General features: G+C 73.0%; 47 protein-coding genes and 1 riboswitch (1 of these 48 only partly in view). Of the genes, 27 read left to right on the top strand and 20 right to left on the bottom strand.

What is annotated here, in order from left to right; genetic code table 11:
• Positions 1 to 32: 32 nt before the first annotated feature.
• Both ACH45N_RS09235 and ACH45N_RS09240 read right to left on the bottom strand, forming a co-directional pair.
• Complete coding sequence (locus ACH45N_RS09235; RefSeq protein WP_397393103.1) at positions 33 to 665, bottom strand: nitronate monooxygenase; 633 nt, start codon at positions 663 to 665, stop codon at positions 33 to 35.
• A 99-nt stretch (positions 666 to 764) separates the two neighbouring features.
• Positions 765 to 1,319, bottom strand: coding sequence for a MarR family winged helix-turn-helix transcriptional regulator (locus ACH45N_RS09240; RefSeq protein WP_397393104.1), 555 nt, complete (start codon positions 1,317 to 1,319; stop codon positions 765 to 767).
• A gap of 188 nt (positions 1,320 to 1,507) precedes the next feature.
• Here ACH45N_RS09240 and ACH45N_RS09245 point away from each other — a divergent pair, with 188 nt between their 5' ends.
• Positions 1,508 to 2,398 (top strand): hypothetical protein, encoded by an 891-nt coding sequence (locus ACH45N_RS09245; protein ID WP_397393105.1) that lies wholly within the window; start codon positions 1,508 to 1,510, stop codon positions 2,396 to 2,398.
• Positions 2,399 to 2,435: 37 nt separating this feature from the next.
• On the opposite strand, the gene ACH45N_RS09250 is transcribed toward ACH45N_RS09245, so the two are convergent.
• The gene (locus tag ACH45N_RS09250; RefSeq protein ID WP_397393106.1) at positions 2,436 to 3,038 is read right to left on the bottom strand and encodes a response regulator; all 603 of its coding nucleotides are present in this window, start codon (positions 3,036 to 3,038) and stop codon (positions 2,436 to 2,438) included.
• A gap of 23 nt (positions 3,039 to 3,061) precedes the next feature.
• On the bottom strand, positions 3,062 to 3,946 hold the full coding sequence (locus ACH45N_RS09255; RefSeq protein WP_397393107.1) for an alpha/beta fold hydrolase: 885 nt from the start codon (positions 3,944 to 3,946) through the stop codon (positions 3,062 to 3,064).
• Between the two features lie 82 nt (positions 3,947 to 4,028).
• On the opposite strand from ACH45N_RS09255, the gene ACH45N_RS09260 reads away from it, so the two are divergent.
• From ACH45N_RS09260 to ACH45N_RS09275, 4 genes are all read left to right on the top strand, one after another.
• Complete coding sequence (locus ACH45N_RS09260) at positions 4,029 to 4,493, top strand: MarR family winged helix-turn-helix transcriptional regulator (protein ID WP_397393108.1); 465 nt, start codon at positions 4,029 to 4,031, stop codon at positions 4,491 to 4,493.
• Between the two features lie 116 nt (positions 4,494 to 4,609).
• Positions 4,610 to 7,324 carry an MMPL family transporter gene (locus ACH45N_RS09265; RefSeq protein WP_397393109.1) on the top strand — a complete coding sequence of 905 codons (2,715 nt, stop codon included), beginning with the start codon at positions 4,610 to 4,612 and terminating at the stop codon, positions 7,322 to 7,324.
• On the top strand, positions 7,324 to 9,558 hold the full coding sequence (locus tag ACH45N_RS09270; protein WP_397393110.1) for a YhgE/Pip family protein: 2,235 nt from the start codon (positions 7,324 to 7,326) through the stop codon (positions 9,556 to 9,558). Before ACH45N_RS09265 ends, ACH45N_RS09270 begins: the two co-directional genes overlap by 1 nt.
• Positions 9,559 to 9,955: 397 nt before the next feature.
• Positions 9,956 to 13,366, top strand: a complete 3,411-nt coding sequence (locus ACH45N_RS09275) for a S8 family serine peptidase (protein ID WP_397393111.1) — start codon at positions 9,956 to 9,958, stop codon at positions 13,364 to 13,366.
• Positions 13,367 to 13,454: 88 nt separating this feature from the next.
• Here the strand turns inward: ACH45N_RS09275 and ACH45N_RS09280 are convergent, their stop codons facing one another.
• Complete coding sequence (locus ACH45N_RS09280) at positions 13,455 to 13,874, bottom strand: hypothetical protein (protein ID WP_397393112.1); 420 nt, start codon at positions 13,872 to 13,874, stop codon at positions 13,455 to 13,457.
• 235 nt (positions 13,875 to 14,109) lie between these two features.
• Here ACH45N_RS09280 and ACH45N_RS09285 point away from each other — a divergent pair, with 235 nt between their 5' ends.
• From ACH45N_RS09285 to ACH45N_RS09305, 5 genes are read left to right on the top strand one after another with little or no spacing between them, the layout of a single operon-like run.
• Entirely contained in the window at positions 14,110 to 15,147 is a 1,038-nt protein-coding gene (locus ACH45N_RS09285; protein ID WP_397393113.1) for a LacI family DNA-binding transcriptional regulator, read from the top strand.
• On the top strand, positions 15,144 to 16,430 hold the full coding sequence (locus ACH45N_RS09290) for an extracellular solute-binding protein (RefSeq protein WP_397393114.1): 1,287 nt from the start codon (positions 15,144 to 15,146) through the stop codon (positions 16,428 to 16,430). Before ACH45N_RS09285 ends, ACH45N_RS09290 begins: the two co-directional genes overlap by 4 nt.
• 5 nt (positions 16,431 to 16,435) lie before the next feature.
• The gene (locus ACH45N_RS09295; RefSeq protein WP_397393115.1) at positions 16,436 to 17,359 is read left to right on the top strand and encodes a carbohydrate ABC transporter permease; all 924 of its coding nucleotides are present in this window, start codon (positions 16,436 to 16,438) and stop codon (positions 17,357 to 17,359) included.
• 1 nt (position 17,360) lies between these two features.
• The gene (locus ACH45N_RS09300) at positions 17,361 to 18,194 is read left to right on the top strand and encodes a carbohydrate ABC transporter permease (RefSeq protein ID WP_397393116.1); all 834 of its coding nucleotides are present in this window, start codon (positions 17,361 to 17,363) and stop codon (positions 18,192 to 18,194) included.
• A 7-nt stretch (positions 18,195 to 18,201) separates the two neighbouring features.
• Positions 18,202 to 19,188, top strand: a complete 987-nt coding sequence (locus tag ACH45N_RS09305; RefSeq protein WP_397393118.1) for a glycoside hydrolase family 130 protein — start codon at positions 18,202 to 18,204, stop codon at positions 19,186 to 19,188.
• Positions 19,189 to 19,302: 114 nt separating this feature from the next.
• Here the strand turns inward: ACH45N_RS09305 and ACH45N_RS09310 are convergent, their stop codons facing one another.
• Positions 19,303 to 20,961: an alpha-amylase family glycosyl hydrolase gene (locus tag ACH45N_RS09310; protein WP_397393119.1), complete on the bottom strand. Its 1,659-nt coding sequence runs from the start codon at positions 20,959 to 20,961 to the stop codon at positions 19,303 to 19,305.
• Between the two features lie 105 nt (positions 20,962 to 21,066).
• On the opposite strand from ACH45N_RS09310, the gene ACH45N_RS09315 reads away from it, so the two are divergent.
• Complete coding sequence (locus ACH45N_RS09315) at positions 21,067 to 22,305, top strand: ROK family protein (RefSeq protein WP_397393121.1); 1,239 nt, start codon at positions 21,067 to 21,069, stop codon at positions 22,303 to 22,305.
• Here ACH45N_RS09315 and ACH45N_RS09320 read toward each other — a convergent pair.
• On the bottom strand, positions 22,302 to 23,846 hold the full coding sequence (locus ACH45N_RS09320; protein WP_397393122.1) for an RNA polymerase sigma factor: 1,545 nt from the start codon (positions 23,844 to 23,846) through the stop codon (positions 22,302 to 22,304). The genes ACH45N_RS09315 and ACH45N_RS09320 overlap by 4 nt on opposite strands.
• A 400-nt stretch (positions 23,847 to 24,246) precedes the next feature.
• On the opposite strand from ACH45N_RS09320, the gene ACH45N_RS09325 reads away from it, so the two are divergent.
• Both ACH45N_RS09325 and ACH45N_RS09330 read left to right on the top strand, forming a co-directional pair.
• Positions 24,247 to 25,503: an alpha/beta hydrolase family protein gene (locus tag ACH45N_RS09325; RefSeq protein WP_397393123.1), complete on the top strand. Its 1,257-nt coding sequence runs from the start codon at positions 24,247 to 24,249 to the stop codon at positions 25,501 to 25,503.
• 203 nt (positions 25,504 to 25,706) lie between these two features.
• Positions 25,707 to 26,201, top strand: coding sequence for a YbaK/EbsC family protein (locus ACH45N_RS09330; RefSeq protein ID WP_397393125.1), 495 nt, complete (start codon positions 25,707 to 25,709; stop codon positions 26,199 to 26,201).
• A 141-nt stretch (positions 26,202 to 26,342) separates the two neighbouring features.
• On the opposite strand, the gene ACH45N_RS09335 is transcribed toward ACH45N_RS09330, so the two are convergent.
• The 7 genes from ACH45N_RS09335 to ACH45N_RS09365 form a co-directional block, all read right to left on the bottom strand.
• Positions 26,343 to 27,236 carry an SMP-30/gluconolactonase/LRE family protein gene (locus ACH45N_RS09335; protein ID WP_397393126.1) on the bottom strand — a complete coding sequence of 298 codons (894 nt, stop codon included), beginning with the start codon at positions 27,234 to 27,236 and terminating at the stop codon, positions 26,343 to 26,345.
• A 258-nt stretch (positions 27,237 to 27,494) separates the two neighbouring features.
• Positions 27,495 to 28,070, bottom strand: coding sequence for a cysteine hydrolase family protein (locus tag ACH45N_RS09340; RefSeq protein ID WP_397393127.1), 576 nt, complete (start codon positions 28,068 to 28,070; stop codon positions 27,495 to 27,497).
• Positions 28,067 to 29,494 (bottom strand): purine-cytosine permease family protein, encoded by a 1,428-nt coding sequence (locus tag ACH45N_RS09345; protein ID WP_397393128.1) that lies wholly within the window; start codon positions 29,492 to 29,494, stop codon positions 28,067 to 28,069. Before ACH45N_RS09345 ends, ACH45N_RS09340 begins: the two co-directional genes overlap by 4 nt.
• A gap of 110 nt (positions 29,495 to 29,604) precedes the next feature.
• Positions 29,605 to 30,444: a C40 family peptidase gene (locus ACH45N_RS09350; RefSeq protein WP_397393129.1), complete on the bottom strand. Its 840-nt coding sequence runs from the start codon at positions 30,442 to 30,444 to the stop codon at positions 29,605 to 29,607.
• 3 nt (positions 30,445 to 30,447) lie between these two features.
• Positions 30,448 to 30,615, bottom strand: a riboswitch (cyclic di-AMP (ydaO/yuaA leader).
• Positions 30,616 to 30,809: 194 nt separating this feature from the next.
• Complete coding sequence (locus ACH45N_RS09355) at positions 30,810 to 32,159, bottom strand: FAD-binding oxidoreductase (RefSeq protein WP_397393130.1); 1,350 nt, start codon at positions 32,157 to 32,159, stop codon at positions 30,810 to 30,812.
• A gap of 121 nt (positions 32,160 to 32,280) precedes the next feature.
• Positions 32,281 to 33,258, bottom strand: a complete 978-nt coding sequence (locus ACH45N_RS09360; protein WP_397393131.1) for an ornithine cyclodeaminase family protein — start codon at positions 33,256 to 33,258, stop codon at positions 32,281 to 32,283.
• Entirely contained in the window at positions 33,255 to 34,304 is a 1,050-nt protein-coding gene (locus ACH45N_RS09365; RefSeq protein ID WP_397393132.1) for a proline racemase family protein, read from the bottom strand. Before ACH45N_RS09365 ends, ACH45N_RS09360 begins: the two co-directional genes overlap by 4 nt.
• Positions 34,305 to 34,548: 244 nt before the next feature.
• Between ACH45N_RS09365 and ACH45N_RS09370 the strand changes: the two genes are divergently transcribed.
• Positions 34,549 to 35,307: an SDR family NAD(P)-dependent oxidoreductase gene (locus ACH45N_RS09370; RefSeq protein WP_397393133.1), complete on the top strand. Its 759-nt coding sequence runs from the start codon at positions 34,549 to 34,551 to the stop codon at positions 35,305 to 35,307.
• 58 nt (positions 35,308 to 35,365) lie between these two features.
• Here the strand turns inward: ACH45N_RS09370 and ACH45N_RS09375 are convergent, their stop codons facing one another.
• Positions 35,366 to 35,974: a hypothetical protein gene (locus ACH45N_RS09375; protein ID WP_397393134.1), complete on the bottom strand. Its 609-nt coding sequence runs from the start codon at positions 35,972 to 35,974 to the stop codon at positions 35,366 to 35,368.
• A gap of 253 nt (positions 35,975 to 36,227) precedes the next feature.
• Between ACH45N_RS09375 and ACH45N_RS09380 the strand changes: the two genes are divergently transcribed.
• Genes ACH45N_RS09380 through ACH45N_RS09390 form a run of 3 tightly spaced genes read left to right on the top strand, consistent with a single transcriptional unit; the run spans position 36,228 to position 40,351 of the window.
• The gene (locus ACH45N_RS09380) at positions 36,228 to 38,315 is read left to right on the top strand and encodes a serine hydrolase (RefSeq protein ID WP_397393135.1); all 2,088 of its coding nucleotides are present in this window, start codon (positions 36,228 to 36,230) and stop codon (positions 38,313 to 38,315) included.
• Positions 38,316 to 38,318: 3 nt separating this feature from the next.
• The gene (locus tag ACH45N_RS09385) at positions 38,319 to 39,695 is read left to right on the top strand and encodes a sensor histidine kinase (RefSeq protein ID WP_397393137.1); all 1,377 of its coding nucleotides are present in this window, start codon (positions 38,319 to 38,321) and stop codon (positions 39,693 to 39,695) included.
• Entirely contained in the window at positions 39,692 to 40,351 is a 660-nt protein-coding gene (locus ACH45N_RS09390) for a response regulator (protein ID WP_397393138.1), read from the top strand. The genes ACH45N_RS09385 and ACH45N_RS09390 overlap by 4 nt, the downstream gene beginning before the upstream one ends.
• A gap of 62 nt (positions 40,352 to 40,413) precedes the next feature.
• Here ACH45N_RS09390 and ACH45N_RS09395 read toward each other — a convergent pair whose 3' ends face one another.
• The 3 genes from ACH45N_RS09395 to ACH45N_RS09405 all read right to left on the bottom strand — a co-directional run bounded on the left by ACH45N_RS09395 (position 40,414) and on the right by ACH45N_RS09405 (position 44,730).
• On the bottom strand, positions 40,414 to 41,940 hold the full coding sequence (locus ACH45N_RS09395) for a flavin-containing monooxygenase (RefSeq protein WP_397393139.1): 1,527 nt from the start codon (positions 41,938 to 41,940) through the stop codon (positions 40,414 to 40,416).
• Positions 41,937 to 44,360: a 7,8-didemethyl-8-hydroxy-5-deazariboflavin synthase CofG gene (gene cofG, locus ACH45N_RS09400; RefSeq protein WP_397393140.1), complete on the bottom strand. Its 2,424-nt coding sequence runs from the start codon at positions 44,358 to 44,360 to the stop codon at positions 41,937 to 41,939. The genes ACH45N_RS09395 and cofG overlap by 4 nt, the downstream gene beginning before the upstream one ends.
• 73 nt (positions 44,361 to 44,433) lie before the next feature.
• Positions 44,434 to 44,730, bottom strand: coding sequence for a hypothetical protein (locus ACH45N_RS09405; protein ID WP_397393141.1), 297 nt, complete (start codon positions 44,728 to 44,730; stop codon positions 44,434 to 44,436).
• A 189-nt stretch (positions 44,731 to 44,919) separates the two neighbouring features.
• Here ACH45N_RS09405 and ACH45N_RS09410 point away from each other — a divergent pair, with 189 nt between their 5' ends.
• Positions 44,920 to 46,014 (top strand): glycoside hydrolase family 5 protein, encoded by a 1,095-nt coding sequence (locus tag ACH45N_RS09410; RefSeq protein ID WP_397393142.1) that lies wholly within the window; start codon positions 44,920 to 44,922, stop codon positions 46,012 to 46,014.
• Positions 46,015 to 46,109: 95 nt separating this feature from the next.
• Entirely contained in the window at positions 46,110 to 46,499 is a 390-nt protein-coding gene (locus tag ACH45N_RS09415; protein WP_397393143.1) for a cupin domain-containing protein, read from the top strand.
• Positions 46,500 to 46,508: 9 nt separating this feature from the next.
• On the opposite strand, the gene ACH45N_RS09420 is transcribed toward ACH45N_RS09415, so the two are convergent.
• Entirely contained in the window at positions 46,509 to 47,189 is a 681-nt protein-coding gene (locus ACH45N_RS09420) for a hypothetical protein (RefSeq protein WP_397393144.1), read from the bottom strand.
• Positions 47,190 to 47,252: 63 nt separating this feature from the next.
• Here ACH45N_RS09420 and ACH45N_RS09425 point away from each other — a divergent pair, with 63 nt between their 5' ends.
• The 8 genes from ACH45N_RS09425 to clpX all read left to right on the top strand — a co-directional run bounded on the left by ACH45N_RS09425 (position 47,253) and on the right by clpX (position 56,292).
• Entirely contained in the window at positions 47,253 to 48,395 is a 1,143-nt protein-coding gene (locus ACH45N_RS09425) for a flavin-containing monooxygenase (RefSeq protein WP_397393145.1), read from the top strand.
• A gap of 73 nt (positions 48,396 to 48,468) precedes the next feature.
• Positions 48,469 to 49,773 (top strand): ABC transporter substrate-binding protein, encoded by a 1,305-nt coding sequence (locus ACH45N_RS09430; RefSeq protein WP_397393146.1) that lies wholly within the window; start codon positions 48,469 to 48,471, stop codon positions 49,771 to 49,773.
• Positions 49,770 to 50,693, top strand: a complete 924-nt coding sequence (locus ACH45N_RS09435) for a carbohydrate ABC transporter permease (protein ID WP_397393147.1) — start codon at positions 49,770 to 49,772, stop codon at positions 50,691 to 50,693. The genes ACH45N_RS09430 and ACH45N_RS09435 overlap by 4 nt, the downstream gene beginning before the upstream one ends.
• A complete protein-coding gene (locus ACH45N_RS09440) occupies positions 50,690 to 51,499 on the top strand; it encodes a carbohydrate ABC transporter permease (protein WP_397393148.1) in 810 nt (269 codons plus the stop codon). The genes ACH45N_RS09435 and ACH45N_RS09440 overlap by 4 nt, the downstream gene beginning before the upstream one ends.
• Before the next feature lie 202 nt (positions 51,500 to 51,701).
• Complete coding sequence (tig, locus tag ACH45N_RS09445) at positions 51,702 to 53,090, top strand: trigger factor (RefSeq protein WP_397393150.1); 1,389 nt, start codon at positions 51,702 to 51,704, stop codon at positions 53,088 to 53,090.
• Between the two features lie 230 nt (positions 53,091 to 53,320).
• Positions 53,321 to 53,956, top strand: a complete 636-nt coding sequence (locus tag ACH45N_RS09450; RefSeq protein ID WP_377232455.1) for an ATP-dependent Clp protease proteolytic subunit — start codon at positions 53,321 to 53,323, stop codon at positions 53,954 to 53,956.
• A 43-nt stretch (positions 53,957 to 53,999) separates the two neighbouring features.
• A complete protein-coding gene (locus ACH45N_RS09455) occupies positions 54,000 to 54,713 on the top strand; it encodes an ATP-dependent Clp protease proteolytic subunit (protein WP_397393152.1) in 714 nt (237 codons plus the stop codon).
• Between the two features lie 289 nt (positions 54,714 to 55,002).
• Positions 55,003 to 56,292 (top strand): ATP-dependent Clp protease ATP-binding subunit ClpX, encoded by a 1,290-nt coding sequence (gene clpX / locus ACH45N_RS09460; protein ID WP_397393154.1) that lies wholly within the window; start codon positions 55,003 to 55,005, stop codon positions 56,290 to 56,292.
• Between the two features lie 99 nt (positions 56,293 to 56,391).
• Here clpX and ACH45N_RS09465 read toward each other — a convergent pair whose 3' ends face one another.
• On the bottom strand, positions 56,392 to 57,671 hold the 3' portion of the coding sequence (locus ACH45N_RS09465; protein ID WP_397393155.1) for an AMP-dependent synthetase/ligase. It continues 547 nt past the right edge of the window; 1,280 of the gene's 1,827 nt are visible here — the last part of the coding sequence; its start codon lies beyond the right edge, outside the window — the gene reads right to left on this strand; it ends in the stop codon at positions 56,392 to 56,394.

The raw sequence follows: 57,671 nt of genomic DNA on the forward strand, positions 1-57,671 counted from the left end.
GTCGGCGATGGCACCGTTCATCACCTGGATGTTCATCGCGGCGGTCCACCGGGTTCGTGCCGACATGCGGCGCGGACCACCGACGCCCTGGGCACGTCGGCCACCCGGCGGGCCGGGTCCCACGTGGCGCTGTGCCCGCCGGCCGCGGGGCCCTGGACCACGAGCCCGTCCACACCGCCGTCGCGCGCGGCCGTGGCCTCGTCGGCGGTGGTCACCGAGGCGAGCACGACCGTTCCAGTCCGGCGCAGGGCGCCGAGGTCCGCGGCGCTGGGCAGGCCGAAGGTGAACGACACGACCGGTACGGGGTCGGCGAGCAGCAGGGCGAGCTTGTCCGGCCACCGGTCGTCGTCGTCCACGGGATCGGCGGAGAGCTCGACGCCCAGGGCGGCTGCCTCCGGCGCGAGCCGGCGGGCGTAGGCGGCGAACGCGTCGCGGTCCAGGTGCTCCGTCCCGGGGACGAAGAGGTTGACCCCGAACGGGCGGCCCCACGCGCGTGCGGCGGCGACGTCGGCGGCGATGCGCTCGGGAGCGAGGTACCCGCCCGGCAGGAAGGCGAAGGCGCCGGCCTCGGTGGCCGCGGCGGCGAGCGCGGCCGTCGTCGCGCCGCCGGCCATCGGGGCGGCCACGATCGGCAGGTCGCTGCCCAGCAGGTTCGGGGTCGTCACAGTCGTGCTCCGTTCGACGGGTCCGCCAGGCACCCTACTCGCCGGGACCCCGCGCACCGCGCCGCCGTCGAACGGGGCGTAGGCCCGCTCCCGGCGGCCTCACTCCCCGGTGTCCGAGGGCTCCCCGTTGCCGGACGGCTCCTCGGTGGGCGTGGGCTCCCCGGACCCCGCCAGGTCGTCGAGGAACTTCAGGACAACCTCCCGCTCCTCCGGCTTGAGCCGGGCGACGGCCTCGAACCGGTGGGCGTGGCTGCGGCCGACGCTGCGCAGGGCGATCCGCCGGGTCTCCTCGGAGACCTCGACCGCGAGGCTGCGGCGGTCGGACGGGTGGGGGAGCCGGCGCACGTGGCCGGCGTCGGCCAGCCGGTCGAGCATCTTGGTGGTGGACGCCGACGTGATGCCCAGGTGGGCGGCGATCGCGCCGGGGGTCACGGTCTCGCCGCGGTGCTGGGCCGCGATGACGAACCGCAGCGTGCGCATGTCGGTCTCGCCGAGCTTCATGTAGCGGCGCGACGCCTCGCTCGTCCGGCGCTCGGCCTCGCGCCAGTCGCGCAGTCCCTCCAGCACGCGGACCACCTGGTCGACGTCGCGGTCGTCGAGGCCGGCACGCCGCACGATCTCCTCCTGCGGGTCCAGCACCCGGGGATCCAGCATGGACGGAGCGGGTGGCTGGGTCGGCTCGGGTTCAGGAACCACGGAGGATCCCCTTCCTGGGTATTACTCGCCACTCGTGAAGGTAGCCTGGCTAGCGAAAAACTACCACGCCCGGCGCCCGGACGTGCCTATGGTCGTGCTCTGGGGGCAGCAGCAGGCAGGTACGTCGCGAGGGGGCGGGGAGTGCCATGCGGGTACGGGACGCGGGGGAGCGCCGAGCGGGCGTCGCGCGAAGGCTCTTGACGGCGGCGGCCGCGGCCTCCGTGGTCGTCCTGGTGGCGGGCTGCGGCATGTTCGGCCGCGGGCAGGACGGCGGGCACGACGGCGGGCCGCCGCACGGCGGGATGGGCTCCCGGTCCGCCCCGGCGGGCGCGGGACTGCCGCAGTCGGACGAGCCGGCCGACCTGGACCCGGCGGACCTCAGCACCGAGATCGACAACGAGTACTGGCCCATGGAGCCCGGCACGCAGTGGGTCTACCGCGAGACCGACGAGGAGGGCCAGGAGCTGCGCGTCGTGGTGACCGTCACCAGCGAGACCAAGGAGGTCGCGGACGGGTCCACGGCCCGCGTCGTCCGGGACACCGTGACGCGGCGCGGCGAGGTGGTCGAGGACACCTTCGACTGGTACGCGCAGGACCCCGACGGCACGATCTGGTACCTCGGCGAGGACACCGCCGAGTTCGAGGGCGGGAAGGTCACCACCACGGAGGGCTCCTTCGAGGCGGGACTCGACGGCGCCCTCGCGGGCGTGATCATGCCCGGCGACCCCGCCGTCGGGATGGCGTACCGGCAGGAGTTCTACCGGGGCGAGGCGGAGGACAACGGCGCGGTGCTCAGCTTGGACGAGCAGGCCGAGGTCCCGGCGGGGCACTACGACCACGCGCTGCTGACCAAGGACACGATCACGATCGAGCCCGACGTGCTGGAGTACAAGCTCTACGCCCCCGGCGTCGGGCCGGTCCTGACGCTCGGTGTCTCGGGCGGGGGCGGCCGCGAGGAGCTCGTCGAGGTCGGCACGGTGCCGGCGGAGGTCGCGCGGGCGGCGGGTACCACCCCGCTCGGCGAGCGGTACGAGTGAGGCCGGGCGGCCCGCCTCGCGGGCGTGCGCGTGCCGGTCAGATCCAGCCGCGCTCCTCCGCCAGCAGCACCGCCTGCTGGCGCGTGTCCACGGCGAGCTTGCCCAGCACGGCGGAGACGTGGTTGCGGACCGTGCCCGGGGCGAGCGACAGGGTGCGCGCGATCTGCCGCGTCGTCTCACCGTGCCGCCCGGCGCGCAGCACGTCGAGCTCCCGGTCCGTCAGGGGCGACCGCTCGTCGCGCAGCGCGTCGGCCGCGACCTCCGGGTCCACGTAGCGGCCGCCCGCCGCCACGCGGCGGATGACGGCCGCTACCTCGTCGGCGGGGCGCGACTTGGGCAGGAAGCCGACGGCGCCCGAGGCCAGCGCCCGCCGCAGGACGCCGGGCCGGGCGTGCCGGGTGACGATCACGCAGCGCGTGGGCAGCGTGCGGTTCAGACGCTGGGCCACCTCCACGCCGTCCAGGTGCGGCATCTCGAGGTCCAGGAGGCAGACGTCGGGCCGCAGCCGCTCGGCCTCGGCGACCGCCTCGGCGCCGTCGGCGCACTCGGCGACGACCTCGATGTCCTCCTCCAGCCGCAGCAGCGCGGCCAGGGCGGACCGGATCATCCCCTCGTCGTCGGCGAGCAGCACACGGATCATCGGGCCAGGTTACGGGCACGGCGTCATCCGGCGTCCACGTCCGCCAGGAATCCGAGCATCGCTGCCGCGAGCTCCGCGGGCGCCTCCAGGGCGGCGTGGTGGCCCACGCCGTCGAGCTGCGCCGTCGTGATCGGCCTCGTGGCCACCTGCGCCAGGGTGTCCGCGGTGAACGATCCACCGCCCGCGCCGACCGCCAGCACCGGCACCCGGACCGGGTGCTCCGCCGCGAGCGCCTGGAGCTCTGCACCCTCGGTGAGCATCGAACGGTAGAGCCCGGCCGCGCCACGCCAGGCGCCGGGGCGGGCGTAGGTGCGTGCGAACTCCGCCAGGTCCTCGTCCGTCGCCGAGCCCGGTGTCACCGTCATGGTGTGGAACATCGCCGACAGGAAGGCTCGCTCGCGCCCGGCGAGCAACAGCTCCGGCACACCGTGGGCCGCGAGGGCGCCGATGTGCCAGGAGCCGCCGTGCGTGACGTCCGCGAGTGCCTCGAGCCCGAAGCCGGCCAGGCCCATCTCGACGGCGGTGAGGCTCAGCACGTCCTCCGGGTGGGTCGCGACCAGCCGCAACACCGTTCCACCCGCGATGTCCTGCGCCGCGAGGTGGACCGGGCCGAGGCCCAGGTGGGCGATCAGCCGGTGCAGGTCCTCGGCGGCGGTAGCGCTGTCGTGGTCGTCGCCGGCCACGGCCGAGTCGCCGAAGCCACACAGGTCCACGGCGACGACGCGGTGGTCGGCCGCGAGGTGCGGGATCAGCCGGTGGAACGTCCACCAGGTCTCGGGGAAGCCGTGGACGAGCAGGATCGCCGACCCCGACGTTCCGGCGGAGACGTAGTGGAGCTCGGTGCCCGCGAGCCCGGCCACGTCGTGGACCACCCCGTCGACGGAACGGCCCGGCACGGTCTCGATCATGATCTCTCCCTTTTAGACAACCAGGTTGTCCAGTCATATTAGACAATCAGGTTGTCTAAATCAACCCCCTTATCCTGGGCCCATGACTCGTTCGGGCGCCGACCTCGCTCTGCTGCTCCTGGGCGGTTACCGGACGCTCGTCGACGCGGTGACCGCCGAGCTGGCCGCCGGCGGCCACGACGACGTCCGCCCGGTGCACGACTTCGCGATGCGGGCCATCGCGGACGGGGCGGACAACGCCTCGGAGCTGGGTCGCCGTCTTGCGGTCTCGAAGCAGGCCGCGGCCAAGACGATCGCCGTCCTGTCGGAGCGTGGCTACGTGCGGCGCGGCACCGACCCGCAGGACGCGCGGCGCAAGCGGATCGAGGTCACCCCGCTCGGCTGGGAGGTCATGCACCGCGGCGAGGCGATCTTCGACTCGCTCCGCCGGGACTGGGCGCGCCGGATCGGCGCGGAGGAGCTTGCGACCCTCGAACGGCAGCTCGCCGTGCTCGTGGGCGGCGCCCCGGTCACCCCGGAGGCCGCCGGCCGGGCCGCGCTCGACTGACGCCTACCGGGGGCCCGGCGTCGCCGACCGGGAAGCCGGCCCGGCGCTCGACGTGTCGGTTGCGCCCCGCGCTGCCAGCATGGAGGTGCGCCGTCCCGGTGCGCAGGAGGTGCGTCGTGTCCTCTTTCCTCTATCGGCTCGGCCGTGCGGTGGCCCGGCACCGCGGCCTGGTGGTCCTCGGCTGGGTCCTGGTGCTCGTCGTGTGCGGCACCGCGAGCGCCCTCCTGAACAAGGGTACGGACGACACCTTCACGATCCCGGGGTCGGAGTCGCAGGACGCGATGGACCACCTCGACCACGTCTTTCCGCAGGTCAGCGGCACGTCGGCGCAGCTTGTGCTGCTGGTCCCGGACGGGCAGCAGGTGGATACGGCCGCGACGCGGCAGGCGGTGTCGGACGCCGTGGACCGGGCGGGGGACGTGGCGCAGGTGGAGGTGGCGTCCGACCCGTTCGACCCGGACGTCGACGACGCGGTGTCCGACGACGGCCTGGCGGCGAACATCGGGGTGCAGCTCACGGTGGACTCGACGCACGTCAGCGACGCCACGCTGACCGACCTGAGCGGGATCGCCGACGATCTGGCGGGTGAGGTCGGGGACGGCGCGCGGGTCTACACGGGTGGGGACGCGTTCGCCGACCGCATCCCGGGGCTGAGCTCGACGGAGGCCGTGGGGCTGCTCATCGCGCTCGTGGTGCTGCTGCTGATGTTCCGGACGATCATCGCGGCGGTGATGCCGCTGGTGACGGCGGTGGTGGGCGTGGGCGTGTCCGTGTCGCTGGTGTACCTGGGGACCCTCTTCGTGCCGGTCTCCTCGACCGCGCCCATGCTCGCGGTGATGATCGGCCTCGCGGTGGGCATCGACTACGCGCTGTTCCTGCTGTCCCGGCACCGGGACCAGCTCGCCGAGGGGCTGTCGGTCGAGGAGTCGATCGCGCGGGCGACGGCGACGGCGGGTTCCGCGGTGCTGTTCGCGGGGCTGACGGTGCTCATCGCGCTGCTCGGCCTGTCGGTGGCGCGCATCCCGTTCCTGACGACCATGGGTGTCTCGGCGGCGCTCGGCGTGGCGGTCGCGGTCAGCGTGGCGGTGACGCTCGTGCCGGCGCTGCTGGCGTTCGCGGGGCGCCGGATGGTGCCCAAGGCACGCTCCGAGCGCCGGCGCCGGTTCCGGCTCCGCAAGCCGAGGGTCGCCCGGCCGTGGGTCCGCTTCGTCACGCGCCGGCCGCTCGTCACGATCGTGATCGTGGTGCTCGGGCTCGGCGCCCTGGCCGTGCCCGCGGCGAACCTGCGCCTCGCGCTGCCGGACAACGGCAGCCAGGAGGCCGGGTCGCCGGCCCGCGAGACCTACGACGTGGTCGCGGAGCACTTCGGCCCCGGCTTCAACGGGCCGCTCCTGGTGACGGCCGACGTCATCCAGTCCACGGACCCGTCGGGACTGGTCGACGACCTCGCCGACGAGATCCGCGACCTCCCCGGCGTCGCCGCGGTGCCCCTGGCCACGCCCAACGAGAAGGGCGACACGGGCATCATCTCGGTGGTCCCGACCACGGCGCCGGACGACGCCCGCACGGACGAGCTCGTGGAACGCCTCCGGGACCAGGAGCCGCACTGGCTCGCCGAGCACGACACGCAGACGGCGGTCACGGGCCTGACCGCCGTCGGCATCGACGTCTCCGACCGGCTGGGCGCGGCACTGGTCCCGTTCGGCCTGCTGGTGGCCGGGCTCTCGCTGGTGCTGCTGACCATGGTGTTCCGCTCGGTCTGGGTGCCGGTCAAGGCGACCGTCGGCTACCTGCTCTCGATCGGCGCGGCGTTCGGCCTCACGTCGCTCGTGTTCCAGGAAGGGCACGGCGCCGCGCTGCTCGGCGTCGCGCACGTGGGGAGCGTCGTCAGCTTCCTGCCGATCATCCTCATGGGTGTGCTGTTCGGCCTCGCGATGGACTACGAGGTCTTCCTCGTCTCGCGGATCCGCGAGCACTACGCCCACCACGGCGACGCGCACGAGGCGATCGAGGAGGGGTTCGTCTCCGCCTCCCGGGTGGTCGTCGCGGCAGCGCTCATCATGTTCGGCGTCTTCGCCGCGTTCGTGCCGGACGGCAGCGCGACCATCAAGCCGATCGCGTTCTCCCTGGCCGTGGGTGTGTTCATCGACGCCTTCGTGGTCCGGATGACGTTCGTGCCCGCCGTGCTCGCGCTGCTCGGCGACCGGGCGTGGGGCCTGCCGCCCGCGCTCGACCGCCGGCTGCCCGTGTTCGACGCCGAGGGCGACGGCCTGCTGCACGAGCTGCGCCTGGCGGACTGGCCCGCGCCGCACAGCGACGAGGTGATCAGCGCGCACGCCCTGAGCCTGGACGACGACCGCGGCCGCCCGGTCTACCGCGACGTCGAGCTGCACGTGCCCCGGGGCGAGGTGCTCGTGCTGCACGGGTCCGGCGCCGTGGGCAAGTCGGCCCTGCTGCTCTCGCTCGCGGGGCGCGTGACCCGGCACCGCGGTGACCTCAAGGTGCTCGGCCAGGTGCTGCCCCAGCACGTGCACGCCCTGCGGCCGCACGTCGCCGTCGTCGACGGCCGCGCCGACCTGGACCCCGCGGGCCGAGTCACCGAGGCGCTGGCCCGCGGCATCGAGCTGATCCTGGTCGACGACGCCGACCTCGTGCTCCGCTCCGAGGCCCGCGCCCGGCTCCGCGACCAGCTCGGCTTCCGCGTGACCTCCGGCGGCTCGCCCGCCACGTTCGTCCTGGCCTGCCAGGACCCTGACCGGGTGGTCGACCTGCTCCCGCTGGAGGCCACCCAGCTCTACGCGCTGACCCCCCGACCCGCAGAGGTCCTGTGATGACCATGTCGTTCGCCGCCTCCGCCCGGTCCCTGACGGCCCGCCCCCTGACCTGGCGCACCTGGACCGCCCTGGTGGCCGTGCCGCTGCTCGTCATGGGCCTGCTCACCTGGGCATTCTGGTCCCCGGGCACCGACCACCAGACCGCCCAGGCCGCCGTCGTGAACAACGACGAGCCCGTCGAGGTGAACGGGCAGCAGGTCCCGCTCGGCCGCACGCTCGCCGGGAACCTGACCCACGACGACGACTCCGCGTACGCCTGGGTGCTCACCGACGCCGCCGACGCGCGCGACGGGCTCCGCGGCGGCACCTACGCCGCCGTCGTCACGATCCCGAAGGACTTCTCCGCCCAGGGCATGTCGGCCGCGACCGCGGACGACCCGATGGACGCCGTCCAGGCCGGCCTGGAGGTGCGGACGACGACGGCCGCCGGCGTCGCGGACCCCTACCTGGCCGGCGGCGTGGCCGACGACACCCAGGACGCGCTGAACCAGACCGTCGTGGAGTCGTACCTGGGCACCATCTACGGCAGCTTCACCACGCTGCACCAGCAGCTCGGGGACGCCTCGGACAGCGCCGGGCAGCTCGCCGACGGCACCGCCCAGCTCAGCGACGGCGCCGACGAGCTGTCCGGCGGCGTCGACCAGGTGGCTGATGGCGCCGACGAGCTGTCCGGGGGCGCGGGGGCGCTCGCGGCCGGCACCGGTCAGCTCGCGGCCGGTTCGGCGGGGTTCACGGCGGGGGCGACCGCGCTGACCGGCGGCGCCGGCAGCCTCGCCGCCGGGGCCGGGCAGGTCGCCGACGGCACGGCCGCGCTGTCCTCCGGCCTGGACGACGCCGCGCAGCGCGCGGCACGGCTCCCCGCGGCCGCTCAGGAGCTTGCCGACGGCGCGGGCCGGGTCGCCGACGGCAACAAGCGGCTCGCGGACCGAGTGGTCCCCGTGGCGAACCGGGCGATCGACGGACTGGACCGGCTCCCCGAGACCCGCGACGTCGTCGCCGAGCTGGACCGGCTCGCCGAGCGCTGCGGCACGAGCGTGGTGGCCGACCGCGACTTCTGCCGAGCCCTGGCGCGCGCGGCCGACCGGGCCGACTCCGCCGCGCAGCGCATCGAGGACGGCAAGGACCGGGTGCGCGCCGACGTCGAGGCCGCGCGCGACGCGGTGCAGGCGCTGCGCACCGGCTCGCGGCAGGTGGCCCGCGGCAACGCCGAGCTGGCCACACGGTCCGCCGAGCTGGCGTCCGGGATCGCCGAGGCGGCGAGCGCCGCCGACGACCTGAACGCCGGGGCACAGGGCGTCGCGTCAGGTGCCCGGCAGGTCGACGCCGCGGCGGGGCAGCTCGCCGCCGGGGCGGCGGACCTCGACGCCGGGGTGGCGCAGACGAACGCGGCGGCGCAGGAGGTCGCCGCCGGCGCGAGCGGGCTGGCCACGGGCGCGGACGAGCTGGTGCCGGGCGCGGACCAGGTGGCGAGCGGCGCCCACGACGCGGACGACGGCGCGCACCAGCTCGCCTCCGGGCTGTCGGACGCCGTCGGCCAGGTGCCCACGTACACCGACGACGAGCAGGACCACCTGTCGACCGTGGCGGCCGACCCGACGACGTCGACCACCACCTCCGCGGCGTTCGGCGTGCTGTCGATCGCGCTGTTCTCCGCGCTGGCGCTGTGGGCCCTCGCGCTGGTGACATACCTGGCGACGCGTCCCCTGCCGGCCGGGATCCTGACGTCGCGCGAGCCGACGTGGAAGCTCACGCTGCGGGCCGCCGTGCCGGGGTCCATCGCGGCGGCGAGCGCCGCGCTCGTCATCTCGGCCGTCGCGATCCCGGTGCTGCGGCTGCACCCGTCGGCGGCGGTGGGCTTCGTGCTGGTCGCGCTGCTCGCGGCGGCCACGTTCGTGGCGCTCAACCAGGCGCTGGCCGCGATCTTCGGTCCGGCGGGGCGGCTGGCGTCGCTCGCGGTCGCCGTCCTGACCGTGGCGACGGGCGTGGTCTCGACGCTGCCGGGGCCGTTGTACGCGATCGGTGACCTGCTGCCGACGCACGGAGCGATCGTCGCGCTGCGGGCCGTGACGGCGGGCGACGCGAGCCTCGCCGGCGGCGTCGCGGCGCTCGTCGCGTGGCTGGTCGTGGGGCTGCTGGCCACGATCGTGGTGACGGATCGCCGCCGGTACGTGTCGCCGCGCCGGCTGCGGCTGGACGCCCCGGAGCAGCAGGCGGCCGCGGCTGCGGCGTAGGGGCGTGGTCGTCCAGGGGCGCCGTCGCCCGGGGGCGCCGTCGCCTAGGAGGCGCGGGCGCCGTCGTCCGTCTCGCAATCCCCTTTGAGGCCCGGGTTTCTTCGCTTTGAGGCGACCCAAAGCGAAGAAAGCCGGGCCTCAAAGGGGAGCCGGCGCGGCGCGTCTGAGCCGGGCGCGTCAGATCACGGGCGCGTCAGAGTGCGGCGGGTCTGAGTGCAGCGCGTCCGAGCGCGCCGGGTAGGTGCCCGCCGCGGGCCGCGAGAGCCGCCCGGTTTCGCCTGTCGGAGAAGTCCGTTCCGGGTATTTTCGCTGGTCACACAACCTCCGAGCGGTCCACCTGCGTCTGGGTTACGTGGCGCCGCACAGGCGGCGTGCTCGACTCGGACGGGAGAACCCGATGCGCAAGAGAGCAAGTGCAGCGGCGGTCGCTCTGGCGATCGCCCTGGGCGGCGGGACGTGGGCGACCGCGGCCGTACCGCAGGACACACCGGCACCGCACGACGCCCGGGAGCAGCCGACGGCGCCGGCCGCCGGGCGCACCACGACGGTGACGCTCCTGACGGGCGACGTCGTCACCGTGAAGGCCACGGCCGACGGCTCGCCGGACCCGGAGACGGTCACCGTGCGGCCCGGCGTCGGCCGGGAGCACATGGCGTTCTTCCAGCAGCGCGAGGGGGACCACCTCTACGTGATCCCGCGCGACGTGGCGCAGCTCGTGCCCGGCCGCCTGGACCGGGCGCTGTTCGACGTGACCGGCCTGGTGAAGGCCGGGTACGACGATGCCTCGCGCGACTCGCTCCCCGTGATCGTCCAGACCGCCGCGGCCGCCGACGCCGCCGCGGCCGCCGACGCCGGACCGGACGCCGCCGCGCGTGCCGCGGCTCCCGCCGAGCAGGACTGGGCGGCGGCGGGCGTCACGCCCGACCGGGACCTGCAGTCCGTGGGCGCGGTGGCCGACGTGCTGCCCCGGGGCCGGGCGGAGAAGCTCCTCGACGCCCTCGCGCCCGTGGCGGAATCGGGCAGGCAAGCCCGGAAGTCCCCGGACCCCGACGCCGTCGGGTACGTCTGGCTGGATCAGCCGGTCCGCGCGTCGGACGCCGACTCCATGCCGCAGATCGGCGCGCCCGAGGCCTGGGACGCCGGGTACACGGGCGAGGGGGTCACGGTCGCCGTGCTCGACTCGGGCATCGACGCGACGCACCCCGACCTCGACGAGGTGGTGGTCGGCGAGCGCGACTTCACCGGCAAGGGCGACGTGACCGACGGCGCCGGCCACGGCACGCACGTCGCCTCGATCGTGGCCGGGTCGGGCGAGGCGTCCGACGGCGTGAACCAGGGCGTGGCGCCGGACGCCGACCTGCTGGTCGGCAAGGTGCTGGACGACGACGGCTACGGCGAGCTCTCCGGCGTCATCGAGGGCATGGAGTGGGCGGCCGCGGAGGGCGCCGACGTGGTCAACCTGTCGCTCGGCAGCCTGTTCTTCGACGTCCCGTCGCCGGACGCCGTGGCGGTCGACGAGCTGTCCGCGCAGTTCGGGACGCTGTTCGTCGTGGCCGCGGGCAACGACGGCGACCTCGGGAACGGCACGGTGGGCTCGCCGGGCATCGCGGCGTCGGCCCTCACGGTGGGCGCCGTGGACGACGACGACGCGGTGACCTGGTACTCCAGCCGCGGCGGCGTCGACCCGGGACTGCTCAAGCCGGACGTCGTGGCGCCGGGTGACGGGATCGTCGCAGCGCGGGCCACGGGCACGACCGAGGGCGACCCGGTCGACGACCTGTACACCGCGCTGAGCGGCACCTCCATGGCCACCTCGCACGTCGCGGGCGCGGCCGCGGTGCTCAAGCAGGCCCGGCCCGACCTGGACGGCCAGGCCCTCAAGTCCGCGCTCATGGCCTCGGCCGAGCCCACGGGCGCGGACGTCTGGTCCGAGGGCGCGGGCCGCATCACCGTCCCCGGCGCCGTGGCGCAGGAGGTCACCGCGACCCCGGCGTCGCTGCCGCTGGGCACCTTCGCCTGGCCGCACGACGGCGACTCGGCCGCCGGCACCCTGACCTACTCGAACGCGGGCGCCGACGACGTCACGCTCACCCTGGCGGCCGACGTCACCGACGTGTCCGGCAGCGTGGTGCCCGGAGCGCTCACGCTCTCGGCCGGCTCCGTCGTCGTGCCCGCGGGCGGCACCGCCGAGGTCGACGTGACCGCGACCGACGGACCCGGTGAGATCGGCGCGATCGGCGGCACCGTCGTGGCGACCGCGGCGGACGGCACCGAGGTGCGCACGCCCGTCGGCTGGGCCAAGGAGCGCGAGTACGTGAACCTGACGGTGCGCGCCGTCGACCGCGACGGCGAGCCCGTCAGCGCGGACACCTGGGGCGCCGCGATCCGCGTGGACGTGGAGAACGGCGAGCCGTACGCCACCAACCTCTTCTTCAAGGACGGCGTCGCCAGGGCGCGTGTCATCCCGGGCGTCTACAGCCCGGTCGCGTTCGTCGAGTCGTTCGACGACGGCGGCGCGGTCACCGACGCGCTGTTCCTGGGCAGCGGCGAGGTCGACGCCACCGCCGACGCGGAGGTGCTGCTGGACGGGACCACGGCGCGGGAGGTCAGCACCTCGACACAGCGCCCGGCCGACCTGGCGAGCCTGGGCCTGTCGCTGGAGACCGAGGACTCGCAGGAGTGGGTCTCCGCCAGCATCAACGTGAAGTACGGGCCGGAGACGGATCTCGCGCTCACGCCCGTTCCGGCGGCGACCCACGGCGACTACGACACCATCGTCCAGGCGACCCTCCTGCCGCCCGCCACCGGGGACGAGGCGGCGCCCTACCGCTACGACCTCGCGCACCACAGCGAGGGCGTCGAGGCGCCGGCGCTGCGGGGCGACCGCCGCACGACGGTCGCCGTGGAGACCACCTACGGCGCCTCGGTCGGCGACACCCACCAGGCGGAGCGCATGTACTGGGAGCCAGGCACCATCATCGCCGGCGGCTTCGTGGAGCCGGTCCCCGTGGGCACGCGGCGCACCGAGTACCTGACGGCGCTGCCGGGCTCGTGGTACCTCCGGTCCGAGATCCAGGAGGACGGCGTGGGCGTGGTGCTCGCCGAGGCCGAGACGCACGTCTGGAGCGAGCCGGGCCGCGTCAGGCAGGGGCTCGCGGCAGGTGTGCTGGCACCCGCCGTCTCGCGCATCACGCCCGTGGAGCACTGGGACGACCGTCTCAGCCTGGCGCCCACCGACCGGGCCGACGACGACGGCGGCGTGCTCTGGGGCTCCGACGTCGCGCTGCGCCTGCGCGTCTGGCAGGACGGCGAGCTGGTCGAGGACGCCCCGGACCCCTACTCGTTCCCCACCGTCCCGGAGGGCGGGGCCGACTACCGGATGCTGCTGGAGAGCACGCCCGACGACCCGGCCTACCGGCTCGCGACCAGCGTGCGCGGCGAGTGGACGTTCCACGCGCGGTCCGACGCCGAGGCCAGCTCGCGCCCGCCGCTGCTGGACACGGCGTGGGACGTGCGCGGGCTCGACCCGTCCGGCTCGGCGCCCGCCACCACCCGGGTGCGGGTCACCGCCGCCCACCAGGACGACGCGTACGACGCCTCCGCGGTCCAGGACGTGCGCCTGTGGTGGTCGGCGGACGACGGCGCCACCTGGCACCGGGCCAAGCCGGTCCGGACCGGCGCGGACGTGCTCGTCGCGTCCGTCCGGGCGCCGGCCGGGACCGAGCACGTCTCGCTCCGGACCGAGGCCCGGGACGCGGCCGGCGGTGCGGTGCGGAAGACGGTGATCCGGGCCTACTCGGTCGACTGACGCCGGGACGGATCAGATGAACGCGGGCCCGGTGGCACTCCGATCGATCAGAGTGCCACCGGGCCCGCGCTCACCTACCGGTGCTAGCTCAGCTCCATCGGACCAGGTAGGAGATCGTGGCCATGTCGGCGTCGCTGGTCATCTCGTCGAGCTGGTAGTTGCTCTGGCCCGTGACCACCACGTGGTCACCGCTGGGGGTGAACGCCGCGGTGTACGCGACGTCGAGCCCGTGCGCCGACCCGTCGTGCCGCGTCGACCAGCGCTTCTCGCCCGTCGCGGTGTCGTAGACGGCCGTGAGGTAGTCGCTGCCGGTGCCCTCGCCCCACGAGTTGCCCGTGATGACGACGGAACCACCGTCCGGGCTCACCACGACCGTGCGGGGCACGTCCGTGTCGCCGGTGCCTCCGTCGAGCCGGTCGGTCCACAGCGCCTCGCCGGTCTCCAGGGAGTAGCCGATGGTGACCCAGTCGGCGGAGTGCTCGGCGCTGTTGTTGTCGCCGGTCACCACGACCCGAAGGATGCCGAGTCAGCGGGTTGGTCCGACCACCCCACTGACTCGGCGATCCGACGACGTCGAGTCAGTCGGGTGGTCGGACCAACCGGCTGACTCGGCGATCCGACGACGGTGAGTCAGTCGGGTGGGCGGCACCCCTGATCTGGCGGTTCGTCGGCTGATCGTCAAACCGGTTGACCGAATCGTCAAACCGGTTTTACGTTGACGGCCCCGATGACGGAGGAGAGCGATGGACAGGCCGACGATCGACGACGTCGCCCGCGCGGCGGGCGTCACCAAGGCGACGGTGTCCCACGCCTACAGCGGCAAGCGGCCGATCTCCGCGACCACGAAGGCCCGGGTGTTCGCCGCCGCGCAGCGGCTCGACTGGGTCCCCAGCTCACGGGCCCGCGCGCTGGCCGCGCGGCGCACCGACGCGGTGGGGGTCGTGCTGTCGCGCGATCCTTCGATCCTGGCGTCCGACGCCTTCTTCCCCGCGTTCATCTCCGGCGTGGAGGCCGTGCTCGCGGAGCACGAGATCGCCCTGGTGCTGCAGGTCGCGAGCACCCGCACCGCGGAGGAGCGCGCCTACCGGGCCATGGCGAGCGGGCGGGCGGACGGCGTGATCGTCCTCGACCTGCACCGCGTCGACTGGCGGGTGGCCTACCTCCAGCAGATCCGCCTGCCGGCGGTGCTGCTCGGGGCGTACGACGCCGAGAGCCCGTTCTCCACCGTCCGCACGGACGACGCCGCGCCGGTCCGCGACCTGGTCGCCCACCTGCGCGAGCTCGGCCACACGCGGATCGCCCACGTGTCGGGTCCGCTCGACTACGTGCACTCGCACGCCCGCGCGGGGGCGTACGTCCGCAGCGTCGGCAGCAAGGAGCTGCTGCGCGAGGGCGACTTCACCGCCGGCAGCGGCCGGGCCCTCACGGCCGAGCTGCTCGACCTGCCCGACCGGCCGACGGCGATCCTCTACGCCAACGACACGATGGCCATCGCCGGCTATTCCTACGCCCGGAGCCGGGGCCTGCTGGTCCCCGACGACCTCGCCGTCGCCGGCTTCGACGACGACCACCTCTCGGCTCACCTGAGCCCTGCCCTGACCAGTGTCTCGACCGACCCGTTCCGGCGGGGGCGGGTGGCCGCCGAGCGGCTGCTGGCCGACCTCGCCGGCGAGCCGCCCGAGTCCGTGACGGTCGACTGCAACGCGCTTCGCCTGCGGGCCAGCACTGCCGGCCCCGCACCCGAGGCACCCCACACCGAACTCGAGGAGGAGTTCTCATGAAGCACCCCCGTCTGGCCGGAACGGCCGCCCTGCTCACCGCGGTGGCCCTGACCGCTGCCTGCTCGTCCGGCGGCGGCGGAGGTGACGGGGGTGGCGAGAGCCCCTCCGGCACCGGCCCCATCACGGTCTGGCTGTCCAACAACGAGCAGGAGGTCGGCTGGGGCAAGGACGTCGTCGACGCCTGGAACGCCGAGCACCCCGACGAGCAGGTCACCGCGCAGGAGATCCCGGCCGGCTCGTCGTCCGAGGAGGCCATCACCGCCGCGATCACCGCTGGCACCGCGCCGTGCCTCGTCTACAACATCTCCAGCGCCGCGGTGCCGGGGTGGGTCCGCCAGGGCGGGCTCGTGAACCTGTCCCAGTTCGAGGACGGCGCGAGCTACATCGAGGACCGGGTGGGCGAGGGCGCGCAGACGTACCTCACCGACGACGGCTACTACCAGCTCCCCTGGAAGTCGAACCCGGTCATGGTCATGTACAACAAGAAGGTCTTCGAGAAGGCCGGCCTCGACCCGGAGAACCCGGACATGGCCACCTACGACGACTTCCTCGCGGGCAGCCGCAAGATCGTGGAGTCGGGCGCCGCGGACAGCGCCATCTGGCCCTCGCCGACCAACGAGTTCTTCCAGCCGTGGTTCGACTTCTACCCGCTGTACCTGGCCGAGTCGGGCGGCACGTCCCTGGTCGAGGACCAGCAGGCGACGTTCGACGACGAGAACGGCAAGGCCGTCGCCGACTTCTGGGCGACGATCTACTCCGAGGGCCTCGCGCCGCAGGAGGCGTCGACGGACGACGCCATGTCGGCGGGCACCACCGCCATGCAGCTCGCCGGCCCGTGGGCCATCGCGTCGTACGCGGAGAGCGTCGACGTCGGCTTCATGCCGGTGCCGACGTCGACCGGCGAGGCGGAGCCGATCACGTTCGCCGACTCCAAGAACGTCTCGATGTTCACCTCGTGCGAGAACCAGGCCACCGCCTGGGAGTTCCTCAAGTTCTCGACCAGCGAGGAGAGCGACGGCCAGCTCCTGGAGGCCACCGGCCAGATGCCGCTGCGCACCGACCTCGCCGGCACGTACGCCGACTACTTCGCGGCGAACCCCGCCTACGAGGTGTTCGCCGACCAGGCGCAGCGCACCGGCGACGTGCCGAGCATCCCGAACTCGGTCGAGGTGTGGCAGGCCTTCCGCGACGACTACTCGTCGGCCGTCATCTTCGGCAAGACCAGCGTGGACGAGTTCCTGAGCGGTGCCGCGGAGACCATCAACGGGCTCGTCCAGGGCTGATCCGGGTGAGCACGGCAACAGGTGAGCTGCGCACCACCGAGGTGCGCACCACGCGGCAGAGATGGTGGGGGCGGCAGCCGATCGGCACGCTGTTCGCGCTGCCCTACCTCGTCTTCGTCCTCGCGATCTTCGCCTACCCGCTCGGGTTCGCGGTCTACATCGCGTTCCACGACTACTTCTTCACCGCGCCCGGTGTCGACGTGCCCAAGCCGTTCGTGGGGTTCGACAACTTCGCTGCCGTGCTCACCGACCCGCAGGTGCTGGAGGCCTTCCGGAACATCGGGGTCTTCCTGGTCATCAACGTGCCGCTCACGGTGGTGCTCTCGATGGTGCTGGCCACGGCCCTGAACGCAGGGATCCGCTGGGCGGCGGCGTACCGCATCGCGTTCTACGTGCCGTACCTGACGGCGAGCGTGTCGCTGGTCGGGGTGTGGATGCTGCTGTTCTCGTCGGGCGGGCTGGTCAACTCGGTGCTCGGGCCGCTGGCGCCGGACCCGTCGTGGCTGGTCAACTCGTCGCTTGCCATGCCGACGATCGCGCTCTACGTCACCTGGAAGCAGCTCGGCTTCTACATCCTGCTGTACCTCGCGGCGCTACAGAGCGTGCCGCGCGAGCTGCACGAGTCGGCGGCGACCGACGGCGCGAACGCCTGGCAGCGGTTCCGCAACGTGACCGTGCCCGGCGTCCGCGCCACCACGGTGCTGGTGCTCGTGCTCGCGATCATCACCGGCGCCAACCTGTTCACCGAGCCCTACCTGCTGACCAACGGCGGCGGCCCCGACGGCGCGTCCGTGACCCCCGTGCTGCTCATCTACCAGCGCGGCATCCAGCAGCAGAACCCGGACACCGCGGCGGCGATCGGCATGCTGCTGGTCATCGTCGTCGGCGTCCTCTCGCTCGCCGCCAACCGCATCAACCGGGAGCGCTGACATGCGACGACAACGCGGGACCTGGGTGCGCTACCTGCTGCTCACCCTCGCGGCGGCCGTGTTCGCCTTTCCCTTCTGGTTCATGGTGGTGGGGGCCTTCCAGGAGAGCCCCACCAACACCCCCGACCAGCTCCTGCCGACCTCCGGATGGACGCTCGACAACTTCGCGGCGATCGACTCGCGGATCGACCTGCTGGGCTCGCTGGGCAACTCGCTGATCTTCACCGCCGGCGTGCTGCTGGGCACGGTGACGTTCGGCCTGCTGGCCGGCTACGCGATGGCCCGGCTCGACTTCCGCGGCCGGGGCGCCACCTGGGTGCTCATGCTGCTGGTCCAGATGGTGCCGTTCCAGCTGCTGATGATCCCGCTGTACGTGCAGATCACGCGGGGTTTCGGCCTCGGTGACACGTACCTCGGGATGATCCTGCCGTTCGCGATCAACACGACCGCCGTCTTCATCTTCACGCAGTTCTTCCGGGCGCTGCCGCAGGAGATGTTCGAGGCGGCGCGGATCGACGGCGCGAGCGAGCTGCGCATCCTGCGCTCGATCGCCGTGCCGCTGGTCAAGCCGGCGCTGACGACGGTCGTGCTGGTCACGTTCATCGGACCGTGGAACGAGTTCCTCTGGCCGTTCCTCATCACCAAGGACGCCACGCTGCAGCCGCTCGCGGTCTCCCTGGCGAACTACATCTCCAACGTGGCCCAGTCCACCGCCAACCCGAACGGCGCGATCCTCGCGGGTGCTACCACGCTCGCGTTCCCCGTCGTCATCCTGTTCTGCCTGTTCCAGCGGTACTTCACCGCATCCAACATCGGCTCCGCCGTGAAGGGCTGACCCACACATGGACGTCACCAGCATGTTCACCCACGCCACGTTCCCGCTCGGGCCGTTCGTCCCGTACGAGGACAACCCGATCCTGCGCCCCCGCGGGGGCAGCTGGGAGTCGGCGAACCTCTACAACCCGGCGGCCCTCGTGGTCGACGACGAGGTGGTGCTCCTGTACCGGGCCCACGCCGAGGACATCGTGTCGCACATCGGGCTGGCCCGGAGCCGCGACGGCTTCCACTTCGAGCGCGAGGCCGAGCCGATCCTCTCGCCGGTGGAGGACTACGAGCGCTACGGGTGCGAGGACCCGCGCATCGCGTACATCGACGGCACCTTCTACCTGACCTACACCGGCTGGGACCGGCACAGCGCGCAGCTCTGCCTGGCCACCTCCACCGACCTGCACGACTGGACCCGGCACGGGCCGATGTTCGAGTCGTTCGACACGTTCGCCACCGTCGACCCGCGCGGCTTCAACTGGTCCAAGGCCGGCGTCATCGTCCCGGTGCGGATGCAGGGCAAGTGGTGGATGTACTTCGGCGAGGGCGCCATCTACTGGGCCACCAGCGACGACCTCGTCCACTGGACGCCCGGCACCCCGGACACCGAGCCCATGTACTCGCCGACGCCGGGGTCCTTCGACGCCGACCTCGTGGAGATCGGCACGTCGCCCGTGCTGACGGAGAACGGCCTGCTCGTCATGCTCACCAACGGGGCAACGCGCACCGTCAACCCGGACGGCAGCGTCGACGTCGACTACCGGTGCGGCCAGATCGCGATCGACCCCGACAACCCGACCCGGGTGCTGGCCCGGCTGCAGGAGCCGTGGCTGCGGCCGCAGACCTTCGAGGACCGTAACGGGCTGGTGTCCAACGTGACGTTCGTCGAGGGCCTGGTGCACTTCCAGGGCAGGTGGCTGGCGTACTACGGCCAGTCGGACACCACGCTGGCCGTGGCCGTGCACGACCCGAAGCAGACGTGGGGCGCGACGCTGGGCGCCTGACCCAGGGGTCGCGCCCAGGCCCGGGCACCCGTCCCGACCATTCGGTTGCTGCCAGGACGAGTCCCGTCCTGGCAGCAACCGCATGGTCTCAGGGCCCGATCGCGCCGAGCGGCGTCAGGCCGTGCGGATCCAGGCCGTCGTCGCGCCCGGCAGCAGGCCGTCGGCCAGCGGCTCGCTCGTGAGCAGCACCTCGCCGTCGGGCAGCGCCGTCGGCTCCGTGCCGAAGTTCGTCACCACGTGCCAGCCGCCCGGCCGCGTGAAGTGCACGACGTCGTCGGGCGCGTCCACCCACTCCAGCGTCTCGTCGGTCTGCAGCTCGTCGCGCAGCGCGAGCGCCGCCCGGTAGAGCTCCAGCGTCGAGCCCGCGACGCCGTCCTGCGCCTCGACCGACAGGTCGCCGTAGCCCGCGGGCTGCGGCAGGTGCGCGCCTGCCGTGCCGAAGCCGAACGACGCGCCCTCGCGCGTCCACGGCAGCGGCACTCGGCAGCCGTCCCGGCCCGGGTCCACGCCCGGGTTGCGGAAGAACGCCGGGTCCTGGTGCTGGTCGGCCGGGATGTCGGCGACCTCGGGCAGACCGAGCTCCTCGCCCTGGTACAGGTAGGCGCTGCCCGGCAGGCCCAGCATGAGCAGCGTCGCCGCGCGGGCGCGGCGCAGCCCCAGCTCGACGTCGGCGACGGGCTCGGTGCCGCCCGACAGCAGCCAGGCCTGGCCCTGCTTGCCCGGCTTGCCGTCGCGCGGCGGCAGCGCGTAGCGGGTGGCGTGCCGGACGACGTCGTGGTTCGAGAACACCCACGTGGTCGACGACCCCGACGCGGCGGACAGCGCGAGGTTGTCGGTGATGATCTTCTTGTACTGGGCCGCGTCGAAGTCGGCCTCCAGCAGGTCGAAGTTGAACGCCTGGCCCAGGCCGTCGGCGCTCGCGTACCGGGGGCGCCGGGGTGTGTCGACCCAGGCCTCGGCCACGGCGATGCGCGGCGGGGTGTACTCGTCGAACACCTGGCGCCAGCCCGCGTAGATCTCGTGCACCTCGTCGCGGTCCCACAGGGGGTGGGCGCCGGGCTCGGTGATGGCGTCGAGCTCCGCCTGGCTCGGCAGGGTCTCGGCGAGCTCCTTGGTCAGGCCGTGCGCCACGTCGATGCGGAACCCGTCGACGCCGCGGTCCGACCAGAACCGCAGGGTCTGGTGGAAGTCCTCGCGGACCTCGGGGTTGTCCCAGTTGAAGTCGGGCTGCTCCTTGGCGAACAGGTGCAGGTACCACTGGCCGTCGGGCACGCGGGTCCACGACGGGCCGCCGAAGATGCTGGTCCAGTCGGCGGGCGGCTGCGCGCCGTCCTCGCCCAGGCCGTCGCGGAAGATGTAGCGGTCCCGCTCCGGGCTGCCCGGGCCTGCGGCCAGGGCCTGCTGGAACCAGACGTGCAGGTCCGAGGAGTGGTTCGGCACGATGTCGACGATCACCCGGATGCCCGCGCCGTGCAGGGCCGCCACCATCTGGTCGAACTCGTCGAGCGTGCCGATCCGCGGGTCGACGTCGCGGTAGTCGGCCACGTCATAACCGCCGTCGGCCAGCGCCGACGGGTAGAAGGGGCTCAGCCAGACGGCGTCGATCCCGAGGCGCTTCAGGTACGGCACGCGCGAGATGATGCCCCGCAGGTCGCCGATGCCGTCGCCGTTCGCGTCGGCGAAGCTGCGCGGGTAGATCTGGTAGACGGTGGCCTGCCGCCACCAGGTGGGGTCGTCGACGAGGAGCTGCTGCTCGCTGAGGGTGCTGGTCACGGTGCGGGATCCTTTGCTGTCGTGGTCGAGCGGTCGCAATTTTATGCAAGCGTTAGATTTAATCTCCTGGAGAGAGCCTCCAGCGTCGGGGACGAAAGGTCAAGCGTGAGCCCAGCACCCCGGAACGCGCCGTCGTCAGGACTGCTGAGGCGCCTCAACGCCGTGAGCGTGCTCGAGTTCGCATGGGCCACCGACGTCTTCACCGCCACCGAGGCCATGGACGCGACCGGGCTGACCCGCTCGACCGTGATCAGCCGGTGCGCCGAGCTGATCGAGCTCGGCTGGATGCGCGAGGTCGAGCGCGCGCCCGAACCCGCGGGCAAGGGCCGGCCGGCCCGGCTCTACCAGCTCCGGGCCGACGCCGGGTACGTGGTGGGGGTCGACGCCGGACAGCACCGCGTGCTCGCCACCGTCAGCGACCTCCGCGGCACCGAGGTGGGACGGCAGGAGCACCCGATCGACCGGGCGCACGACAACGCGCCTGACCGGCTCGCCGTCACCGACACCACGATCGACGAGGCGCTCGCCGCGGCCGGCGTCGACCCGTCGCGGGTGCTGGGTATCGCCGTCGGCGTGCCGGCCCTGACGGACGCGCGGGGCGCTACCCCGCCGGGCCCGAACACCTTCTGGCCGCGCATGAACCCGGGCTTCGCCGAGCACTTCCGCCGACGCGGCTGGCACGCGACCGTCGAGAACGACGCCAACCTCGCCGCGCACGCCGAGCGCATGCTCGGGGCGGGGCGCGACGTCGGCTCGTTCGCCGCGCTCCTGTCCGGCGAGCGGTTCGGCGCCGGCATCGTGGTGGACGGCACCCTCGTGCGCGGCAGCAACGGCGGGGCCGGCGAGATGCGCGTGCTCGACTACGTGGTCGGCGTGGGAAGCCCGCACGGCCTCGGCCATCTTGCCCGCGCCTGGGGCCGGGAGGCGCACGAGTCCGGCGTGCTGCCCGCCGACAGCCCTCTGGGCGCCCTGCCCGTGAGCGCGATCGACGCCCCCGCGGTGTTCGCCGCGGCCGCGGCCGGCGACGTCGGCGCCATCGCCGTCGTCGACCGCCTGGCCGACCGGCTCGCGCGGGTGTGCGCCGTCATCGACGGCATGCTCGACGTGGACCGGATCGTCGTGGCGGGCGGCGTCGCGCCCGTGGTCGGCGACCTGCTGCGGCGCACCGCGGCCCTGCTGGACGCCATGGTGCACCCGCCCGCCCCGGAGCTCGTCGCCTCGTCGTTCGGGGCGGACGCCGTGATCGTCGGCGCGTCGACGCTCGCGCTGGAGCGGGTGCGGACGGACGCGCTCGACCTGGCGCTGGGGGTCGGGGACCAGGGGCTCGGGCCCCGCCGGCGCTAGCGGCCTCGGCCGTTGTGGTGGCCGTGGCCCTTGTCCCTGCTGGGGCTCTTGCCGTGGTCGCTGCCGTGGCTCTTGTCGTTGCCGTTGCCGGGGCCGCCGCCGTTGCCCGGGCCCTTGCCGTGGCCGTTGCCCGAGCCGCGATCGTTTCCGTGGCCCTTGTCGTGACCGTGACCGTGCCCGTGCCCGTTGCCCTTGCCCGGGCCCTGGTTGTTGTCCTTCGCCGGGCCCTTGCCGCGGTCGTTGGAGGGGTTGCCGGGCGGGCCACCGGGGCCCTTGTCGGGCGGGCCGGGCGCCGGGGGAGTCTCGGGTTCCGGCTCCGGCTCCGGCTTCGGCTCGGGCCTCGGCTTGGCGGCCGGCGGAGCGGGTTCGGCCGGGTCGGGGTCCTTCGGCTCGGGCGTGCCCGGCACCGGGCCGGGGACCGCCCGCGGCGGGGCGGGGGCGTCCACGGACTCCCGCGGGGTCTCGGCCGTCACGGTGGAGGCGGGTACGGCGGCCGCGACCGGGTCCGGCGCCGCGGCCGGCTCGGCGTCGGTGTGTTCCTCGGCGGGTGCGGCCGGACGCCGAGGCGGGTCGGCGGGTGTCGACGGGTCCTGCGTCGGGTCGGACTCGAGGGGCGCCTCCGCGCCCCCGCCGTCGAACGGCTCGCCGTCGGCCTGGATGGACGGGCTGTCGGGCTGGACGGCGATCAGGGCCATGGCGCCTGCGCCGATGGCGAGCGCGGCGGCCACCGCCGCGGCGACCGCGGCGTGCTTGGTGCCGAACGACCGGAGCCGGGTCGCGCGCGTGGGTCCGGCTGCGCCGGCGACACCCGCGATCCCGGCACCGGCGCTGCCGGTGAGCAGTCCGCCGGTGATGAGGTGCTGGCCGAGGTCGCGGAGCATCCAGGAGACCTCGCGCACGTCGATGAACGCGCGGGTGCATTCGCCGCAGCCGTCCATGTGGACTTCCAGGCGGCGTTGCCTGCGGGGCAGGAGGCGGCCCTTGAGGTAGTCGTGCATGGCGGCGCGGGTGGTGCGGCACTCGGGTTCGTTGACGGTCTGGGCGTGTGCGGCGGCGAACGCGCCGGCGAGGCGTTCCTCGGCGCGGCGTAGTCGCATGGTCACGGCGTGGGGGCGTACGCCGAGGCCGGTGGCGATGTCGGTGACGGCCATGTCGTGGACGTGCCGGTCCAGGAGGATCTTGCGGTCCTCGTCGGCCAGGTCGGACAGGGCGGTGCGGAGCATGGAGGCGTCGGCCTCGCGTTCGGCGTCCAGCTCGGCCCCGGCGACGGTGGGTGTCAGGCCGTCGAGGGTGTCGTCCTCGACGGGGCGGGCGCGGCCGGCTTCGCGGGTCATGGAGATGGCTTCGTTGACCGCGGCTCGGCGCCAGTAGGGGGCGGGGTCGTCGATGGTGGCGCCGGTGGAGACGAGGCGGACCATCTTCTCGAGGGCGCGGCTGGTGGCTTCCTCGGCGTCGATGCCGGGTACGCGTGCTGCGACGGAGCGTACGACGTTGGGGCGATGCACCACCCAGTCGTCGACCGGTGCGTCATCGATGGTCACGCCGATCCACCCCCTTTCCGCGCAGAGCTGTCCCCACTCAGACGATCCTGGGAGGCGCAGCCCGGGTGCGCTGCGCTGGTAGGAGATACGGGCTAAATGCGTTGATCGGCCTACACGTGATTGATGTCTGAAATGGCACGTGAAAGGCGACGTTCCGCCCGATCCCGTTCGGGCCAGCATACGTAACGCAGCTTCAATATGGCCCGCTACGGCGGATGAAATCTGTCTCAGACCTGCCGCCCGGACGCTGACCTGCGACGTCGCGCGGTGCCCGTGGATGAATGCCCGTAGAGGACAACCCCGACATTTCGATCCTGCCCGTTCGGGGATCTCCCGGGCTCGCCCCTGGAACCCGCGCGCAACCCTTGGCCGGCTCCTCGCGGTGTGAAGAGACTCTGGCATGAGGACACCTGAACACCTGGTCAGATCCGCTTTTGTCGCGACCGCGGTCGTGGCGTGCACGGCCCTCGTGGCACCGAGCGCGGTGGCGCTCGCCGGGGCGGCAGCGCGGCCGACGTCGGCCGTGGCCGCTCCGGCGTCGGCGGCCGCGGCTACGACGTCGCTGGTCGCACCGTCGGTGCTCGCGCCGTCAGCGGTGACGCCGTCGGACGCGGACGACCTGACGCTCTCCCTGCCCGAACCGACGGGGCGGTACCCCGTCGGGCTGATGCCGCTCCATCTCGTCGACGAGGACCGCGCCGACCCGTGGGTGCCCACGACGCGCCGCGAGCTGATGGTGTCGCTGTGGTACCCGGCGGTCCCGCGCGGCGAGATCGCGCCGTACACGTCCGAAGCCGTCTCGACGGCGATCATCGAGGCCGCCCGGCTGCCGGTCGCGCCGGACATCCTGACGACGGTCGAGGCCCACGCCTACGACCGGGCCCCGGCGCTCCCCGGGCGGCGTCCGCTCGTGGTGCTCTCGCCGGGAGCGAGCCTCAGCCGCGAGTCGCTGACGTCGCTGGCCGAGGACCTGGCCTCCCGCGGGTACGTTGTGGCCGGCATCGACCACACGTACGAGGCCCGCGTGGTGGAGCTGCCCGGCGACCGGGTCGCCGGGTGCCTGCTCTGCGCGCGGGAGAACACCGCCGAGCTCGGCGCCTGGGTCGCGCACGGGCGCGGCGCCGACATCAGCTTCGTGCTGGACGAGCTCACCGGCGGCCGGCTGGGGCGGCACGCGCCGGCGATCGACGCGCGGCGCATAGCCGTCGTCGGCCACTCGCTCGGCGGGGCCTCCGCGGCGGTCTCGGTCATGGACGACCCGCGCGTGGACGCCGGGGTCAACCTGGACGGCACGTTCCAGGTGGACTTTCCCGAGGGCGGGACGGACCGGCCGTTCCTCATGCTGGGCGGCGCCGCGCACGAGCCGGGCGCCAGTGACGGGACGGACTGGCCCGACAACTTCGCGCGGCTGGGCGCGACGAGCCGGTGGCTGCAGGTCCCGACCGCGAACCACGGCTCCTTCACGGACCAGCTCATGTTCCTCGACCAGCTCGGGATGCCGCTGCCCGGCGGCCCGGGCACGATCGGCGGCGAGCGCGGCGTGCGGATCACGAGCGCGTACGTGGGCGCGTTCCTGGACCGGCACCTGCGCGGCCTGGACGCCCCGCTGCTCGACGGCCCGTCGCCGGCGTACCCGGAGGTGGAGTTCGCGGGCTGACGCGGTGACGCGGTGACGCGCGGGGTGCGGCGCGGCTGACCACCGCCGGCCCGGCGGGGCCGCCCGCGCCGATGTGCGCTTCTACCCCGTCATCGGGCCCGGAAACACCCTGTTTCCGGGCCCGATGACGGGGTAGAAGCGCACCTTCGTGGCCGGGGCGGAAACGTCTGGGTCGCGGGCGGTCAGGTGTCTAGGATCGCTGCATGTCGAACTCCGTGCCCGCACCGATCCACCCCGCCGTCGAGAAGGTCACCGCAGCGCTCGCCGAGGCGGGCGCCACGGGCCAGGTCCGCTGGCTGGACGACGCCGCGACGACCGCAGCACTCGCCGCCGAGTTCCTCGGCATCGGCGTCGGCCAGATCGCGAACTCCCTGGTGTTCCTGTTCGACGGGACGCCGACCCTCGTGCTCACCTCCGGCGCCCACCGCGTGGACACGGACTGGCTGGGGGAGCAGGTGGGCGCCACGATCACGCGGGCGTCGAAGGAGCAGGTCAGGGAGGCGACGGGCCAGGTCATCGGCGGCGTCGCGCCCGTGGGCCACCCGGCGCCCGTGCGCACCTACATCGACACCGCGCTCGGCGCGTACGACGAGGTGTGGGCCGCGGCCGGGCACGCCAAGACGGTCTTCCCGACGACGTTCGACGAGCTGGTCCGCATCACGGGCGGCACCCCGACGGCGGTCACCCCGGAAGGCTGACGCTGCTGCGGTTCAGGTCCGGCTCGCGGCAAGGGCTCGTTGAAGCGGCCGTCGAAGCGGACCGTCATGGCGGCAGTCTGTCGGATACACCAGGATCGGCTGCTGGACAGGAGGGCTGACTCGGGTTCAGCAGCGCTGGCGTCAGCGCAGCCCCGTGACCGTCACCCGGATCGACAGCAGCAGGTTGGTCGCCGTCACGAACAGCGTGTTGCGCTTGGCCCCGCCGAACGTGAGGTTGGAGCAGACCTCGGGCAGCAGCAGCTTGCCCAGCAGGGTGCCGTCGGGGTCCAGGCAGTGCAGGCCGTCGTGCGCGGCCGCCCAGATCCGGCCGCCGTCGTCGACCCGGACGCCGTCGAACGTGCCGGCGTCGCAGGTCGCGAGCACCTCGCCGCCCGACAGGGTCAGGTCGGGGCCGACGTCGAAGCGCCGCAGGTGCTCGCGCTCGCTGTCCGCGACGTAGAGGGTGCGCTCGTCGGCGGAGAAGGCCAGGCCGTTGGGCCCGGCGAAGTCGTCGGCGACGCGGGTGACCGAACCGTCCGGGTCCCGGCGGTAGACGTGGGTGCCTCCGGCCTCGGGGACGGCGGCGAAGCCCTCGTAGTCGCTCTGGATCCCGTAGGTCGGGTCGGTGAACCACACGCTCCCGCCGCTGTGCTCCACCAGGTCGTTCGGGCTGTTCAGGCGCTTGCCCTCCCAGCGGTCGGCCAGCGTGGTGACGGTCCCGTCCGGCTCGGTGCGCGTCACCGACCGGCTGCCGTGCTCGCACTGGAGCATCCGCCCCGCGCGGTCGATCGTCCGCCCGTTGGCGTAGCCGCCCGGGCTGCGCCACACGCCGACGCCACCCGTGGCCTCGTCCCACGCGAGCACCCGGTCGTTCGGGATGTCGCTGAACAGCAGGGTCCGCCAGGCCGGCGAGTACGCCGGACCCTCCAGCCAACTGCCCTCGTCGAAGAGCACCTCGGCGTACGTGTCGCCGCGCACGGGGGCGAACCGCTCGTCGTGGCGCTCCCACCGGGCGCGGATCCGGTTGTCGGTCACGTCTGTCCTCCTGTGTCCGGTTGCTTGCGTGTGACAGGTGCCAGGCGACGTGCACGGGACCCGAGGGTGCCGGATCCGCTGAACGTCGTTCGGCCTGGCTCCGAGTAGTTCACCCTGGATGGACTGTTCGGTGCAGCCAGATAACGCGGGTCCCGGCCGAACGAAATTCAGCCCTCCCGGCACCCCTCGCATTCGTGCTATGTACCCCGGAGGCCCGCGTGACCAGGCCGTGCCCCCCGGGCCTGCCCGACGCCGGCCTCAGAGCGCACCGAGCACGTCGGCCGCCGTCGTGACCTCGATCAGCGGCGCGTACAACCGCATGATGTCCAGGGCGCGCTCGTGGTTCTCCGGCGTCGAGCCCGCGCACGCGTCCTCGACGACCAGGACCCGGCGGCCCGCGTCGGCGGCCGCGAGGGCCGTGGAGATCACGCAGCAGTCGGTGGCCACGCCCGCCAGCACCAGGGTGCCGGCGTCGCGGGTGGCGGCCGCCAGCTCCGGGCCCCACTTGCCGAACGTGGTGCGCGTGACGACGGGCGCGCCCGCGGCGACGACGTCGGCGAGGTCGGTGATCTCGTACAGCGGGTCGTCCGCGGGCACGAGTGCGAACGGCCACTGGTCGAAGTAGGCGCGCCAGGCGCCGTCGGGCACGGCGGGGGCGACGTACCGGGTGAGGACGGTGCGGCCCGCGAACGCGGGCAGCAGGCGGCGGGTCCCGGCGAGCGCGCGCGGGTAGTCGGGGGAGGCCCAGGGGCTCGGCGGCACGGCGAACACGTCCTGCATGTCGATGACCACCAGGGCGGCATCCGGCCCGACGGCGTCCGCACCCGTGCTCATCGCTCCTCCTGCCGGCGCACCGCGCGGGCGCTCAGCAGCAGCGTCCCGGCGAACCCGATCACCAGGGCGACCAGCACGCCGAGGTTGGCCCACGCCCAGTCGCCGTCCGCCCCGCCGAGGGGGCCGAGCAGGTAGCCCTGCCAGGCCAGCCAGGGCGCGTAGGTGTTGGTCACCAGGCCCCAGCCGATGCCGGTGCCGACCACGACGAGCAGCACGGCGGCCCAGTTCACGGACCCGTACCGGCCGGCCGGGTCGTACAGGTCGGCGTCGGTGTAGTCGCGGCGGCGCAGCAGGATGTCGGCGAGCAGCACGCCGCACCACGCGGCGATCGGGACGCCGAGGGTGATGAGGAAACCCTGGAACGGGCCGATGAAGGAGTCGGCGACGAAGACGACGTAGATCGCGCCGACGACCATGAGCGCGCCGTCGATCGCGGCGGCCACCCAGCGCGGCGCGGGCAGGCCCAGGGAGAGCAGTGCGAGCCCGGAGGAGTAGATGTCGAGGGCGGCGCCGCCGATCAGCCCGGCCAGCGCGACGACGACGAACGGGATGAGGAACCAGGTGGGCAGGATCGTGGACAGGGCGCCGATCGGGTCGGCGCCGATCGCCTCGTTGAGCACGGGGTCGGAGCCGGCGAGCAGCAGGCCGAACACGAGCAGGACGACGGGGGCCAGCGAGGCGCCCAGCGTGGTCCATCCGACGATGCCGCGCCCGGAGGCGGAGCGCGGCAGGTACCGCGAGTAGTCGGCGGCCATGTTGACCCAGCCCAGCCCGAAGCCGGTCATCATGAACACGAGCCCGCCGATGACCTGCGGGCTGCCGCCGGCGGGGATCGCGGCGACCGTGGCCCAGTCGATGTGGTCGAGCACCAGGATGATGTAGACGACGGTGAGCACGGCGGTCAGCACCGTGATGACGACCTGGAGCCGCATCACGAGGTCGAACCCGAAGACGCCCGCGACCACCACGATGCCCGCCACCACCACGAGCGCCACGATCTTGGTGACCGTGCCGCCGCCCCAGCCGAGCGTGTCGAGCACGGTCGACGTCGCGAGCGTGGCCAGCGCGACGAGCACCGTCTCCCAGCCGACCGTGAGGATCCACGACAGCAGCGACGGCAGCTTGTTGCCCCGCACGCCGAACGCGGCCCGGGACAGGACCATGGTGGGCGCCGACCCGCGCTTTCCGGCCAGCGAGATGAACCCGCAGAACAGGAACGACACCACGATGCCAATGGTGCCGACCACGACCGCCTGCCAGAACGACACGGCGAAGCCCAGCAGGTAGGAGCCGTACCCGAGGCCGAGCACCGAGACGTTGGCCCCGAACCACGGCCAGAACAGGTTGCGCGGCGAACCGCGCCGTTCGGCCTCGTCGATGGTGTTCAGGGCGTTGGTCTCGACGCTCGTGGGCGCGCTGCTCATGGTGGCGATCCTGCCACGACGCACGAAGGGCCCGCACCGTCCTGGTGCGGGCCACTTCGTGAGCCGGTGTCGGGCGGAGCCGACCGGGTGGGTCAGCCGACCCGGGTGGGTCAGCCGATCCGGAGGTAGACCGGGCTGTCCTGCCAGATCTCGGTGTACCGGACGGTCTGGCCGGGGACCGGCGCCTCGATCTGCATGCCGTCGCCCGCGTAGATGGCGACGTGGCCCGGGGACCAGATGATGTCGCCCGGCTGCGCGTCGGCGGCCGAGACCTCGGTGCCGGAGTAGCGCTGCTGCGCCGAGGAGTGCGGCAGGGTGATGCCGACCTGGGCGTAGACGTAGGACGTGAAGCCCGAGCAGTCGAACCCGGCGGGGGTCGCACCGGCCCAGACGTAGGGGACGCCGAGGTACTGCATGGCGATGTCGACGATCTTGGACCCGGAGGTGGAGGCCGGGGCGGCCTTCTCCGCGGGCTTCTCGGCGACGGCGGTGGCCTCGACCTCCGCCTTGGCGGGCTCGGCCTCGACGACCGGCTCGGCCTCGACGACGGGCTCGGGCTCGGGCTCCGGCTCGGGGGCCGGCGTCACCTTGATGGTGCCGGTCTCCAGCTCGAACTCGCTGTCGGCGGCGACCTTCACGGCGGGGGCGGTGTCCACCTTGGCCGTGGTCAGGGCCGCGGTGGCCACCTCGGCGTCGGTCGACTTCTGCGTGGCGTCCTGGACGGCGTCGCGCACGGCCTCGAGCTCGGCGGTGTTCGTGCTGGGGTCGTTCGCGGGGGCGGCGTTGGCCGGGATGCCGAGCAGGGAGATGAGGAGTCCCGATCCGGCGGCGACGACCGCGCCACGGCGGGCGGTCGCGGAGATGCCGCGGGACGCGGCACGAGAGATCGGGGTCAGCGGGGTGAGCGGTGCGTGGGCAGCACGATGGCGCCCGGGCATGCGTGTGGTCACAGCAGTTTCTCCCGGCGCCTACGAGGTGAGCTGTCGGATTCGGATCGGAGAATGACCCGGCCGCGTCGTGCTGGTTGCGGCTTCACCCCAAGGGCACCTGGCGGTGCCCACGTACTTGGTTCCCCCGTCCCTGTCATCTGTTCAGAGCAGATCTCGCGGCGGTGACAGGGCTCGGCGTCCACCACGAGTGCCCACGGAATTCCCCGTGAGCGGGACCGACCGTAGCCCGCCTCGGCGCGAAAGTCACGATCGCGTTACGGACATCCCGGTCGGTGCTGGAGCTATTGACCGGAATGTCCGACCTACGCTAGTGCGATGGGCGCCGGCCTGATCGAGGGCGGCGCCCACCGGGTCGAAGGTCCCGACTAGGACATCTGTCCAGGTCGCACATTGTGGTTGCGGGCGAACAGGTTGTCCGCGTCGTACCGCCGCTTGACCGACGCGAGCCGCTCGTAGGTCGACTTCGGGTAGACGTCTGTGACGTCCGTCTCATCCGCGGTCGTGAGGAAGTTCGCGTACGCCCCGCTGAGATGCGGGGCGAGCTTGCCCCAGATCGCGTCCACGCCCTCCCGCGCGGCATCGACGACGGCCACCGGACCGCCCGTCACGGTCGCGACCATCAGGTCCGCCTGGCGGTGCGCGTACGCCGTGGCGTCGCTCGGCACCCGCGCCACCGCGCCACCGACGGTCCGGATCGCGATCGACGGAGCGCCCGGCGACGTGCCGACCTGCGCCAGGATCTGCAGCACCTCGGGCACCGCCTCCCGGTCGACGAAGCCGTCGTGGGCGAGCACCTCGATCCCGGGCGGCGGAGAGCCGCCCTCCACCAGCACGTCCGCGTAGGCCATCAGGGCCACGTCGTCGGCCACCACCGTGCCGAGCCGCCGGACCGGGTCGATCGCCCGGGCCGCGGCCGCGGCGTCGTCCCCGTCGAACGCGACGTGGATCTCGACGGGCGCCTCCGGCCCGCCCGCGAACGGGTTGGCGAGGTTCGCGATGGACGTGAGCTCCTCGGGGGCCGTGCGCAGGTACTCCGCCCAACCCTGGAGCACCTCGACGGCCTCGGACTGCGGGAACACGACCTTGCCGAAGAAGACGTCGGTGGTCGGGTGCGCCACGAAGTGGAACGCCGTCACGACCCCGAAGTTGCCACCGCCGCCCCGGATCGCCCAGAACAGGTCCGGGTGCTCGTCGGCGCTCGCGGTGACGAACGAGCCGTCGGCCAGGACCAGCTCGGCGGCCACCACGTTGTCCAGGGCCAGGCCGTGCTTGCGGACCTTCCAGCCGATGCCGCCGCTCAGCGTCAGTCCGCCGACGCCGACGCTCCTGGTGTCGCCGGAGGAGATCGCCAGGCCGTGCGGGGTGAGGGCCTCGGCGACGTCACCCCAGTGGGCTCCGCCGCCGATCCGCACGACGTGCCGCCCGGGGTCGACCACCTCGACGCCCGCGAGGGGGCTCAGGTCGATCACGATGCCGCCGTCGTTGGTACCGAAGCCCGCGAAGCTGTGGCCGCCGCCGCGCACCGACAGCGTGAGCCCCGACTCGACGGCGAAGCGGACGGCGGCCTGGACGTCCTCGACCGTCCGGGGGCGCAGGACGTAGGCGGGGCTGCCCGCGGCGAGCCGCGAGCGACCGACGTCCTCGTACCCGGCGTCGCCGGGCTCGATGATGTCGCCGCGGAAGTCGCGGCGCAGGGATTCTTGCGCTGAGCTCATGGTCATCCTCTCGGGAGGTGCAGGCCGGGTGCCGCACCGACCAAGAGATGACTCCGCACACCCCGCAGGTGTGACAGACCCCGCTGTGACACGGGCCACCCGGTCCAGCACCGGCCGCGAGTCACCGCACCCCCGCCAGCACCGCCTCCGCCACGACCAGGTCCTCCCACGACATCCCGGTGGTCTTGACCACGAGCGGCCGCGCCGGGTCGGGGCGGACGGCGCCGGTGACGACGTCGCGCATCGGCACCAGGTCCTCGGCGTTCAGGGCGCCGTCCGCGATCGCGAGCACCACGTCGCCCGCCTCGCGCAGTGCGGCGCCCGGGTCCTCGACGACGACGGTCCCGCGAGCGAGCAGGTCGGCCGGCAGCTCCCGGGCGCCCGGCTCGTGCGAGCCGACCGCGATCACGACGGCGGTGTCCGCGACCAGCGCGGCGTCCAACAGCGGCTCGCGGGCCGACGTCGCGCACACGATGACGTCGGCGGCGCGCAGCGCGTCGTCCGACCCGGGGCCGCCCAGCCGGATCACCCGGCCGCCGGCGATCCGCGCGCCCTCCGTCCCGGCGACCCGGTCCGGGTCCCGGACGAGCTGGCTGACGTGGGCTGGCGGCCGCCGCCCGCCCGGGGCGTCCGCGAGCGTCGCGACGTGCCCGTGGGCCTGCGGTCCCGCGCCGATGACGGCGACGCGGAGCGGGTCGGTGACGTGGAGCGGGTCGGCGCCCTCCAGCAGCCGGTCCAGCACCGCCGCCACCGACACGGCGGGCGTGCGCAGGGTGGTCAGCGCGATGCCGTCCAGCACGGCGACCACGCCGAGCGTGGCGGCGTCGAGCAGCAGGTACGAGCCCTGGACGCGGGGCAACCCGCGGGCCGCGTTCCCCGGGGCGACCGCCGCGACCTTGATCCCGACGTGCGCCCGGTCGCCGCCGCCGTCGGACGGCATGAGCAGCAGCTCGCCGGCCGGCACCGGCACGCCCTGGCGGGGCAGGTCGGCGGCCGGGTCCAGCCCGGCCACCAGGGCTGCCCGGAGGGCGGCGACGGCGTCGGCGGGGGAGCAGGCGGCGGCCACGGCCGCGGCGTCCAGCACGAGGGGCGCGGTCATCGCAGCACGAACCCGGGCACGAGGGTGTCGGCGGGGTCGACCACGAACCGGTGCTCGCCCGTGCGGTACGCCGTGCCGGTGACCTGCGGGATCACGGCGGGCAGGTCGCCCACCCGCGCGGTCCCGACGACGGCCCCTGTGAACGTCGAGCCGACGATCGAGGTGTGCTCCAGCACGGGGCCGCCGACGCCGACCCGGCCGTCGTCGGCCAGCACCGCCAGCCGGGCGCAGGTGCCCGAACCGCAGGGTGACCGGTCGACCTGGCCGTCGGCGAAGACCGTGACGTTGCGCTGGCGGACTGTTCCGTCGGCGCCGTCGCCGTCGCCGAGTCCCCTGCCGGGGTCGCCGAGCTCCTCGAACAGGATGGTCCCGTAGACCCCGCTCAGGCGCGGGTCGGTGGGGTGGACGGCGCGGCCGCCGGCGTCGAGCGCACCCTTGATCTCGCGGCCCACGGCGATGAGGTCCGCGTAGCTCGCCGGGACGACCGACAGGCCGAGGCTCGCGGCGTCGACGCTCGCGTAGATCGCACCCCCGTAGGCCAGGGTCGCGGACGCCGTGCCCCGTGTGGTGGGGACCGCGACGTCGCGGGCCAGCACGTAGCTGGGCACGTTCACGAAGTCGACGCCGACCGTTCGCCCGGCCGCCCGGTGCACGCGCGCGGTGACGCGCCCGGACGGGACGTCCACGACGACGTCGACGGTCCCGTCGTCGGGCGCCGCCACCAGGCCGGTGTCGACGGCCCAGGCGCCCAGCGCGATGGTGCCGTGCCCGCAGGCGGTCGAGAACCCGTCCTTGTGCCAGAAGAGCACGCCGAGGTGGGCGCCGTCGTCGTCGGGCGGGACGACGAACCCGCCGTACATGTCCGCGTGCCCGCGCGGCTCGGAGCACAGCAGCCGCCGCAGGTCCTGGGCGTCGGGACTCGCCAGGGCACGGGCGCGGCGGTCGGCCACCGAGTCGCCGGGCAGCGGCACGGGCGGCTCCGCGACGATCCGGAACGGCTCGCCCGCGGTGTGGTAGTCGGTCGTGGCGACGGTCTGCGTGATCACGCGGCCATCCTCGGCCATCCGGGTGAGGGCGTCCACGGTCGTTGGCACACGTCGCAGGGTTGGATCAGGTGAAGCCGAGCTCGCGGGTCTCCGCGGACAGCACGTCGGCGCGTGCCGTGGTGTGCTGAACGAGGCTGTCTGTCGCCTCACATCATGCGGATGCATGTAGTCGCCCGGGGCAACCATGGGATAGGACTGAAGGAGACGGCAGGCGCCGTCGGAACCAACGCAAGGAGTGAGCGCGATGACCAGGGACCGTTTCCAGGGCAAGGTAGCGATCGTCACGGGAGGCGGCAGCGGCATCGGCGCGGAGATCTCCCGCGAGCTCGCCGCCGAGGGCGCCGCCGTGGTCGTGACCGACATCAAGCTGGAGTCCGCCCAGGGCGTGGTGGACCAGATCGTCGCCGCCGGCGGCACGGCGGCGGCGTTCGCGCAGAACACGGCCCAGGCCGACGAGTCGCGCGCCGCCGTGGACTTCGCCGTCGAGCAGTACGGGGCGCTCCACCTCGCGGTGAACAACGCGGGCATCGGCGCGCCGCCCGCCAAGATCGGCGAGTACGACGTCGCGGCGTGGGACCGCGTGCGCGCCGTCGACCTCGACGGCGTCTTCTACGGCCTGCGCTACCAGCTGCCCGCGATGGTCGCGGCCGGCGGCGGCGCGATCGTGAACATGGCCTCCGTGCTCGGCTCCGTCGGCATCGCGGAGAACGCCGCCTACGTGGCGAGCAAGCACGCGCTCGTGGGCCTGACCAAGGTCGCCGCGCTGGAGTACACCGAGCAGGGCGTGCGCACCAACGCCGTCGGCCCGGGCTTCATCGACACCCCGCTCGTCCGGGCCTCGCTGAGCCCGGAGGCGCTCACGGCGCTCGAGAACGAGCACGCCAGCAAGCGGCTCGGCACGGACAAGGAGGTCGCGGCGCTCACGCTGTTCCTGCTCAGCGACGAGGCGTCCTTCATCTCCGGCAGCTACCACCTGGTCGACGGCGGCTACTCGGCGCACTGAGGCGGGGCGGCCCGGGCGGGTGGGTCGTGCCGCCGGCACCTTCCGGGTCCGGCTCGGCTCAGGCCTTGTCCGCGGCGGAGGACGCCGGGGCGTCCTCCGCCGTCGGCGCTTCCTCCGCCGTCGGCGCGTCCGTAGGCTCCGGAGCCTCGGCCGGCGCCCCGGCGCCGTCCGCCGTCGGCGACCTCCGCGCCGCCCGTTGGGTTTTCCGCTCCGCGGCCTCGGCGTCGTCCTGGAACACGTCGTCGAGCGTCACGACGAACGTCGTGAACAGGGTCACGAGGATCGCGATGACCCACAGCGTCCACTGCAGGGGCGCGAACGGGATCAACGACCCGAGCCACCAGAACAGCCAGGCGAGGCCGCCGCCGACCAGGACGATGAGGACCGCCCCGATCACCTTGCCGGCGTCCAGCTTGCGGCGGGGACGGTCCTTGGTGACGCGCGCGCCGACCGCCCGGCGTGCCGCGCGGGTCGCGAGCTCGTTGACGGCCTTCTCCAGTGCCTCCTTGCCCTCGCCCTCGGGCATGTCCCGGTGGATGGTCACGAGCCTGGCGAGCTTGCGGTCGGTGCCGGGTACCACCCCGAGGAACGCCGCGAACGCCGACACCACGGCGCCGATCGCGGGCAGCCCCACCGACAGGATCGACACCATCTCCGAGGTGATCACGGCGCAGAGCCTACCCACGGGGAGCTGCCTCCGACGGCACGTCGACCACAGCAGTTGCTGCCAGAACTCGCGGCCCGCTGGCAGCAACTGCTGTGCTCGACGCCCGCTTGGGGGAGGGCCGCTCCACCAAAGGTCGTAGGGCGGGTGTGGTCCTGCGGGCGATGTGTCCCCGCGCCCTGCTCGACAGGGTTGTCTCGTCCGGAAAACACCCCTGGACCAGACCGAACACCTGCCGAGCGCGAGGAGCGCGACGATGTTCTCGTCCCACGACCACACACCCACCGAGCGGCCCGTCCGGCGCCGCCCACGAGCTCTGGCGGCCCTCGCTCTCCTCGGGGCGCTCGCCGTCGCCGCGGCACCGGCCGCCACGGCGTCCGCACTCCCGGCCGCCACCGCGGCAGCCGTCCCGACCGCCGACCAGCCCCTGCCGCCCCCGCCGGTCGCGGCGCCCTCCGGCGAGCACGCCCTGGAGCGGTCCGACGTCGACGCCTGGCTCGACGGCCTGCTGCCCGCCGCCCTGGAGAGCGGGGAGATCGCCGGCGCCGTCGTCACCGTGGTGCACGACGGCGAGGTGGTCACCACCCGCGGCTACGGCCACGCCGAGACGGGCACCACGGGCGGCGACGCCGTGCCGGTCGACGCCGAGCAGACCCTGTTCCGCCCGGGCTCCGTCTCCAAGCTCTTCACCGCCACGGCCGTGCTGCAGCTCGTGGAGAGCGGCGACCTCGACCTGGACACCGACGTGGCCGAGTACCTCGACTTCGACGTGCCGCGCCGGTTCGACGAGCCGATCACGCTCCGGAACCTGCTCACCCACACGGCCGGGTTCGAGGAGCGGGTCGGCGGCCTGATCGGGTTCGGCGACCAGCCCGTGGTGCTCCGCGACGCCCTCGCCGGGGACCCGCCCGAGCAGATCTACGCGCCCGGTACCGTCCCGGCCTACTCCAACTACGGCAACGCGCTCGCCGGCTACGTCGTCGAGCGGGTCAGCGGCGTGCCCTTCGAGGAGTACGTGCGGCGCAACATCTTCGAGCCGGCCGGGATGACGTCGTCGACCTTCGCGCAGCCGCTGCCGGCCGCGCTCCAGGACCGCATGTCGCAGGGCTACGCCACGTCGTGGGACGCCCCGGGGCAGTTCGAGATCGTCGGGACGCCGCCGGCCGGTTCGCTCACGTCGTCCGCCCCTGACATGGCGCGCTTCATGCTGGCCCAGCTCGGCGAGCCCGGCGCGGGGTCGCTGCTGGACCCCGACACGCTGGACCTGATGCACGCCCCCGCCCTCGACGAGAGCACGCTCGGCGGCCTCGCGGCAGCGCCCCGGATGACGCTCGGGTTCTTCGACGAGAGCCGCAACGGCCACCGGATCGTCGGCCACGGCGGCGACACCCAGTTCTTCCACTCGCACCTGCAGCTCTACCCCGAGGAGCGCACCGGCATCTTCGTGTCGCTGAACAGCTCGGGCACCGGCGGCTACGCCACCCTCCCCCTGCGCGAGGCCGTGCTGCAGGGCTTCACCGACCGCTACTTCCCGGCGGACGACGGCGGCGCGAGCGCCGGAACGACCTCCGGCTCCACCGCCGACGACGTGACCGTCGACCAGGACACCGCGCGCGAGCACGCCGCGCTCGCCGAGGGCAGCTACGCCTCCTCGCGCGGCATCCAGAGCAACTTCCTCGCGACCCTCGACGTGCTGAGCCCCACCCAGGTCACGGCCACGGCGGACGGCCGTCTGCTCATCACGCCCGGCCCCGGCGCGACCACACCCGCCCTGTACGAGGAGGTCGAGCCCTGGGTCTGGCGCGAGGTCGACGGCCAGCGGACCATCGCCATGCGGGTCGCGGACGACCAGGTCCAGGCCATCGTCTACGAGGGGGCCTTCACGCTGCTGCCCGGGCAGCCGGAGCGCGCCCAGGGCGTGGTGCTCCCCGTGCTCGGGGTGTCCGCGCTGATCCTGCTGGTGGCCGCCGTCGCGTGGCCGGTCGGTGCGATCCGCCGCCGGGTGCGCAAGGAGTCGCTGCCGCAGGGCACCGGGCGCGTCACCCGCATCATGACCAAGATCGCGGCGATCGCCACGGTGCTCGCCCTCGTCGGGTGGGCCGTCACCGTGCAGACCGTGATGAGCCTCCAGGACGTTCCCGAGGCGTCCCTGCGCCAGCTCCAGGCCGTCCAGGCGATCGGCGTGCTCGGCATCGTCCCGGCCGTGCTGCAGGTCGTCGGCGCCGTCCGGCACCGGCACGGCTGGCGCCGCATCGCCGGCACCGTGCTCGTGGTCCTCGCCCTGGCCGGCGTGGCGTGGCTCGCCTTCGAGCTCCGCCTGCTGGCGCCGTCGGTATCGTACTGATCCATGCCCAGGACAGGCGGGGGGCCCGCCACGGACGGCCCCACGGTGCTCGACGACGTGATCCTCCCGGTACGTCCCCGCCGGTTCGACGCACTGCTGAACCGGCTCGGTCTGACCAGCCTCGTGGCGCGCGACGCGCTCCTGGCGGCCGTGGTCCTGGTCGTGACCGCGGTGCTGCTGGTCGGTCTGTTCGGGTTCGTGGTCGTCGAGGAGGGCCTGACGATCGGCCCGGTGCAGGGCGTGCTGCTGGCGGTCGCCGTGTGCGTCCAGGCGCTGCCGCTCGTCCTGCGCCGGGTCCGCCCGGTCCTGTGCCTCGTCCTCGTCGTGGCCTGCCAGGTGGCCATCACCGCGGTATCGCCCGACGACCTGTCGATCGGCGGCATCCCGCAGTTCATCGCCGGCTACACGGTGGGCACCCTGCTGCCGGTGCGGCGGGCGCTCGCGGTGACGGCGGCGGCGGCCCCGGTCGCGGCGCTCGCCGCGGCGGCCACCGCTCTCGTCACCGGGAACGACTCGCTGGTGCCTGTGCTCAACCACCTCGCCTCGGGCCTGATCAGCTACGTGGTCAGCGCCCTGGTCGGCACCACGGTCGCCACCCGCCGCGACTACACCGAGCTGGTCCGGCTCCGGGCCGCGGAGGTGCTGCGGACACAGCGCGCGACCACCCAGGCGGCCGTCTTCGCCGAGCGCTCCCGCATGGCCCGCGAGCTGCACGACGTCGCCGCGCACCACCTCTCGGGGCTGGTCGTGCAGGCGGCCGCCGTCGAGCGGCAGATCGACAGCGACCCCGAGGCCGCGAAGAAGGGCACCGCCTGGATCCGCGCGCAGGGCAAGGAGACGCTGGACAGCCTCCGGCTCATCGTCGGCGTGCTGCGGGAGCGCCCGGGCTCCGGCGGGCCCGGCGAGGACCCGCACGACGCGCCGCCGCCCGGGCTCGGCGCCCTCGACGACCTGGTCCGGACGGCGCGCGCCCTCGGCGACACCGTCGACCTGGACCGGGCGGGGCGGCCGCGGCCGCTGGCCCCCATCGCCGACGCCGCGTTCTACCGGGTCACGCAGGAGTCGCTGTCCAACGCGCGCCAGCACGCGCCCGGCGCGCCGGTCCGGATCTCCGTGCGGTACGACGAGCGGGAGGTGGTGCTCGAGGTGACCAACGAGCGGGCGCCCGGGCGCGCCCCCGGCGGGTCCGCGGCGGGCTCGGACCGGCGCGGCATGGGGCTGATCGGCATGGGGGAGCGCGCGCACCTGGTGGGCGCCGTGCTCGGCACCGGGCCGACGCCGTCGGGCGGCTGGCGGGTGCGTCTCGCGCTCCCGCTGCACCACGAGGTCACGACCGCGACGCCGGCGCGCCCGGCGCTCGCCGAGGGGGGACAGGGATGATCAGGGTCATGCTCGTCGACGACCAGGCGGTGGTCCGGGCGGGGTTCCGGTTCCTCCTGGAGCAGGCCGACGACATCGAGGTCGTCGCCGAGGCGTCGAACGGACCGGCGGCGGTCGAGCTCGCGCGCCGGCACCACCCCGACGTCGTCTGCATGGACGTGCGCATGCCGGGCGGCGACGGCCTCGCGGCGACGCGCGAGATCGTGGCGGGCGGGTCCGGCAGCGCCGTGCTGGTCGTGACCACGTTCGACCTCGACGAGTACGTGTTCGGCGCCCTGGAGGCGGGCGCGAGCGGGTTCATCCTCAAGGACTGCGAGCCGGAGGAGCTGATCGACGCCGTCCGCCGCCTCGCCGACGGGCAGGGCCTCATCGACCAGGCCGTCACCCACCGGGTCATCACGGAGTTCGCCCGCCGCACGGCCCCGCCGCGGTCCGCCGCGGACGAGGCGGCCGCCGCGGCGCAGCTCACGGCCCGCGAGGCCGAGATCGTGCGGCAGCTCGCCCGTGGGCTGTCCAACGCCGAGATCGCCCGGGAGCTCGTGGTCGAGACGAGCACGGTGAAGTCCCACCTCGGCCGCGCCATGGCCAAGGTCGGCACGCGCGACCGCCTCCAGACGGTGGTCTGGGCCTACCAGAACGGCCTGGCCCCGGGCTGAGCTGGCTGCGCCGGGGCCGCGGCCGGGTGATCGGCAGAATGTCAGGTGGTCGGCACCTCGAACTACCGATCACCTGACATTCTGCCGACCGCCCGGATCCCGGCCGCCCGCAGCCCCGCGACCTCGAACGGGGTCGGGTCGAAGGTGCCGAACCGTTCGCGGAACTCGGCGGCGCGGCCCGGCCACAGGAGCGTCAGGCGGCCCGAGCGCTCGTCCACGTACCAGCTTCGGCAGCCGCCGCGCAGCCAGACCGTCTCCGCCGCGCGGCGGTCCACCTCCTCGGTGTACGCCGCCTCGGCCGCCGCGGACACGTCCAGCGGTTCGCCCGTCGCGTCCAGGTGGTCGAGCGCGCCCAGCACGTAGCCGATCTGCGCCTCGATCACCTCCAGGGCCGAGTGGTGGCCGAGCCCGGCGTTGGGGCCGTCCAGCACGAACAGGTTCGGGAACCCGTGCACCACCGTCGAGGCATGGCTCGTCATCCCGCCCGACCAGTGCTCGGCGAGCGTGCGCCCGTCGCGGCCGGTGACGAGGTGGGCGAACGGCGGGCGCGTGGTCTCGAAGCCCGTGGCCAGCACGATCACGTCCACCTCGTGCCGCGCGCCCGAGGCCGCGACCAGCGTGGACCCCTCGACCGCGACGGGCGCGGCGGGCTCCAGCGTCACGTGCGGCTCCTGGAGGGCCGGGTACCAGTCGTCGCTGAACAGCGCGCGCTTGCAGCCCACCGCGTAGTCCGGGGTGAGCAGGGCGCGCAGCGCCGGGTCCGGCACCTGGGCGCGCAGGTGCGCCTGCGCCCGCTCGCGCAGCTCGGCCTCCGCCGTCGTGCCCGCGATCCGGGCGTCGAACAACCGCTCCGCCTCCGCGGCGAGCGCCGCGCGGTCGGGCCGCGCCTCGCCGGACGCGTACGCCCGGTCCCCGCGCGGCAGCACCCAGGGCGGGGTGCGTTGCAGCACGACGACGGACGCCGCCCGCCGGGCGACCTCCGGCACGAGCTGCACGGCGCTCGCCCCGGTGCCGACCACGGCGACGCGCAGCCCGGCCGGCAGGTCGCGGTCCCAGCGGGCGGAGTGGAACACCCGGCCCGGGAACGTGGCGAGGCCCGGGATCTCGGGCACGCGGGGCTCGCTCAGCCGGCCGACGGCGGTGGCCAGCACCCGCGCCGTCAGCGGCCCGCGCGACGTCGTCAGGCGCCACGCGCCGGCGTCGTCGTCCCAGCGGGCCCCTGTGAGGTCCGTGCCGAGGCGCAGGTGCGGGGTCAGGCCCTCGGACCCGACGACGTCGCGGACGTACCGGTGGATCTCCGCGCCCGGTGCGAACACGCGTGACCAGGCCGGCTGCGGCAGGAACGAGTAGGAGTACAGGGCGCTCGGGATGTCGCACGCGACGCCCGGGTAGACGTTGTCGCGCCAGGTGCCGCCCACGTCGTCGGCACGCTCCAGGACGGTGAATCCGGTGCGCCCGGCGCGCCGCAGGCGCACGCCGAGGCCGACGCCGGCCAGTCCCGCGCCGACGACCGCCACGTCGACGTCGGGGGCCGGGCCGTCGTGCCTGTCCGGGTGGTCGCCGTGCCTGTGCGGGTGCGCCGCCGTCACCCCACCTGCTCGTACGTGGTGGTGCGCTGCCGCACCGGGCGGCCGAGCTCGGCGGCCAGCCGCGTCACGTCACCCACCGTGAGCTCGCGGCCCTGCTCGGGTCCGGCGTCGGGGTCGAGCACGCCGTCGAGCAGCACGCCGCCCAGGTCGTCGGCGCCGCCCGCGAGCACGCGCTGCGCTCCGCGCATCCCGAGCTTGGTCCAGGCGGCCTGCACGTGGTCGATCCGCCCGGCCAGCATGAGCCGCGCGACGGCGTGCAGGGCGCGGCTCTCGCGCAGGGTCGCGACCCGCGCGCCGGGCACGGGCACGGGCGACTCGGACGGCAGCCACGGCATGGGGATCAGCTCCGTGAACCCGCCGGTCGCGTCCTGGACCCGGGCGAGGGCGCGCAGGTGCCGCACCTGGTCGCGCGCCGACTCGACGTGGCCGTACACGATCGTCGCCGTCGACCGCAGGCCCGCGGTGTGTGCGGCGGTGACCAGCTCGACCCAGCGGTCGGCGGGGATGTCGGTGCCGCCGGTGAGGAGGTCGCGGACCTGGTCGTCGAGGATGCGCGCGCCCGTGCCCGGCACGGTGTCGACACCGGCCTCGCGCAGGAGCGCCAGCCAGTCGGTGAGCGGCAGGCCGGCGCGGGCGGCGCCGTCGGCCAGCTCGGCGGGCCGGAACGCGTGCAGGTGCAGCCCGGGACCGCCCTGCTTCACCGCCCGGGCGAGGTCGAGGTAGGCGTCGGCGCCCTGCTCGGCGGGCGGCGCGCCCTGCGCGCACACCTCGGTGGCGCCCAGCGCGACCGCCTCGGCCGCGAGCTCCGCGACGCGTTCGGGCGGCAGGCCCAGCGACGCGTCGATGTTCCGGTTCACGGCGTACGTCACGGCGTCGCCGACCCGCTCGCGGCGCACCTCGTCGGCGAGCGCGGTGAGCTCCTCGAGGTCGGCGCCGTCGGCCCCGAGCAGCTCGACCCACGCGGCGTCGTCCGCCCCACCGGGATCGGCCTGCACGTCCCCGACCAACCGCCCCAACCGCCCCGCCTTGTTGAGTGCTGGGTATTTGCGGGAATCCGGACCGGATTCCCGCACATACCCAGCACTCAACGAAGAAGGGGAGGAGGGGAACTCGCCCAGGAGGGCGTCGTGGCGGGCCAGGCCGTAGTCGTCCGCGAGGGCCAGGACCCGGTCGCGGAGCCGGTCGTCGAGCCACTCCGCCCCCGCGCGCGCCTCGCGCAGGTAGTGCGGGTGCGCCGTCAGCCGCTCGCGCAGCGTGTACCCGCCCTCGGCGGTCAGCCGGGCCAGGTCCTCGATGTGCGGCCAGGGCCGTTCGGGGTTCACGTGGTCCGGGGTGAGCGGGCTGACGCCGCCCCAGTCGTCGATGCCGGCCCGGACCAGGAGCTGCAGCTCGGCGGCGTCGGTCAGGTTCGGCGGAGCCTGCACGCGCATCCCCGGGCCGAGCAGCACCCGTGTCACGGCGACGGCGGCCGCGTACTCCTGCGTCCCCAGGTCGGCGGCGCCCATCATCGCGGTGGCCGACTTGGCGCGGAAGTTCTGCACGATCACCTCCTGCACGTGACCGTGCCGGGCGTGCGCGTCGCGCAGCGCGAGGATCGAGTCGACCCGCTCCGCGTAGTTCTCGCCGATGCCGAGCAGCACGCCGGTCGTGAACGGGATGCGGGAGCGGCCGGCGTCCTCGATCACGCGCAGGCGCAGGGCCGGGTTCTTGTCGGGGGAGCCGAAGTGCGCCTCGCCCTTCTCGGTCCACAGCCGCGACGAGGTGGTCTCCAGCATCATGCCCATCGACGGGCCGACCGGCTTGAGCCGCTGCAGCTCCGCCCACGACATCACGCCCGGGTTGAGGTGGGGCAGCAGCCCCGTCTCGTCGAGGATGAGCCGGGCCATGTGGCCCACGTAGTCGAGCGTCGAGGCGTACCCGTGGTCGTCGAGCCACTGCCGGGCCACCGGCCAGCGGTTCTCCGGGCGGTCGCCGAGCGTGAGCAGCGCCTCCTTGCAGCCCAGCGCGGCACCCTGCCGGGCGACGTCGAGCACCTCCTCGGCCGACATGTACGGCGAGATGCCGGCCTTGGCGAGCTTGCCCGGCGTCTGCACGAAGATGCAGTAGTGGCACCGGTCCTGGCACAGGTGCGTCAGCGGGACGAACACCTTGCGGGAGTAGGTGAGGACGCCGGGCCGCCCGGCCTCCGCCAGCCCCTGGTCGCGCAGCGCACCGGCGACGGCGAGCAGCCGGTCGAGGTCGGCGCCGCGGGCGTGCAACAGCACCTCGGCGTCCGCCCGCGTGTCGGCGTCCGGCCTGGTCGACGCGCTGCCACCGGCCGCCTCCAGCCGGTCGAGGGCCGCGGCCAGGACCGCGGGGTCGGGGGGCTGCGGCTGGTCGTCGGGGCGCGCGGGCATGCGCAGTGTCAGGGGAACAGTCATGAGCCCACCTCGGGTGCGGGAACCGGATCGCGATGGTCCGGAGGGGACTGCCCGACACTATGTCATCGCGGCGTCACCCCACTTCGGCGAGGGTGCCCTCCTCGGCGGTGACGAGCGAGGCGATGGTCGCGAAGAACCGAGCGATCCCGGGCAGGTTGGCGCCCTTCGCGCGCGACGCCGCGAAGTCCTCCGACGTGCGCCACTCGACGATGTCGAGCCACTCGTCGTCCGGAAGCTGCACGAGGCGTGCCCCGAGGAACCCGGTGCGGTCGGCCTCGAAGTCGGCGAGCATCGCCGGCCGCGCGGCCAGCATCGCGTCGATCCTCTCGGGCAGCACCCGGAATCGGGTCAGCTCCACGGACGTGCTCATCGTGTCTCCTGGGGTCTGCAGGTGGTTGTTCGCGCTCACCGTAGGCCACAAGGGGGGTCATCCGGCTGTATGCGCGGTGTGGGAATCCCGGATATCACCCGCTCGATCATCTTGCTAGCGTCCCTGGGACCAGCAGGCGGGCAATGCCGCCGGCCTGCTCCGGCTCCTGACCGACTGAGGTGGTCTCCCATGGTTCTCCGCCGCGCACCGATCATCGCCGCCGTCGCCACGGCCGCGCTCCTGGCGACGGGGGCGGCCGTCGTCCCCGCCCTCGCGGCCGTTCACGAGGCGCCGACGGCCACGCAGCCCGTAGCCGCAGCGCCCGCCGACGTCGTTCCCGCCGCCGCGCCGGAGGCCGCCACCCCCGTCGAGGCGAACGGTCAGCTCAGCGTCTGCGGCGTGCGCCTGTGCAACGAGCAGGGCAAGCAGGTCCAGCTGCGCGGCATGAGCACGCACGGTACCCAGTGGTACTCGCAGTGCGTGGACGACGCATCGCTCGACACCCTCGCGCACGACTGGAACGCCGACGTCATGCGGATCTCCACGTACGTGCAGGAGGACGGGTACGAGACCGACCCGGCCCGGTTCACCGCGCTGGTCAACCGGTACATCGACCTGCTCACCGCGCGCGGCCTGTACGCCATCGTGGACTGGCACATGCTCGACCCTGGCGACCCGAACTTCAACCTGGAGCGCGCCAAGACCTTCTTCACCGCGATCGCCGAGCGGAACAACGGCAAGAACAACATCATCTACGAGGTCGCGAACGAGCCCAACGGGGTGTCGTGGCAGACCATCAAGGGCTACCACGAGCAGATCGTCCCGGTGGTGCGCGCCAAGGACCCGGACGCCGTCATCCTGCTCGGCACCCGCGCCTGGTCCTCGCTCGGCGTCTCCGACGGCGCGAGCGAGTCCGAGGTCGTGAACAACCCCGTCAACGCCTCGAACGTCATGTACACGTTCCACTTCTACGCGGCGTCGCACGACCAGGAGTACCTGGACACCCTGTCCCGCGCCGCCGACCGGATCCCGATGTTCATCACCGAGTTCGGCACCCAGGACTACGCGGGAGAGGGCGCCAACGACTTCGCCATGGCGCAGCGCTACCTCGATCTCGCCGCGCAGAAGAAGATCAGCTGGGTCAACTGGAACTTCTCCGACGACCACCGCTCCGGCGCCGTCTTCACCGAGGGCACCTGCGGGAGCGGCAACTACGGGACGGGGCGGCTCAAGGAGGCCGGCACCTGGATCCGCGACCGGATCCGCACGGCGGACGACTTCTAGGCGGCACGCGGGGCGTCACCCGGGTGGCAAAGGTCCACCCGGCACCCCGCACCTTCGTGCAGCGCACCCGGAGGGAGGTACGAGAAGATCGTCCGATGCGCATCTTCCAGCTCCCCGCCCGGGAGATCACGCGGTTCGGCAGCACCGGCGTCGACATGGACTTCCTGCCCCAGGTGCCCGACGCCGGGCGCACCACCGTGAACGTCGCCCGGATCGTCGCGGGCGGCACGCTGGGGGAGCACCCGGCGACGTCGCTCCAGGTGTTCGCGGTCCTCGCCGGCGAGGGCGTCGTCACGTCGAAGGGCGCCGACGGTGCAGCGGACGAGCGCTGGGACATCGAGCCCGGCCAGGCCGCGGTCTGGGAACCCGGCGAGGTCCACGCGACGACCGCGACCACGGACCTGCTCGCCGTGATCGTCGAGACCACGGCCGCCGAGCTGCTCTTCCGCGAACACAAGGTGCTCCACGGCCCGCCCGTCGACTGACCCACGACCTCACGCGAGCGGCGCCGGCACGGGCAGATCCCGCAGCCAGGGCGCGAACTGTTCCGCCACCTCGGCCGCGACCGCCGCCGCGTCGCGCGTCCCGTCCACCTCGATGACCGGGACGCCGAGCCGCCGCGCGTTCCGCACCGCGTCCTCGGCGATCAGGCGGTCCCGGGCAATCCGGTGGGCCTGGGCGAGCTCCGGGTCGCTGACCGGGGCGTCCACGGCGAGCGCGCGCGGCACGGTGCGGAGCTGGTGCTGTCGGAACTCCTCCGTCGGCACGAGGACGACCATGCGCTGCGGCGAGTCGACCAGCGGCACGACCAGCTCGGGCCGCAGCCCCCAGCCCTCGGCGATCGCGGGGCGCCCGGTGAACCACGCGCGCAGGTCGTCGAGCGTCCACTCGAACCGCTCCGGGAAGTCGGCCAGGACCTGCGCCGCCAGCGCCGCCGGGTCGTGGTTGATCCACACGTCCTCGACGTCCGGGTCCGTCACCGGCTCGCCGCGTGCGACCCGCCCTGCGATCCGGCGGTCCTGATGGCCCCGGGAGTCGTGGTAGTCGTAGTGGTAGGCCGTCAGCCCGTGCCGTGCGGCGACCAGGTCGGCGACCGTCGTCTTGCCGGCCCACTGCGCGCCGCCGATCCACAGCATGCGGCCCAGGCTGCCGTGCGGGTCCCAGATCTCTGCCATCGTCGTCCTCCCGGTGCGGACGGCGCCCCTCGCCGCCCGTCTCGAGTGTCCTACGCTCCCACCATGGTGCTCACCGTGTCCGTCATCGGCGCCGGACCCGCCGGCCTCTCCGCCGCTGCCGCCCTCAAGGCCCGCGGCGCCGACGTCACCGTGCTCGAGAAGTCCGAGCACGTCGGCAACGCCTGGCGCCACCACTACGACCGCCTGCACCTGCACACCACGCGCGGGCTGTCCAAGCTGCCGGGCCTCGCGATCCCGCGGGAGTACGGCCGCTGGGTCGCCCGGGACGACGTCGTCCGCTACCTGGAGGCGTACGCCGTCCACCACGACCTGCGGATCGAGCACGGCGTCGAGGTCACGCGCCTCGACCGGCCCGCCGCCGAGCGCGCGGACGGCAGCGCGGCCCGCCGCTGGACGATCACCACCACGGACGGCACCCGCACCGCGGACGCCGTCGTCGTCGCCACGGGCTACAACCACACCCCGCACCTGCCCGACTGGCCCGGCCAGGACGGGTTCACCGGCGAGGTCGTGCACGCGAGCCGGTACCGCAACCCCGCCCCGTACGCGGGCCGGCACGTGCTGGTCGCCGGCGTGGGCAACACGGGTGCCGAGATCGCGCACGACCTCGTCGAGGGCGGCGCCGCGAGCGTCCACCTCGCCGTCCGCACGCCCCCGCACATCGTGCCCCGCAACCAGGGCCCGTGGGCCGCGCAGTACACGGGCGTGCTGGTGCGCCACCTGCCCGCCCGCCTCGTCGACACCGTCGGTGTCGCCGTCCGGAAGGTGAGCGTCCCGGACCTGTCCGACCTCGGGCTGCCGATCCCCGACGTCGGCATCGCGTCCCGGGTCGCCCAGGGCTCCGTGCCCCTCCAGGACGTCGGCATTGTCGCCGCGGTCCTGGCCGGCACCGTGCGCGTCGTCCCCGCGATCGAGCGGTTCGACGGCGCCGAGGTGGTCCTGGCCGACGGCGCCCGGCTCACCCCCGACGTCGTCCTGGCCGCGACCGGCTACCGGCGCGCGCTCGAACCCGTCGTGGGCCACCTGGGCGTGCTCGGCGACCGCGGCAAGCCGCTGGCGACCAACGGCCGCCCGGCCGCGCCCGGCCTCTACTTCACCGGCTTCACCAACCCGATCAGCGGCATGCTCCTCGAGATGGCGGCCGACGCCCGCCGGATCGCGCGGCACGCGACCCGCGGCAGGTAGGCGGATCCGACACGACGTATCGATTCGGTCGAAATGCTTGACACCTCGACCTCCGACCGGCAGCGTCCGCCGCATGAGCCGCCGAACGACCCTTGCCACAGCCGCCGCAGCGCTCGTGGCACTGACCCTCGGCGCGTGCGCGCCGTCCGCGGACAGCCCCGAGCCGGGCACGGCGGCAGGGGAGGGGTGCGACGGCGACGCCGTGGCCCTCGACGTCTGGTCCTGGCGGACCGAGGACGTCAAGACGTACGAGAAGATCTTCGACGTCTTCGAGGAGGCCAACCCGTGCATCACGGTGAACTTCCAGGCCCACCTCAACACCGAGTACGACCAGATCCTGCGCACCGGCCTGACCGGGTCGGACGGCCCGGACATCGCGCAGGTGCGCTCCTACGGCCTGCTCCAGCCGCTCGTCGAGGGCGGCAACCTGGAGCCGCTCGAGGACGTCGTGCCGGCGCTCGCCGACTTCGACGACGCGATCCTCGACGGCTCCCGTGGCCGGGAGGACGGCGCCGTCTACGGCGTGCCGCTGGCCAGCCAGACCATCCAGGTCTACTACAACACCGCGATCTTCGAGGAGCACGGCCTTCAGGAGCCCGAGACCTGGGACGACTTCCTCGCGCTGAACGACACGCTCCTGGAGCACGACGTGACGCCCCTCGCCGTGGGCGCGCGCGACGGTTGGTTCGTGCCGACCGTGCACGACGCCCTGACCGCCGCCCAGTACGGCGGCGCCGACTTCCAGCAGGCTCTGCGTGACGGCGCGACGGACTTCACGGACCCGGCCTACGTGGACTCGATCCAGACGCTCAAGGACCTCCAGCAGTACATGCCCGACGACGTGACCGGCGTGCCGTACACGGACGCGCAGGTGCTCTTCACCTCGGAGCAGGCCGCGATGTTCGCCGGCGGCTCGTACGAGCTCGCGTTCTTCCAGGACGCCAACCCCGACCTCGACCTCGGCGTCTTCCAGGTGCCGCCGCCGCCCGGCTCGGCCCTGGACCACCCCGTCAGCGCGGGCTACGCGGACGGGAGCTGGGGCCTTTCGGCCACGACGGAGCATCCCGAGGAGGCCAAGACCCTGCTGAACTGGCTGGCCACGCCCGAGTTCGGGCAGCTCGTGGCCGACGAGCTCAAGCAGTTCTCGCCGATCCCCGGCGTCGAGTTCTCCGACCCGCTGCAGCAGGAGATGTGGGACCTGTACCAGGAGAACCCCGCGCCGTACCTGCTGCTCGTCGACTACCGCTACGGCGACCCCGTCGGCACGGACCTGATGGGTGAGGCGGGGCAGAAGCTCTTCCTCGGCGACATCGACGCCGAGGGCGCCGCCGACGTGATCCAGGACGGCCTGTCGGCCTGGTGGACGCCGGGCGAGTGAGCCGCCGCCGTCGAGCCGCGGCACTGCCCACGCCGGTCGCACTGCTCTTCATCCTGCCCGCCGCGGCGCTGTTCGTCGTCTTCGTGCTGTACCCGATGGCCACGGCGCTGACCTACTCCCTGTTCTCCTGGCGCGGCACCGCGCAGGACGCGTTCGTGGGGCTCGACAACTTCGTCGCGCTGTTCACCACGGAGCCCTACCGCAGCCAGCTCCCGCGCGCGTTCGGGCACAACGCGCTGCTGTTCGCCGGGGCCATGGTGGTGCAGAACTCGCTGGGCCTCCTGCTCGCGTACGTGCTGCACCGGCGGGGGCGGCTGCGGCGGCTGTTCCAGGTGCTGTACACGATGCCGTACCTGGTGTCGCCGCTGGTGGTCGGCTACCTGTGGTCCCTGCTGCTCTCGCCGCTCTTCGGTCCGGTCAACGCCGCCCTGCGCGCCGTCGGCCTCGACGCGGTGGCCCAGCCCTGGCTCGGTGACCCCGACACGGCCCTGTGGGTCGTCGTCCTGGTCACCGCCTGGCAGTGGGTCGGGTTCCCGCTCCTGGTCTACGGCGCGGCCCTCGGCGCCCTCGACCCGACGCTGGAGGAGGCCGCCATGCTCGACGGCGCCAGCTCCCGCCAGCGCTTCTGGCACGTCACGCTGCCCCTGCTGACGCCGGTGATCGGCACCGTGAGCGTGCTGACGTTCATCTTCTCCATGGAGGCGTTCCCGATCCCGTACGCCCTGGGCGGGTCCAGCGGCAGCCCGGCCGGCGCCACCGACGTCATGTCGCTCCTCTTCTACCGCACGGCGTTCCACTCGGGGGCGTCCAACGCCATCGGCATCTCCTCGGCGGTGGCGATCGTGCTGTTCGTCGTGATCGTCGGCGTCTCGGTGGCGTTCACGCGCTGGTTCCGCCGTGTCGAACGGCGGCTGACGTGAGGCGCGCCGCGGTCGGCACGCTGCTGTGGGGCTACGCCGCCGTCGCGCTGCTGCCCCTGCTGATCATGGTGTGGAACTCGTTCCGGACCGACCAGGAGCTGGTGGTCGAGCCCCTCGGCCTGCCGCACAGCCCGTCGCTGGACGCGTACCGGGAGGCGTGGGTCGAGGCGTCGTTCTCCACCTACTTCGTCAACTCCGTTCTGGTCACGACGGTCTCCGTGGTGCTGTCGACGGCCGTCTCGCTGCTGGCCGCCTATGCCCTGGCGCGGTCGCGCTCGCGCCTGATGGCCGTCATCGAGCAGGTCTTCGTCTCGGGCGTGATGATGCCCGTGTTCCTCATGATCGTGCCGATCTTCTACCTGCTGGACATGATCGGTCTCGCGTCGACCCGGACCGGGCTGATCCTGGTCTACTCGGCGGTGTCGATCCCGTTCTCGGTGTTCGTCCTGGCCACGTTCCTGCGCCAGCTCCCGGACGAGCTGGAGGACGCCGCCCGGATCGACGGCGCCGGCCCGCTGCGCACGTTCTGGTCGGTGCTGCTGCCGCTCGTGAAGCCCGCGGTCGCCACCGTCGTGGTCTTCCGCTTCGTGCCCATCTGGAACGACTTCTTCTACCCGCTGATCCTGGTGCGCGACCGGACGCAGTACACGCTGCCCGTGGGACTGACCACCTTCTTCGGGGAGTACCAGACGTCGTGGTCGACCCTGTTCGCCGGCCTGGTCATCGCGACGCTGCCGCTGGTGGTGCTGTTCCTCGTCGCGACGCGGCAGATCGTGGCGGGTCTCACCGCCGGCATGGGCCGGTGACCGGGGCCCTGCCGGGCTGTGCCGCACGACACCCGACTGCATTCGGCACCCGTGGACTCCAGGCGTACTATTGACGGGTTGCCCGTGCGCCTGTCGTACGTCGCTGTCAGCGAGCAGCTGCAACTGAGCAGAGCATCCCCGCGCCACCCGGGACGCAGTACGCCGGCGTGCGCGCACCCCCGACATTCTGGAGACCATCGAAGTGAAGAGCGCCGTCGAGACCTTGGAGCCCACCAAGGTCAAGCTGACCGTCGAGGTGGACTACGACGAGCTCAAGCCGAGCATCGATCACGCCTACGAGCACATCGCAGAGCAGGTGAACGTCCCCGGCTTCCGCAAGGGCAAGGTCCCCCCGCGCATCATCGAGCAGCGGGTCGGTTGGGGTGCCGTGATCGAGCACGCCGTGAACGACGGGCTCTCCGGTTTCTACCGTGACGCGCTCGGCGAGACCGACCTGCGCCCGCTCGCCCAGCCCGAGGTCGACGTGACCGAGGTCCCGGCCAAGGCCGGCGAGGGCCAGCTGAAGTTCACGGCCGAGGTCGAGGTGCGCCCCGAGATCGAGCTCCCGGAGCTCTCCGACGTCGAGCTGACCGTCGACTCCACCGAGGTGACGGACGAGGACGTCACCGAGCGCCTGGACGCCCTGCGTGAGCGCTTCGGCACCCTGGTGGGCGTGGACCGCCCGGCCGTCGAGGGCGACTACGTCGTCATCGACCTGAAGGCCGTCATCGGTGACGAGGAGGTCGACTCCGTGTCGGGCGTCTCGTACCAGATCGGCTCGGGCAACATGCTCGAGGGGCTCGACGAGGCCCTGACCGGCCTGTCCGCCGCCGAGACCACCACGTTCAAGGCCCCGCTCGCCGGTGGCGAGCACGAGGGCCAGGACGCCGACGTCACCGTCACCGCGACGTCGGTCAAGCAGCGCGACCTGCCCGAGGTGGACGACGACTTCGCCCAGCTCGCCTCGGAGTTCGACACGCTGGAGGAGCTGAAGGACGACCTGAAGACCCAGGTCGCCGGCATCAAGACCTCCAACCAGGCCGTCACCGCGCGTGACGCCCTCATGGAGAAGCTCCTGGAGACCGTCGAGGTCCCCGTGCCGTCCGGCGTGGTCGAGGCCGAGGTGCACCGTCACCTCGAGTCCGAGAGCCGCCTGGAGGACGACGAGCACCGCGCCGAGGTCACCGAGGACGCGACCAAGGCGATCAAGAACCAGATCCTGCTCGACACCCTCGCCGAGAAGCTCAAGGTGCAGGTGAGCCAGGGCGAGCTCGTCGAGTACCTGGTGAGCGCCTCGCAGCAGTACGGCATGGAGCCGAGCGAGTTCATCAAGACCCTCGAGCAGGGCGGTCAGATCCCCGCCATGGTCGGCGAGGTCGCGCGCTCGAAGGCCCTCGCGGTCGCCCTGCGCCAGATCGAGGTCAAGGACTCCGACGGCAACGTCGTGGACCTGAGCGAGTTCATCGGCTCGGACGAGGCCGACGAGGCCCAGGCCGCGCTGAGCGACGCCGTGGCGCAGGCCCAGGAGGCCGCGGACGCCGAGGCGCCCGAGGCCGCCGAGCCCGAGTCGTCGGAGCCCGCGAAGGCCTGACGCACCCCCGGCCCGTCGGGCCGGAGCAGGACGTCCGACGGCGGTCCGCACCCTTCGCGCGAGGGTGCGGACCGCCGTCCGCGTTCCCCTCGGCTTCGCCGTGGGCAGCACCGGTGCGCTGTAGGCGAAACGGCCGTCGAATCGGAAGTTCTGGCGGCACGAGGCACGTTAGGGTCGAGCGACACGACGTCTTAGGACGTGGTCCACAGACGAGAGTCAGAACCGAGGAGATGGACGTGAACGATCTGCTGCGGATGGATGCTGGGCCGGTAGCGCGGACGGAGGGTGCTGGCTTCGGGCTCAACGACTCCATCTACAACCGGCTGCTCAAGGAGCGCATCATCTGGCTGGGGTCGGAGGTGCGCGACGAGAACGCGAACGCGATCAGCGCGCAGATGATGCTTCTCGCGGCCGAGGACCCCGACAAGGACATCTGGCTTTACATCAACTCGCCCGGCGGCTCCATCACGGCCGGCATGGCGATCTACGACACCATGCAGTTCATCAAGCCGGACGTGGCGACGGTCGCGATGGGCATGGCCGCCTCCATGGGGCAGTTCCTGCTGTCCTCCGGCACCAAGGGCAAGCGGTACATCACGCCGCACGCCCGCGTGCTGATGCACCAGCCGTCCGGCGGCATCGGTGGTACGGCCACCGACGTGCGGATCGGCGCGCAGCTCATCATGCACATGAAGAAGGTGCTCGCCGAGCTGACCGCCGAGCAGACCGGCCAGACGCTCGAGACGATCATCAAGGACAACGACCGCGACAACTGGTTCACGGCCTCCGAGGCACTGGAGTACGGCTTCGTCGACCACGTCGTCGAGACCGCTGCGCTGGCCGGCGGCGGCGGCATGAACAGCTGACCGCCCGGAAACGCACAAAGAGCTTTCTCAAGAGGAGATGACCGTGAGTCCTGAAGCCCAGTTCGTCGCAGCCGCAGAGCGCCTCGCCGGCGCCCGTTCGGGTGCACGGATGCCGTTTGCCACCGCCGGCGCCACGCCGTCCGCACGCTACGTGCTCCCGCAGTTCGAGGAGCGCACCGCGTACGGCTTCAAGCGCCAGGACCCGTACACCAAGCTGTTCGAGGACCGCATCATCTTCCTGGGCGTCCAGGTCGACGACGCGTCCGCGGACGACGTCATGGCCCAGCTCCTGGTCCTGGAGACCCAGGACCCGGACCGCGACGTGATGATGTACATCAACTCGCCGGGCGGGTCGTTCACGGCCATGACGGCGCTGTACGACACCATGCAGTTCATCAAGCCGCAGATCCAGACCGTGTGCCTGGGGCAGGCGGCGTCGGCCGCGGCCGTCCTCCTGGCCGCCGGCCAGCCGGGCAAGCGTCTCGCGCTGCCGAACTCCCGCGTGCTGATCCACCAGCCCGCGATGGAGGGTGGCGGCTACGCGCAGGCCTCGGACATCGAGATCCACGCGAACGAGCTGATCCGCATGCGCGAGTGGCTCGAGAAGACGCTCGCGACGCACAGCGGCAAGACGCAGGAGCAGGTGCGTGACGACATCGAGCGCGACAAGATCCTGACCGCCGCCCAGGCCAAGGAGTACGGCCTGGTCGACGAGGTGCTCGAGTCGCGCAAGCCCGTCGTGGTCGTGACGAACTGACCGCTCTGGTCGGGTCCGTCGAGACCGCAGGCGTCCGACGCCGGGGCCGTGCCACCAATACCGGTGGACGATCCGCCCCGGCGTCGGGCATTGTGGGACACGCCGCGCAGAATCTGACAAAATTGTCATGATCTGGTGAAAATCGGTCAGGCGACCCGCCGGGCCGCCCGGCTGACAACAGGCCACCGGTGGTGTGGAATGGATCTGAGACCGCTCGACGTCGCGGATCTGCTGGGCCAGCCGGCCCGTGCAGGACTTCGCGAGGGTGCACAAGGCGAGGAGACAGGTAGTGGCGCGAATCGGTGACGGCGCGGAACTGCTGAAGTGCAACTTCTGTGGCAAGTCGCAGAAGCAGGTGAAGAAGCTGATCGCCGGACCCGGCGTCTACATCTGCGACGAGTGCATCGAGCTGTGCAACGAGATCATCGAGGAAGAGCTCGGTGAGGCTGCGGAGCTCGGTCTGACAGAGCTGCCCAAGCCCCGCGAGATCTTCGACTTCCTCGAGCAGTACATCATCGGCCAGGACCCCGCCAAGCGCGCCCTGGCCGTTGCCGTCTACAACCACTACAAGCGGATCCAGGCCGGCGAGGCGGGGCGCTCCATCAATCCCGACGACCAGGACCCGGTCGAGATCGCCAAGTCGAACATCCTGCTCATCGGCCCCACCGGTACCGGCAAGACCTATCTGGCGCAGACGCTCGCCAAGATGCTGAACGTCCCGTTCGCCATCGCCGACGCCACCGCGCTGACCGAGGCCGGGTACGTGGGCGAGGACGTCGAGAACATTCTGCTCAAGCTCATCCAGGCGGCGGACTACGACGTCAAGAAGGCCGAGACCGGCATCATCTACATCGACGAGGTCGACAAGGTGGCCCGCAAGGCCGAGAACCCGTCGATCACGCGCGACGTCTCCGGCGAGGGCGTGCAACAGGCGCTCCTGAAGATCATCGAGGGCACCACGGCCTCCGTGCCCCCGCAGGGCGGGCGCAAGCACCCGCACCAGGAGTTCATCCAGATCGACACGACGAACGTGCTGTTCATCGTGGCCGGTGCCTTCGCGGGGCTGGACGACATCGTCGCCGCGCGGTCCCGCAAGCGCGGCATCGGCTTCAGCGCCCCGATGGAGTCCATCGCCCGCGACGAGGACCTCTTCGCCGAGGTGCGACCCGAGGACCTGCAGAAGTACGGCCTGATCCCCGAGTTCATCGGCCGCCTGCCCGTCATCGCCTCCGTCTCGTCGCTGGACCGCGACGCCCTCGTACGGATCCTGACGGAGCCCAAGAACGCGCTCGTGAAGCAGTACAAGCGCATGTTCGAGATCGACGGCGTGGAGCTCGAGTTCGACGAGCCTGCCGTCGAGGCGATCGCCGAGCAGGCGCTGCTCCGCGGCACCGGCGCCCGTGGCCTGCGGGCGATCCTCGAGGAGGTGCTCCAGCAGGTCATGTTCGACGTGCCGAGCCGCGACGACGTTGAGCGCGTGGTCATCACCCGCTCGGTGGTGCTGGACAACGTGAACCCGACCGTGGTGCCCCGCAAGAGCCCCGTACGGGGCCGCCAGCCGCGCGAGAAGAGCGCGTAACACCCCGACGAACGACGGTGCCGAGTCAGCGACTTGGTCCGCCTCGTCCCGGGTAATACCCGGCGAGGCGGACCAAGTCGCTGACTCGGCACCGTCGTTCTACTTCGGCTGGAGGGCCTTCACGACCGGGGCACCGTACAGGGCGTCGATGGTGGTCGCGAAGTCCGCGATGACCTTGGCCCGCTTCACCTTGATGGACGGCGTGAGGTACCCGTTGGCCTCGGTGAAGTCGAGGTCGAGCACCGTGATCTTGCGGATCGACTCGGCCTTGGAGACCGCCTCGTTCGCCTGCGCGACCACCTTGTCGAGCTCCGCCAGGACCTTCGGGTGCACGCGCGCGTCGGCCACCGACAGCTTCGGGAGGCCGTTCGCGGCGCACCAGCCGGGCAGCATCTCGGCGTCGAGCGTGACGAGGGCGCCGATGAACGGGCGCTGGTCGCCGACCACCACGACCTGGCTCACGATCGGGTGCGCCCGCATGCGGTCCTCGAGCACGGCCGGGGCGACGTTCTTGCCGCCGGCGGTCACGATGATCTCCTTCTTGCGCCCCGTGATGTGCAGGTGGCCGTGCTCGTCCAGGCGGCCGAGGTCCCCGGTGCGGAACCAGCCGTCGACGAGCGCCTCGGCGGTGAGCTCCGGCTGGTTGCGGTAGCCGCGGAAGATGTGCGGCCCGCTCAGCAGCACCTCGCCGTCGTCGGCGATGCGGATACCCGTACCGAAGAAGGCCGGACCCACCGAGCCCATGACGATCTTCCCGGGCAGGTTCACCGCCGTCGGGGCGGTGGTCTCCGTGAGGCCGTAGCCCTCCAGGATGGTCACGCACGCGCCGCGGAAGAAGTGGCCGAGGCGCTCGCCCAGCGGCGCGCCGCCCGAGACGGCCCAGCTGAGCTGCCCGCCCATCGTGGCCTTGAGCTTGCTGAACACCAGCCGGTCGGCGATCGCGTGCTTGACCTTGAGCGCGCCGCCCGGGCCCTCGGGCACGTCCAGGGCCCGCGAGTAGTCCTCGGCGACGCGTGCGGACCAGGCAAAGATCTTCGCCTTGACGCCGGACGACGCCTTCTGCTCGGCGCTGTTGTAGACCTTCTCGAACACGCGGGGCACGGCCAGGAGGTAGGTCGGGCGGAACGAGCCCAGGTCGGCCACCAGGTTCTTGATGTCCGGGGCGTGGCCCAGCACGGCCTGGCCGGCAATGGTCGCGACCTCGACGAAGCGCGCGAACACGTGCGCCAGCGGCAGGAACAGGAGCGTCCGGGCGTTCTCGGCGCCGAGCAGCTCCGGGATGCCGGCGGCGGCGTTCAGGGTCAGGTGTGCGAAGTTGCCGTGCGTGAGCTCGACGCCCTTGGGGCGGCCCGTGGACCCGGAGGTGTAGATGATGGTCG

Origin of the sequence: Promicromonospora sp. NPDC019610 (assembly GCF_044389365.1) — a bacterium.
In the GTDB taxonomy this organism is placed as follows: domain Bacteria; phylum Actinomycetota; class Actinomycetes; order Actinomycetales; family Cellulomonadaceae; genus Promicromonospora.

Coding starts and splice junctions, on each gene's coding strand:
- ACH45N_RS09240 (WP_397393104.1), bottom strand. CDS start 1,319: ATGCTGGATCCCCGGGTGCTGGACCCGCAGGAGGAGATCGTGCGGCGT.
- ACH45N_RS09245 (WP_397393105.1), top strand. CDS start 1,508: ATGCGGGTACGGGACGCGGGGGAGCGCCGAGCGGGCGTCGCGCGAAGG.
- ACH45N_RS09250 (WP_397393106.1), bottom strand. CDS start 3,038: ATGATCCGTGTGCTGCTCGCCGACGACGAGGGGATGATCCGGTCCGCC.
- ACH45N_RS09255 (WP_397393107.1), bottom strand. CDS start 3,946: ATGATCGAGACCGTGCCGGGCCGTTCCGTCGACGGGGTGGTCCACGAC.
- ACH45N_RS09260 (WP_397393108.1), top strand. CDS start 4,029: ATGACTCGTTCGGGCGCCGACCTCGCTCTGCTGCTCCTGGGCGGTTAC.
- ACH45N_RS09270 (WP_397393110.1), top strand. CDS start 7,324: ATGACCATGTCGTTCGCCGCCTCCGCCCGGTCCCTGACGGCCCGCCCC.
- ACH45N_RS09275 (WP_397393111.1), top strand. CDS start 9,956: ATGCGCAAGAGAGCAAGTGCAGCGGCGGTCGCTCTGGCGATCGCCCTG.
- ACH45N_RS09285 (WP_397393113.1), top strand. CDS start 14,110: ATGGACAGGCCGACGATCGACGACGTCGCCCGCGCGGCGGGCGTCACC.
- ACH45N_RS09290 (WP_397393114.1), top strand. CDS start 15,144: ATGAAGCACCCCCGTCTGGCCGGAACGGCCGCCCTGCTCACCGCGGTG.
- ACH45N_RS09300 (WP_397393116.1), top strand. CDS start 17,361: ATGCGACGACAACGCGGGACCTGGGTGCGCTACCTGCTGCTCACCCTC.
- ACH45N_RS09305 (WP_397393118.1), top strand. CDS start 18,202: ATGGACGTCACCAGCATGTTCACCCACGCCACGTTCCCGCTCGGGCCG.
- ACH45N_RS09325 (WP_397393123.1), top strand. CDS start 24,247: ATGAGGACACCTGAACACCTGGTCAGATCCGCTTTTGTCGCGACCGCG.
- ACH45N_RS09330 (WP_397393125.1), top strand. CDS start 25,707: ATGTCGAACTCCGTGCCCGCACCGATCCACCCCGCCGTCGAGAAGGTC.
- ACH45N_RS09340 (WP_397393127.1), bottom strand. CDS start 28,070: ATGAGCACGGGTGCGGACGCCGTCGGGCCGGATGCCGCCCTGGTGGTC.
- ACH45N_RS09345 (WP_397393128.1), bottom strand. CDS start 29,494: ATGAGCAGCGCGCCCACGAGCGTCGAGACCAACGCCCTGAACACCATC.
- ACH45N_RS09355 (WP_397393130.1), bottom strand. CDS start 32,159: ATGAGCTCAGCGCAAGAATCCCTGCGCCGCGACTTCCGCGGCGACATC.
- ACH45N_RS09360 (WP_397393131.1), bottom strand. CDS start 33,258: ATGACCGCGCCCCTCGTGCTGGACGCCGCGGCCGTGGCCGCCGCCTGC.
- ACH45N_RS09370 (WP_397393133.1), top strand. CDS start 34,549: ATGACCAGGGACCGTTTCCAGGGCAAGGTAGCGATCGTCACGGGAGGC.
- ACH45N_RS09380 (WP_397393135.1), top strand. CDS start 36,228: ATGTTCTCGTCCCACGACCACACACCCACCGAGCGGCCCGTCCGGCGC.
- ACH45N_RS09385 (WP_397393137.1), top strand. CDS start 38,319: ATGCCCAGGACAGGCGGGGGGCCCGCCACGGACGGCCCCACGGTGCTC.
- ACH45N_RS09390 (WP_397393138.1), top strand. CDS start 39,692: ATGATCAGGGTCATGCTCGTCGACGACCAGGCGGTGGTCCGGGCGGGG.
- cofG (WP_397393140.1), bottom strand. CDS start 44,360: ATGACTGTTCCCCTGACACTGCGCATGCCCGCGCGCCCCGACGACCAG.
- ACH45N_RS09405 (WP_397393141.1), bottom strand. CDS start 44,730: ATGAGCACGTCCGTGGAGCTGACCCGATTCCGGGTGCTGCCCGAGAGG.
- ACH45N_RS09410 (WP_397393142.1), top strand. CDS start 44,920: ATGGTTCTCCGCCGCGCACCGATCATCGCCGCCGTCGCCACGGCCGCG.
- ACH45N_RS09415 (WP_397393143.1), top strand. CDS start 46,110: ATGCGCATCTTCCAGCTCCCCGCCCGGGAGATCACGCGGTTCGGCAGC.
- ACH45N_RS09420 (WP_397393144.1), bottom strand. CDS start 47,189: ATGGCAGAGATCTGGGACCCGCACGGCAGCCTGGGCCGCATGCTGTGG.
- ACH45N_RS09425 (WP_397393145.1), top strand. CDS start 47,253: ATGGTGCTCACCGTGTCCGTCATCGGCGCCGGACCCGCCGGCCTCTCC.
- ACH45N_RS09430 (WP_397393146.1), top strand. CDS start 48,469: ATGAGCCGCCGAACGACCCTTGCCACAGCCGCCGCAGCGCTCGTGGCA.
- ACH45N_RS09450 (WP_377232455.1), top strand. CDS start 53,321: ATGGACGTGAACGATCTGCTGCGGATGGATGCTGGGCCGGTAGCGCGG.